Source organism: Vibrio sp. 1978 (assembly GCF_033344345.1).
The window spans coordinates 1-50,078 of sequence record NZ_JAWPOP010000034.1 but is presented as its reverse complement, the minus strand read 5'-3'; the positions used below and the strand labels follow the sequence as shown (position 1 = coordinate 50,078).

The window sequence follows — 50,078 nt, the reverse complement described above, 5'->3', positions numbered from 1 at the left end:
CGATTTTCTGCCGATCCTCCGGCGCACGCTGACCCGCACCGGCTTTGTCATCGACCACATCCACTACTACGCCGATGCGCTCAAGCCGTGGATTGCGCGGCGTGAACGCTGGCCGTCCTTTCTGATCCGGCGCGATCCGCGCGACATCAGCCGTATCTGGGTCCTGGAACCGGAGGGACAGCATTACCTGGAAATTCCCTACCGTACCTTGTCGCATCCGGCTGTCACCCTCTGGGAACAACGGCAGGCGCTGGCGAAACTGCGGCAGCAAGGGCGCGAACAGGTGGATGAGTCGGCGCTGTTCCGCATGATCGGCCAGATGCGTGAGATTGTGACCAGCGCGCAGAAGGCCACACGCAAGGCGCGGCGTGACGCGGATCGCCGCCAGCACCTCAAGACATCAGCTCGGCCGGACAAGCCCGTTCCGCCGGATACGGATATTGCCGACCCGCAGGCAGACAACTTGCCACCCGCCAAACCGTTCGACCAGATTGAGGAGTGGTAGCCGTGGACGAATATCCCATCATCGACCTGTCCCACCTGCTGCCGGCGGCCCAGGGCTTGGCCCGTCTTCCGGCGGACGAGCGCATCCAGCGCCTTCGCGCCGACCGCTGGATCGGCTATCCGCGCGCAGTCGAGGCGCTGAACCGGCTGGAAGCCCTTTATGCGTGGCCAAACAAGCAACGCATGCCCAACCTGCTGCTGGTTGGCCCGACCAACAATGGCAAGTCGATGATCGTCGAGAAGTTCCGCCGCACCCACCCGGCCAGCTCCGACGCCGACCAGGAGCACATCCCGGTGTTGGTCGTGCAGATGCCGTCCGAGCCGTCCGTGATCCGCTTCTACGTCGCGCTGCTCGCCGCGATGGGCGCGCCGCTGCGCCCACGCCCACGGTTGCCGGAAATGGAGCAACTGGCTCTGGCACTGCTGCGCAAGGTCGGCGTGCGCATGCTGGTGATCGACGAGCTGCACAACGTGCTGGCCGGCAACAGCGTCAACCGCCGGGAATTCCTCAACCTGCTGCGCTTCCTCGGCAACGAACTGCGCATCCCGTTGGTTGGGGTAGGCACGCGCGACGCCTACCTAGCCATCCGCTCCGATGACCAGTTGGAAAATCGCTTCGAGCCGATGATGCTGCCGGTATGGGAGGCCAACGACGATTGCTGCTCACTGCTGGCCAGCTTCGCCGCTTCGCTCCCGCTGCGCCGGCCTTCCCCAATTGCCACGCTGGACATGGCTCGCTACCTGCTCACACGCAGCGAGGGCACCATAGGGGAACTGGCGCACTTGCTGATGGCGGCGGCCATCGTCGCCGTGGAGAGCGGCGAGGAAGCGATCAACCATCGCACACTCAGCATGGCCTGTCGACAACCTCTCGCGCAACCAAGACATCGCGGTCGGACTGCAAGTGATCTTGAAGCCACGGGCCCGTCCCACCCCGACATGGACCTCGATGCCCGAACGGACGTTAGATTTCGAGTTCTAGGCGTTCTGCGATGAAGGTTGGATCCCAGCCGGGATTGAAAGTGTCGACGTGGGTGAATCCGAGCCGCTCGTATAGGCCACGCAGGTTCGGGTGGCAGTCGAGCCGCAGCTTGGCGCACCCCTGCGTTCGCGCGGCATGGCGGCAAGCCTCGATCAGCGCGGAGCTGACACCCCGGCCCGCATGTGTCCGTCGCACCGCGAGCTTGTGCAGATATGCGGCCTCCCCCTTGAGGGCGTCGGGCCAGAACTCGGGATCCTCGGCCGACAAGGTGCAACAGCCGACGATGCCGTCGCTGCAACTCGCGACTAGGAGCTCGGATCTCAGGACGAAGGTCTCCGCGAATGTCCGGTCGATCCGCGCGACGTCCCAGGCGGGCGTTCCCTTGGCGGACATCCACGCCGCAGCGTCGTGCATCAGCCGCACAACCTCGTCGATATCACCCGAGCAGGCGACCCGAACGTTCGGAGGCTCCTCGCTGTCCATTCGCTCCCCTGGCGCGGTATGAACCGCCGCCTCATAGTGCAGTTTGATCCTGACGAGCCCAGCATGTCTGCGCCCACCTTCGCGGAACCTGACCAGGGTCCGCTAGCGGGCGGCCGGAAGGTGAATGCTAGGCATGATCTAACCCTCGGTCTCTGGCGTCGCGACTGCGAAATTTCGCGAGGGTTTCCGAGAAGGTGATTGCGCTTCGCAGATCTCCAGGCGCGTGGGTGCGGACGTAGTCAGCGCCATTGCCGATCGCGTGAAGTTCCGCCGCAAGGCTCGCTGGACCCAGATCCTTTACAGGAAGGCCAACGGTGGCGCCCAAGAAGGATTTCCGCGACACCGAGACCAATAGCGGAAGCCCCAACGCCGACTTCAGCTTTTGAAGGTTCGACAGCACGTGCAGCGATGTTTCCGGTGCGGGGCTCAAGAAAAATCCCATCCCCGGATCGAGGATGAGCCGGTCGGCAGCGACCCCGCTCCGTCGCAAGGCGGAAACCCGCGCCTCGAAGAACCGCACAATCTCGTCGAGCGCGTCTTCGGGTCGAAGGTGACCGGTGCGGGTGGCGATGCCATCCCGCTGCGCTGAGTGCATAACCACCAGCCTGCAGTCCGCCTCAGCAATATCGGGATAGAGCGCAGGGTCAGGAAATCCTTGGATATCGTTCAGGTAGCCCACGCCGCGCTTGAGCGCATAGCGCTGGGTTTCCGGTTGGAAGCTGTCGATTGAAACACGGTGCATCTGATCGGACAGGGCGTCTAAGAGCGGCGCAATACGTCTGATCTCATCGGCCGGCGATACAGGCCTCGCGTCCGGATGGCTGGCGGCCGGTCCGACATCCACGACGTCTGATCCGACTCGCAGCATTTCGATCGCCGCGGTGACAGCGCCGGCGGGGTCTAGCCGCCGGCTCTCATCGAAGAAGGAGTCCTCGGTGAGATTCAGAATGCCGAACACCGTCACCATGGCGTCGGCCTCCGCAGCGACTTCCACGATGGGGATCGGGCGAGCAAAAAGGCAGCAATTATGAGCCCCATACCTACAAAGCCCCACGCATCAAGCTTTTGCCCATGAAGCAACCAGGCAATGGCTGTAATTATGACGACGCCGAGTCCCGACCAGACTGCATAAGCAACACCGACAGGGATGGATTTCAGAACCAGAGAAAGAAAATAAAATGCGATGCCATAACCGATTATGACAACGGCGGAAGGGGCAAGCTTAGTAAAGCCCTCGCTAGATTTTAATGCGGATGTTGCGATTACTTCGCCAACTATTGCGATAACAAGAAAAAGCCAGCCTTTCATGATATATCTCCCAATTTGTGTAGGGCTTATTATGCACGCTTAAAAATAATAAAAGCAGACTTGACCTGATAGTTTGGCTGTGAGCAATTATGTGCTTAGTGCATCTAACGCTTGAGTTAGACATTATTTGCCGACTACCTTGGTGATCTCGCCTTTCACGTAGTGAACAAATTCTTCCAACTGATCTGCGCGCGAGGCCAAGCGATCTTCTTCTTGTCCAAGATAAGCCTGTCTAGCTTCAAGTATGACGGGCTGATACTGGGCCGGCAGGCGCTCCATTGCCCAGTCGGCAGCGACATCCTTCGGCGCGATTCTGCCGGTTACTGCGCTGTACCAAATGCGGGACAACGTAAGCACTACATTTCGCTCATCGCCAGCCCAGTCGGGCGGCGAGTTCCATAGCGTTAAGGTTTCATTTAGCGCCTCAAATAGATCCTGTTCAGGAACCGGATCAAAGAGTTCCTCCGCCGCTGGACCTACCAAGGCAACGCTATGTTCTCTTGCTTTTGTCAGCAAGATAGCCAGATCAATGTCGATCGTGGCTGGCTCGAAGATACCTGCAAGAATGTCATTGCGCTGCCATTCTCCAAATTGCAGTTCGCGCTTAGCTGGATAACGCCACGGAATGATGTCGTCGTGCACAACAATGGTGACTTCTACAGCGCGGAGAATCTCGCTCTCTCCAGGGGAAGCCGAAGTTTCCAAAAGGTCGTTGATCAAAGCTCGCCGCGTTGTTTCATCAAGCCTTACGGTCACCGTAACCAGCAAATCAATATCACTGTGTGGCTTCAGGCCGCCATCCACTGCGGAGCCGTACAAATGTACGGCCAGCAACGTCGGTTCGAGATGGCGCTCGATGACGCCAACTACCTCTGATAGTTGAGTCGATACTTCGGCGATCACCGCTTCCCTCATGATGTTTAACGCCTGAGTTAAGCCGGAGCGCTTTGCGGCCGCGGCGTTGTGACAATTTACAGAACAACTCCGCGGCCGCGAAGCGATCTCGGCTTGAACGAATTGTTAGACCGCGCTTAGAAGAACTCATCCAAGATCCGGTAGTACTCAATCTTAGCTATGTTCGGATTTGGCTCTCCATACTCGATGAAGAACTGGTTAGTGAGTTCTGGTCCAAATACCGCGTCAATGTTTCTCGATGCAAGCGCCAGGTCTTGATACTTATCGGCAAGCCCGACCCGACCGCAGTCTATGAAGCCGACGAAGGCATTACCTTGGAAGATGAAGTTCTCGGGACAGGCGTCGCCATGTGTGACTACCAGCTGCTCCGCTCCAGGCATTTGTATAAAAAGTTGCTCGTAAACATCCCGCGCCAGCATGCCTTGCCTTGCGTGATCAAAGTCCTCCTCATCAACTAACCCGGCTTCCAAACGGCCCGAAGCCAGCTTCAGTCGCAGGTGGAGCCTTTCGTCGAATGGGCAATCGTCAGGCGAGATCGAATGGAGGTCGCGTAACGCTCGTGCCATCTCTGCAACAACAATAACTGGATCTGCATCTGCGGCGTCAGCGGCATTGTGGCCAATCAATGCTTTTGTCAACAGGATGGTGACAGTTGAAGTCGAGACATATGAGATCACTTCCGGTACGAGAGCTCGTGTTCTGAGCCATCTAGTGCGCTGATGCTCTTGAAGAATTTCTTGAGCAGAAGATCCGGAGGCGTACTTTAGATACGCGGTATTGCGATCAGGAAATAGAACTCGAATCACTCGAGCATCTGACTGACCATACTCAACTTCTTCAAAAGTGCATTCATCCAACAAGGGTGAAAGCAAATTCTTTAGTTCAGATACTTCGTCGAGGGCGACTGTCATAGCGGTCTAACGTTTGACATGAGGGGCGGCCAAGGGCGCCAGCCCTTGGACGTCCCCCTCGATGGAAGGGTTAGGCATCACTGCGTGTTCGCTCGAATGCCTGGCGTGTTTGAACCATGTACACGGCTGGACCATCTGGGGTGGTTACGGTACCTTGCCTCTCAAACCCCGCTTTCTCGTAGCATCGGATCGCTCGCAAGTTGCTCGGCGACGGGTCCGTTTGGATCTTGGTGACCTCGGGATCATTGAACAGCAACTCAACCAGTGCTCGAACCAGCTTGGTTCCCAAGCCTTTGCCCAGTTGTGATGCATTCGCCAGTGACTGGTCTATTCCGCGTACTCCTGGATCGGTTTCTTCTTCCCACCATCCGTCCCCGCTTCCAAGAGCAACGTACGACTGGGCATACCCAATCGGCTCTCCATTCAGCATTGCAATGTATGGAGTGACGGACTCTTGCGCTAAAACGCTTGGCAAGTACTGTTCCTGTACGTCAGCAAGTGTCGGGCGTGCTTCTTCTCCGCCCCACCACTCGACGATATGAGATCGATTTAGCCACTCATAGAGCATCGCAAGGTCATGCTCAGTCATGAGGCGCAGTGTGACGGAATCGTTGCTGTTGGTCACGATGCTGTACTTTGTGATGCCTAACGCCTGAGTTGAGGGGCTTTTGCGGAGTAGGCGCAGCCTGCGTAGCAAAAGTCCCGCTCCAACGATTTGTTATGCCGCATCTGCTACTCGGCGACTGAGCGATTTTTGTGTGCTTTGACAACGTTCGCTGTGTGCTGGAGCAAGTCTAGACCGCCCGGTAGACCGTGCCCGGGAATGACGACCTCTGCTTCCGGGTAGTGTTTTTGAATCCGCTCAACGGAGGTGGGCCATTCAGCCAGATCGGCATCGGCCACGTTCCCCGCAGACGTGCTTGACAACTCATGAACGGCACAACCACCGTATAGCACGTTCGCTGACGGGACGTATACAACCAGATTGTCGGTCGAATGCGCAGCACCAGGATAGAAGAGCTCTACTGGACCGAAGCGCACTGCGTCCCCGCTCGATGAGAGTCCTTCTAGAGAATGCGTGGGAATCTCGTTCCCCTCTGCCTCGGCTAGCCGGCGTGTCGACGGTGATGCGTACGTTGCCACCCCAGCCGCCCGAAGGACATCAACGCCGCCGACGCGGTCGTCATGAAAGTGCGTGGAGACTGCACGCGTTACGGGAAGTCCAATTTGCTTTTCAATCTCCGCGAGAAGTGCCGCTGTGTTTTTCGCACCCCACGCTGTATCAATCAAAAGCAACTCATCACCATCACGGACAATGAGACCATTGGACGGGTAGACCGCGCCATCAAACGACTGCGTTGCGATATGCGACCAAACACCATCGGCAATCTGGTAAAGTCGGACCTCTCCGACCGGAATTTCGTTGACTGTCGGATACTCACCACTCGGCTCCCCGGAATGGGCTAACGGACTTGCGACAGCCATGACAGACGCGGTCATGTAGACCAATAAACTACTAATAACTTTTAACATCAAGACTCCATAGGGGTGGGTGCGGCATAACTTTGTTTTAGGGCGACTGCCCTGCTGCGTAACATCGTTGCTGCTCCATAACATCAAACATCGACCCACGGCGTAACGCGCTTGCTGCTTGGATGCCCGAGGCATAGACTGTACAAAAAAACAGTCATAACAAGCCATGAAAACCGCCACTGCGCCGTTACCACCGCTGCGTTCGGTCAAGGTTCTGGACCAGTTGCGTGAGCGCATACGCTACTTGCATTACAGCTTACCAACCGAACAGGCTTATGTCCACTGGGTTCGTGCCTTCATCCGTTTCCACGGTGTGCGTCACCCGGCAACCTTGGGCAGCAGCGAAGTCGAGGCATTTCTGTCCTGGCTGGCGAACGAGCGCAAGGTTTCGGTCTCCACGCATCGTCAGGCATTGGCGGCCTTGCTGTTCTTCTACGGCAAGGTGCTGTGCACGGATCTGCCCTGGCTTCAGGAGATCGGAAGACCTCGGCCGTCGCGGCGCTTGCCGGTGGTGCTGACCCCGGATGAAGTGGTTCGCATCCTCGGTTTTCTGGAAGGCGAGCATCGTTTGTTCGCCCAGCTTCTGTATGGAACGGGCATGCGGATCAGTGAGGGTTTGCAACTGCGGGTCAAGGATCTGGATTTCGATCACGGCACGATCATCGTGCGGGAGGGCAAGGGCTCCAAGGATCGGGCCTTGATGTTACCCGAGAGCTTGGCACCCAGCCTGCGCGAGCAGCTGTCGCGTGCACGGGCATGGTGGCTGAAGGACCAGGCCGAGGGCCGCAGCGGCGTTGCGCTTCCCGACGCCCTTGAGCGGAAGTATCCGCGCGCCGGGCATTCCTGGCCGTGGTTCTGGGTTTTTGCGCAGCACACGCATTCGACCGATCCACGGAGCGGTGTCGTGCGTCGCCATCACATGTATGACCAGACCTTTCAGCGCGCCTTCAAACGTGCCGTAGAACAAGCAGGCATCACGAAGCCCGCCACACCGCACACCCTCCGCCACTCGTTCGCGACGGCCTTGCTCCGCAGCGGTTACGACATTCGAACCGTGCAGGATCTGCTCGGCCATTCCGACGTCTCTACGACGATGATTTACACGCATGTGCTGAAAGTTGGCGGTGCCGGAGTGCGCTCACCGCTTGATGCGCTGCCGCCCCTCACTAGTGAGAGGTAGGGCAGCGCAAGTCAATCCTGGCGGATTCACTACCCCTGCGCGAAGGCCATCGGTGCCGCATCGAACGGCCGGTTGCGGAAAGTCCTCCCTGCGTCCGCTGATGGCCGGCAGCAGCCCGTCGTTGCCTGATGGATCCAACCCCTCCGCTGCTATAGTGCAGTCGGCTTCTGACGTTCAGTGCAGCCGTCTTCTGAAAACGACAGGTGGCCAACAAGCCCCGAAGGGGTGCGTTAGCTCATTTAAGTGGCTCTTTATTGGGTGGCTCATTTAACTATGCTATTGCCTAATGAGCTGACTTTGATAGAATGGGCTCAAATACCTAAACCTATTTGAGCCACTAAGGACCGCCCCATGAAACGCGAAGAACTGGAAGCCAAGGCAAAAGAGCTGTGCCCGGCAAGTCTTTGGTATGAATTGAATGATTGCCTGGACGAAACCACGGACCAGGAGCTGCTTAAACTGATAGCGAGGTTTGAGCATGAATGATGGATTGGCGAACTCCGGCGCGGCTCTAAGCCGCTCCACACAATCCAATGCCTGGGTGCCGCTCGCGCAGTGGTTCGCGGTTCTGACGATGACCTTGGAGCATGTCACTAAGTACGTCTGGCCAGAATCTGCTTTCGTGCCCTGGGCGCTGGCCATCGGCCGGATTGCCTTCCCGGTGTTCGCCGGCATGGTGGCCTGGCATCTGCTGCACAATACGCGCCGGCCGGTGCGGTACGGTTTGCGCCTGCTGCTGATCGGGGCCATCAGCCAGGTTCCTTACGCCTGGGTAGTGACGCCGGACAGGCTCAATATCTGCTTTACCCTGGCTTTCGGGCTGCTTGCGGTCGTTCTCCTAGACCAGGTGAAGGATCGACGCACCAGGATGGCCACCGGCGTTGTGTTGTTCCTTCTGGCCGCCGTGGTCAGCCCGTTTGTCGAATACCAGATATTGGGACTGCTCCTGGTGCCGGCGTTCGTCTACGCCTTCCGCAATCACCAGCGTGTCACGGCCATGCTTCCAGCCCTGGCGCTGTGTGCGGTGATCAATGGCGGCTCACCGCTTCACATGGCCATCAGTTGCGCCGCTGGCTGTGCCGTTCTCCTGGCACCGTCTCTGTCCTTTGAGGGCGCCGCCGTTCCTGCATTGCCTCGGGGTCTGCGTCTCTCTTGGTATCCGCTCCACCTGGTCGCTATTACCGTGGCCATCATGGCCATAAACCAGGGAGCCATCTAATGACCGTCTCGACAATCAAGGTGGCCCGGATTTACCAACGGGTCAGCACCAAAGATCAGGACCTAACGCGGCAGGCGGCTATCGTCCAGGACGCGAAGGCGGCCGGGTATCACATTGCCGGCGTTTACCGAGAAAAGGCCTCCGGCGCGAGCGCCGACCGGCCCGAGCTGCTGCGCATGATTGACGACTTGCAACCGGGTGAGGTGGTCATATCTGAAAAGATGGACCGCATCAGCAGGCTGCCCCTTCCCGAAGCGGAAAAGCTGATCGAGGCCATCAAAGGGAAGGGGGCCAAGCTGGCCGTGCCTGGTGTGGTCGATCTTTCCGACCTGGTAGAAGACGCCACCGGGGTGACGCGCATCGTCCTGGAGTCGGTCCAGGAAATGCTTTTGCGGGTCGCCCTGCAAACGGCCCGAGACGATTACGAGGACAGGCGAGAACGGCAGCGCCAGGGCATCGAGCTGGCCAAGGAGGCCGGGCGCTTCACCGGCCGGCGTCCAGACTCCAAGATGCACGCCAGAATCGTTGCCCTGCGTAGTCGCGGCGAGTCTATAGCGGACACTGCGCACTTGGTTGGCTGTGGTGAAGCGACCGTGAAACGGGTGTGGGCGGCACACAAGGCCGCCAAAGCCTCGGAAGGGGAGTGATCAACGTTCCTGGTCGTCGTGGCCCTGGCTACGGTCGTCCAGGATGCGAGGGGCGGTATTATCTCGTCCATGCTCCAGGTTGTCCGCGATACGGTCGCGGACGCCCTCCAGGAAGCGGTCGCGGTTGTCCTTGTCGGGGATTTGCTCCAGTGCGAACTTATCAGCGACGGCCTGAACAGCGGTTGCGGCCTCGATGGCCGGATCGTTGGGGTATTGCTCCAGTAACTCCTTGCTCGAAAGCTGCTTGAAGGCGTCGGCCTTGTCCTGGTGTGGCCCCCGCTTCACGCTTTCGCTTTCTGTTGCCGGCGTTTGGCCAGCTCGGCTTTCATCCATTGCCCAGCCTGCTGCATTTCTTGCCGCAGTGATTCGATCTCGGATGGCGTCAACCGTTGGTGCCTTTCTGAGGTGTCCAGCCTCGCCTTGGGTGAGCTGCTCGATGCCATAACCAAATTCCTCCTTCCAGTAGTTGTTCATTGCTTGGCCATGCTTACGTTCTATGTCGGCCAACATTTTAGGCTTTACGGCCAGGTCTACAGCGCCAGGGTGTGCCGTCATCACGGCCGCGCCCAGCACTTGGCCGCCTCTGTTTTCAATATAGCCGCGCAAGCTCGATATAGTCCCGCCCATGGACAGGGTATCGTCCACCAGGACATAGGGCCGGCCTGGCTCCACGGCACCGTCAAAAGTCGGATTCATGGCCAGTCGGTGATCGGCGCCCTTGTTGGTACGCCCGACCTTTTCGGCCTGCACGATGTTGTATTCTACTTCCAGCCCCAGGCGGTCCCCCAGGACTTCGGCTGTGGCCAGCGGTATCTTGTTATTCCCTGCCGCCTCCCTGGCCAATACCGGCACGATCTTGGCGGGGCGGTCGCCTACCACTTCACGGATGGCCTCCACTGTCTCGGGACGCACCAAGCGTTCGGCCATGTCCAGGGCGGCGGACTGGTCGCCCGCTTTCGCGGCCTGATACTCCGGTTCGCGCTCCAGCTCCTTGAGGTCGCCGTTTCGGATGACAGGGGGAAAGTCGTTCCAGGGCGCCCGTTCCGGGCGTTTGCCTTCGCTCATGCCACCCCCTTAAAGACCAGGGACGCGGACTTTACCCGCGAGCTCTCGGACCTTGTTTTCGTTAAGGCCCTGGTCAAGGAGTAGCGCCGGCACGACCGTGGCCAGCATGTAGTTGACCACACGGGTACTTGGGGCCTTTTCTTCCCGTTCCCATTCTGTGATGCGGGAATGGGTCAGTTTCATGCCCAGGGCGGCGTTCATCGTCTCCAGGGCCTCCGTCAGGGTGCCCGTGCGGGTAACGATCGCTCGCCAGGAGCTGACCAGGTTCGGCGCCTCCGGCTTTACGGTTTGGGGCTTTCCGACCCGGCGCTTGTGTTGCTCTGTCGCTTTCAATGGATTCACCTTCGTGTCAATGGCATAATTACTAAAGCCGTAGTCCTCATAGTCGAAGGGACGGCCGGCCCCGGCAAGGCGTGGTGGTCTACCGGGGCCAACCTCTCTACGCCGCTTCCTGGCGCTCTCTGAACTCCCTAAGCTCGTTCATCAGCTTGCCAAAAGCCTTCCCGCTCATACTGCCCAGCTTCACGCGCTGGCCGCTCTGGAAGGCACTCAATACCTGCTCAGTTTGTTTACTCATCGGTTATTCCTCCAGGGGAGGGCGGTTTTCCCGCCCTCCTTTGTTGTTTAAGCCTTGCCAGTGATCTGTTCGCAAAGGTTCGCAAACAGCCCCGCGTAAAGCTCCGTAGGGAGGTCCGCGACGGGGAACTGGCGGCCCTGGAGGCCTTCCGCCTTTTCTTCCTTCAAGGTGCCAATAACGGACCAGAACTTAGGTTCTTCGTCCTGTTTCGGCGCGTCTGAATGACCGCCTGAAACCGGCTTTACCTCGAACGATTCAAAGTCGCTCAACTGAGATACATTGTTGAAATAAAAAAGGGTTTGCATTTCGTAGTCCTCATAGTCAAAGGGTTGAATATCCGCCGGACTAAGTGGTGGTGCCCGCTGCGGATATGATTAATATAATACAGTAGCGGTATTATATCAAGCCTTTTTTCTTCGTGCGCACGAAATTTTCGTACCTGAACGCGGTTCACAAACCCCGTGAAAACTGCTCACCTGGACCGCCTGCTTTTGCAATCATGCTGTGGCATGATCCCCCCGACCGCTCTAGGAGCGGCGTCCCATCACTTCATGGCGTCCTTATTTAGCTGTAAGAGATTACGTACAGGGAATGTAAGACATCGGCAAAGACTGGGTAGGAAATTGGACATTCCCTTGCCTTGTGGCGTCAAAATGCTATATTTTGATTTTCAAGATGCAGCATATTAAAGTATGATGCGTGTCGGTCTGATCAATATGGAGATTGAAGAATGAACCCAAAAAAGCTATTGGCTACCGCTAGTCTTGTCCTGGCGTCATTTGGCGGTTATTTCGCCCCTTCATCTGCCCTCGCGGCGTCGCAAGATGAATGCGCTATCTGGATTTGTTTGCCTGGAGGCTTTCCATCTGGTTGCGGTGCTGCGCACTCGGCCATGATTGATCGCGTCAAAGACATGAAAAGCCCGCTTCCCTCGTTCAGCTCCTGCGCTGTTCAGGACGGGAGCGGCAGCCAAATGTCGTACAACTACAACTATGCGGCGCTGATTGCCGAACATCGAGTTTGCAGCAGTTACCGCTACCGGCGTGATGACCGCGAATGTGTGTCCTGGGAAACGGTCCCGTCTCGCTATATGAAGGGCACCCGCTGCCGGGTTGACCGCGACGGCAATCGCACCCCGCGCTACTGCGTTGGCACGTACCGTTATGTTGATGTGTTCATCGACGGCGCGAAGGCCGGCGACACTTACTATTGGCGTTAAGGGGGCGGTATGGACCTGTTCGCCATTCTCGCCACCTGTGCGGCCCTGTCCGGGGCTGCTCCCCAACCTGAGACGCCAATCAGTCCGGCAGACTGTGAGGCGGCCGCGGCCGACTACCAAGCCAACCTCCAGTCGGTCGAGTTGAGCAACGAGGACCGGGACGCCATCGCTCGCGTAGCATTCGCGGAGGCGGCGAACCAGGGGGACAGCGGTCTTGCTGGCGTCGTTTACACCATCATCAACCGGCTAATCAGTGGCCAGTGGGGCAACACCGTGACAGCGGTCGTCAATGCCCCACGCCAGTTTGAGCCGGTCCACTCGGCAGGAGGGTGGCGAAAGCTGCCGGCCCTGTCGCCTACTCAACAAACCCGCGTCGATACGATCATCAACCTGGCCATGGAAGGGCGACTGCCTGACCTCACCAATGGCGCCCTGTTCTTCCAGAACCCGGACGTGGTGGCCCAGCGTGAAGCGGCCGGCAAGGTTTCCGAGGGGCTGACCCACTTCGGCGGCTCTACCCCTTCGGCGGTGATCCAGGACCACACCTTTTACGCCTCAATCAACAACGGGGGCAGTGGCAACCAGGCCGCGCCTGTTCGCGTCCAGGCTGAGCGCCGTCCCGAGGCAAAGGCCTGGGACATTTACGGCAAGGCTCAGGACGGTGAACTGAGTCAGACGCAATCCTGGGACGTGTTCGCCAACGGCGGCGCCGGGGAAACCGTCTTGGCTGACGGTAGGGAGGACCAATGAATCTAGTTATTGTTGAGTCTCCAGGGAAGGTTAAAAAAATCCGCGAAATCCTGGGACAAGGGTGGGACGTACAGGCCAGTGTCGGCCATGTCCGTGACCTGCCGGAACGTGAAATGGGCGTGGAAGCGCCCGACTTTAAACCCAAGTACGTGCCGACCGAGCGCGGCAAAGACGTACTGGCCAAACTGCGAAAATCCGTCGAGCGAGCCAACGCTGTTTATCTGGCAACCGACTTGGACCGCGAAGGGGAGGCCATCGCCTGGCACCTCAAGCAGGCTTTGCGCCTGGACAATCCCCAGCGCATACGCTTTGCGGAAATCACGCCAAAGGCCATCAAAACGGCCATAGCGAGCCCGTCAGGGATCGACATTAAGATGGTGGCGGCTCAGGAAGGCCGGCGCGTTCTGGACCGCCTGGTGGGCTATATGGTGTCGCCAAAGCTGGGCGACATGGCCGGCCGGCGCGGACTTTCCGCTGGTCGTGTTCAATCCCCCGCCGTCCGCATCGTCCTGGAGCGTGAACGCGCTATCCAGGCGTTCAAGCCTACAAGCCACTTCGGTGCCCAGCTCGGCTTCGGGGACTGGACCGCTGATTGGGATACCCGGCCGTTTCTCCCGGAAGGTCAAAAGTACCTGCTGGACAAGTCACTGGCTGATCGAGCGGCCGCGCTGCGCCAGGTTGAAGTCCTGGACTGCGAGGAAAAGGAAGAAAGCAAGGCGCCGCCTGCTCCCTTCATCACGTCAACGCTGCAACAGGCCGCATCCAACAAACTGCGGATGAAGCCGAAGGCCACCATGGAGGCCGCGCAGAAGCTCTATGAACAGGGTCTGATCACCTACATGCGCACGGACAACCCCAACCTGTCCGATGATGCCCTGATCGAGATTTACCAGGTCTGCCAGGCCAAGGGCCTGCCTATGGTGGACCAGCCCCGGACATGGAAGGCGAAAGGCGACGCTCAGGAAGCGCACGAAGCCATCCGCCCAACACACTTTGACGTGGAAGAAGCCGGCGACACGCCCGAGCAACAAGCGATCTACAAGCTGATTTGGCAACGCGCCCTGGGCTGTCAACTGGCGGCGGCCAGGTATGCGGTGCGGACGGTTCGCCTTCGCGCCGTCGATGGCCTCGATGGCAAGCCCGTGGATTTCATCGGTAAGGGCCGCGCCCTAGTCTATGAAGGGTGGCGAGCCATTTACGAGGACGACACCGAAAGCGACGACGACAAGAAGAAGGACAAGGAAGGGGCCAACAACCCGGTGCCTCACCTTGAGCCAGGCCAACAGCTCGATGCCGAGACTGGCAGAGTGCTGGCGAAGAAAACCCGCGCCCCTTCTCGTTTCACCGAAGCCGAGCTGATCAAGGAGCTGGAGCGCCTGGGGATCGGGCGGCCTTCCACCTACGCGGCCATCATGCAGAACATCATTTCCAGGGGATACGTCGATTACGACAAGGCCGGCAAGTACCTGGTGCCGACCGATACCGGCGCCCTGGTGATCGACGCCCTGGTGAACAGCCGTTTTAGCTTCATCGAGTACGACTTTACCCGCGACATGGAAGCCAGGCTGGACCAAGTGGCCGAAGGCCGCTCCAGCTACCGCGAAGTGGTGAGCGTGGTCCATAACAGCCTGGAACAAGAGTTGGGCGGCATGAAGGTCGATGCTGCGCCAGAGCATCCTTGCCCCAACTGTGGAAAGGCCCTGTTTCGCCGTAAAGGCGGAAAAGGCTACTTCTGGGGCTGTAGCGGATACCCCGACTGTGACACCACGCTGCCAGACGCCGGGGGCAAGCCAGGGAAGCGGAAGCCGCGCCAAGTGGCAGACACGCCCTGTCCTAAGTGCGGCAAGGAGCTGGTCCGACGCTACAAGGCCGGCGCCGGCAAGAAGGGTTACGATTTTTGGTCATGCAGTGGATACCCGTCCTGTGACGCCAAGTTCGACAACGTGGGTGGCAAGCCAAAGATTTGAGCTTGGCGGCAATCAAAGTTGTACATTTTGATTATCAATGTGCTATACTTTGATTTAAGGATGAGGACTCAATGAGGAAACCAACGACAAAGCGCGAAAGATCATTAAAATGTGCCGCATCGTCTAACAAAAGCGGACATTTTGATATGAGTCACGACGCAATCAGCGAACAAGAGCTGATCGACAACCTGGAGAGTAAGGCCGTAAAGGGTATGACACTCGTCCAGGGGGAAGATAACAAGTTTCGAATCTACGTAACCCTGACATGGAAGGAGGGCCGGCAACTTTTAGAGACGCAGCGAAAAAAGCCTAGAACCTGGGCCAGCCTAGACCGGCTGGTCCGACATATAAACACCAAATATCGACAAGTGCCTGTTATTCAGTTGGAACTAAGGAGCAAAAATGAAAGCGCAAAAAATGAACGAAAACGCGGCAAAGGGGAACCAGAAAGTTAGCAAATTCCGTCAGGTCATGGCTAACGTCTGGCTTTTGGCCTGCCTTGCACTTCTCCCGGAAATTGCCATGGCCAACCCCATTGAAGAAGGGGTGGATTGGGTCCTGGACCTTCTCACTAACGGCATCGCCCGAAGCGTTGCCATCATCGGCATCGCCATCCTCGGTTATCTCGCATGGGCTGGACGCATCACTGGCGAAGCCTGCGGCAAGTACATCGCGGGTATCGTTCTGGTCTTCGGCGGTGCAACCATCGTTGACCTGATTATCGCGGCCGTATCCTAACAGGAGGTCGGGATGGCATCAGGCACTGATCCGCTATTTGTTGCCGCCACGCGCCCCGCTATGAAGTGGGGCGTCACCCTGGACGGCATTATCATCGGGGGCGGCCTGGTTGGAATCTTCATGATTGCGACCGGCAACCCCTTCACGTTGCTTCTCTACCTGCCAATCCATGGCGTTATGTATCTGCTGTGCCTGCGCGATCCTCGGACGTTCAGGCTGCTTTTGCTATGGGTCGGCACCAAGATGAAATCCCTTGGCTGGAGACATTGGGGAGCATCAACGGCGAGTCCGATGGTCAACACTCGCGCGACAAGGAGGATGCCCAAGTGAAGGCAGAAAAAAGAAAGGTCCAGGAAGTGCCTTGGCACCGTGAAAATTCGGTGGCTGAGTTCATTCCGTACCAGGCTCAAGTAAACGAAAACACCGTCAAAACTCAAGGCGGCGATTATCTCCAGGTCATCAAGCTGGATGGCGTGGCTCATGAGTCCGCCGACCCGGAAGACGTGGAAATCTGGAAGGAGCAGATAAACATTCTGCTTCGCAATATTTCATCGCCTCAAGTGGCGCTATGGACAAACATCGTTCGCCGTGAAAACACCATCTTTCCAGGTGGTGAGTTCGCGGGGGACTTCGACAAGGGGCTGAACGACAAATATTCGGCCTACGTCACCAAAAACAAGATGATGGTCAACGAGCTTTACTTGACCATCGTCTACCGCCCAACGGCCACTAAAGCCCTGGGGTTCTTTTCCAAGATGGAGAAGAACAAAGAGGTTCTGAACCAACAACAATTCGAGGCCATCGAGAAGCTGGACGAAATCGTTTCGATTGCGACCAGTTCACTTAATCGCTATGGCCCGCGTGTACTTAGCACATACATGCGTAACGACATAATCCATTCCGAGGTTCTGGAGTTCCTGGACTTCCTGGTGAATGGTGATTGGATGCCCCGCGCTTTGCCTCGCAAGGTGCTGTCGGAGTGCATGGCCAGGATGCGGCCTTTTTTCGGCGCGGATGCTTTCGAGCTGCGCGGCGTTGTGGACTCCAGAATGGGCGCGGTCCTGGGTATTTCTGAATACCCGGAGGGCACCGAAGCGGGTTTGCTGAATGCGTTGCTGTCGGCACCTTTCCCTTTGGTGCTAACTCAGAGCTTCAATTTCCTATCCAAGGCTATCGCTATCGAGCTGCTGGGCCGCCAGAAAAACCGTCTGGAAACAACCGGCGATCTGGCCGTGTCTCAGGTCGAAGCCATCGACGATGGCCTGGACGATCTGGCCTCTGGTCGTATCGTCTACGGGGAACATCACCTATCGCTGACCGTGTTTGGTGAAGACGCCAGGGACTTGCGCGGCAACCTGTCGGCGGCACGTTCCGAGCTGGCCGATTGCTCTATGGTCGTTGCCCGTGAAGATTGGGCGCTGGCTGCTGCCTATTGGGCTCAACTGCCAGGCAATGCCAAGTATCGCCCGCGCCCTGCGCCTATTTCATCGCGCAACTTTGCCGGCTTCTCCAGCTTCCACAACTACCCGACCGGCGAACGGACCGGCAACCAGTGGGGGCCGGCTGTGACGATGTTCAAAACCACGTCCGGGGCGCCGTACTACTTCAACTTTCATGAGGCGCTGGACAGCTCCAAAGCGAGGAAAAAAGCCGAGCTGGAGCGCGAGAAGGGCGCGGCAGCTCTCAAGGAGCTGGAGGCCAAGGAAGAACAGAAGGCCCTTGGTAACACGCTGATTATCGGGCCGTCAGGCTCCGGTAAAACAGTGGTCCAGGGCTTCCTTATGTCGCAAAGCAAGAAGTTCAATCCGACTCAGGTGATCTTCGACAAAGACCGAGGCCTGGAAATCTACGTGCGGGCCAGTGGTGGCGTTTATCTGCCACTTCAAAACGGTGTGCCTACTGGTTTTAACCCGTTCCAACTGGCGCCGACCGAAGACAACTTGCTGTTCCTTACCGACCTGGTGAAGAAAATCTGCGGCGGCAGTTTCAACAACCAGGAGGAAAAGGAAATCGACAAGGCTGTGCGCGGCGTGATGGGGCTATCGAAGGAAAAGCGCCGGATAGGACGGTGCCTCGACTTCCTGGACCCGGTATCTCAGAACGGCCCCCATGCCCGCTTGGCTAAATGGTGTGAAGGTGGCTCGCTGGGCTGGGTTCTCGACAACCCGGAAGACGCGCTGGACTTCGACAATAACACCATGTTCGGTTTCGACGTTACGGAGTTCCTGGACAACGCCGAAGTACGGACGCCCGTTGTCATGTATCTGTTCCACCGTATTGAACAGCTTATCGACGGCCGCCGCTTCCAAATGTTCATGGACGAGTTCTGGAAATTGCTCCTGGACGAGTATTTCGAGGACCTGGCGCAGAACAAGCAGAAGGTTATCCGTAAACAGAACGGCATCATGGTCTATGGCACTCAGTCGCCTAAAGACGTGCTGCGTTCACCCATTGCCCACTCGCTGATCGAGCAGTGCGCAACCTATGTATTTATGCCTAACCCGAAGGCGGACCGGGCCGATTACGTCGATGGTTTCCATCTGACTGAGCGGGAATTTCAACTGATCAAGGAAGACATGGCACCCGGTTCCCGTCGCTTCCTGGTCAAGCAGGGCCAGAACAGCGTTGTGGCTGAATTGAACCTGAAAGGTTTTGACGACGAGTTGGCGGTTATTTCCGGCACCACGGATAACGTCAACCTAATGACTCAAATCATCGAGCAGCACGGCGACGATCCGGCCGTCTGGCTGCCTATCTTTCACGAGCAACGGAGGTTTGCATCATGAGAAAAACAACTATCGCGGCGCTTCTCGCTACTGCTATCGGCGTCACTCAACCAGCTATGGCGGGCGGGATTCCCGTTATCGACGTATCCAGCCTGACCCAGCAGATTTTGCAGGTTCAGCACATGCTTAACCAAATCGAGCAACTGAAAAGCCAGCTCGAAACGGCCAACAAGGAGCTGGACAGCATGAGCGGCGTTCGTGGCTTGGGTAATGTCATCGACTCGGCCTATGACACTGCCGTGAATGTCGATCCTAACCAGGTGTTGAATGACGCCGGTATCAGGGGGGCGAACGAACACGGCCTGACCGGCGACGTGGCGGACCTGTACGACAGCGGCAACCAGAACACGGCGACCTGGCTTGGCCAGTCCCAAAAGTCCCTGGAACAAGCTCAGGAGCGTTTCAGCGAGCTGACCGGCTTGGTGGCCGAGGTCAACAACAGCCCTGACCAGAAAGACGTCCTGGACCTCCAGGCTCGTATCGGCGCCGAACAAGTCATGCTGCAAAACGAGATGGCCAAGCTGTCCATGCTCCGTTCTCAGGCCGAGGCCAACCAGGCCATGCACAACCAGCGCGTACAGCAGATGACCGTCGAGTCATCCGGCGAGCTACGCGAAGTAGCTTGGTAAGGAGGGAATATGAATTTTTCGTGCGCACGAAATTTTGCAGTCGTGGCCCTGGTCAGCTTCGCGCTGACCGGGTGCTTTGACGACACCAAGGAAACCGGCCCTGTCCATGACGTGGAATGGTTCAAAACTCACGACAACGAACGCCAGGCAACACTGGAAGAATGCGCGAACAACCCCGGCGAGCTGAAAGATACGCCGAATTGTTCAAATGCGCTTGAAGCTGAAAAACAGCTTTCCTCCGGTTCCCTGCACGACGTTAATAACTGGTAAGGGGATTTGTCATGGCGTCCACCAACCTGTTTGAAGCGATTTTCGATAAGGTGGATCAGGCGCTGGATACGTATATAACCAGCACCGCCGGGGACATTATTTCGTTTATAACCCCCATATTCACCAGCTTGTTGATTATCTGGATTGCCATTTGGGGCTACATGATGATGTTCGGCAAGGCCAGCGAGCCTTTGCAGGATGGCGTTTTCCGTATCCTCCGAATTGGCTTCATCATTACCCTGGGGCTGACTGTCGGCACCTACACCGACCTGGTGGTGGACTTCCTGGCAAAAGGACCGGAAACCATCGCCTCGGTGATTACCGGCTCCCCCACGGGTACGTCAGCGGCGACCCTGGATAGTCTCTTTTCTAAGATTTTCGAGGTGTCAGAAGCAGCCTGGGACAAGGGCGGCATCATGAACGGTAATTTCGGGATGTACCTTATCTCGATCATTGTGCTGGTCGTTGGTGCTGCGCTTTCTCTCGTTGTGGCGTTCCTTATCCTGTTAAGCAAGATCATGACCACGGTCCTTCTGGCGATTGGCCCGCTGTTCATCATCATGCTGCTGTTCAACACCACGCAGCGATTTTTTGAAAGCTGGCTAGGCATGGTGATGAACTTCGGATTCATCCTGATACTGGCGGCAGCGATTGGCCAGCTAATGACCTCCCTGGCTGATTCCTATATCAGCTCCATGATGGGCGCGGACGCTAGCACTTTGGCCAACCTGGGCGACGCGGCCATGCTCTGCATCGTCTTTGCCCTCTGCATCCTGGTGGTAAGACAGGTTCCCTCTGTTGCCTCCGCTCTCGGTGGCGGCGTGGCCCTGGCTACGCAAGGCGCTATCGGGTCCGCCATGAATGCCATGCGTCCTTCCACGATCCGCCGCCAGTATCGCGGCTTGCAGCGCGACGCTCGTTATGCCGGCCGTGCTGCTGCAAGCCCATACCGTGGCGCGAAGGCCGGTTATGCCGCGTATCAGAAGCGGTTTGGTTCCGGCAACTCGATCACTGGCATGTAAGGACTGACGGGAAAGGACTCCGCCGCACCATCCGGTGCGGCCATTTCCCCATATTTGGCAATTTTTTGGGCTTTAGCCCATATCAAAGTTTTGTGTTTTGATAATCAAAATGCTATATTTTGATTATCAAGCCAACACACACTGATCAAGGAGAGTTCGAGTGAACCTGAAAACACTAAGCGTTGTTGCAATGGCTCTTTCCCTGGGCGCCTGTGCGTCTGTGCCGCCTCCGCCTCATTGCGAGGACAACGGGAAGGGTATGCAGCCCATCAACCCCGAAATGCTCACTCAGGAGCAAATCAACGCGCACCGCGCCGCGCAGAAGCCGAACTACCAGGCTCAGCACGGCCGCGCCGAACATGGAGGCCGTAACTAATGGAGCCCAACAAGGAAAAGAAGCCGTCCAAGGCGGCCCTGGAAAAGCAGTATTTTGACGAGGCGCGCAGTTGGGACGAAGACAAGACAGACCGCATTCAGCGGTCGGAGAAACGGGCGTGGCGCATCGTCGGTGCTGTCGCGGTGATTGCCGTTCTGGAAGCAATCGGGCTCGCCAGCTTGGCACCCCTGAAAACGGTGGAACCGTTTGTTATCCGCGTCGATAACAACACTGGCGTGGTGGACGTGGTATCGACTTTGACCGATACAGCCGGCGAAGTAGAGGAAGGCGCTCAAGAGGCTTTGGACAAATATTGGCTGGGCCAATATATCCGCCACCGCGAGGGCTATCAGTGGGAAACCCGCGAGTATGACCGCAACCTGGTCGGCCTCATGTCCAGCGCATCGGTTCAACAAGCCTATGCCGCATATACCGACCCGCGCCAGAACCAGCGGGCGCCTGTTTCCGTCTACGGTCGCAACACCGAAGTGGAAACCAACCTGAAAGCCATCAGCATCATCAACACCGAAACGGTGGACGGTGAAACGCGCACAACGGCCCTGGTTCGATACACCAAACAGGTGAAAAGGGCAGGGGAGCGCAGCCCGCTGACCCATTGGGCGGCCACGGTGACTTATACCTACCTGAACTCGCCAATGGACATCGAGAGCCGGCAGCTTAACCCGCTTGGCTTCCAGGTGGTCGGGTATCGCAACGACCAGGAAAGCATCGGAGGCTGACATGATACGAGCAAAATCACTATCTGGTATCGCGTTGGCCGTTTGCCTGGGGTTCGGTAGCAACGCTTACGCCCTGGAGATTCCACACGGTGGGCCGCTGGATCAGCGCGTGAGATTCATTGACTACAAGGCGGCGGAAGTCGTCCAACTGGTCGGCCATTTTGGCTTCTCCACGCATATTCAATTCAGCCCGTCCGAGACGGTCCAACAAATTGCCATGGGCGACAAAGACGCCTGGGAAGTGGCGCCGGTCGGAAATCACATTTTCATCAAGCCGAAGGGTGATGATGCGACCACGAACATGACGGTTATCACGTCACGCCGCGTTTACAACTTCGAGCTGTCAGCGCACTGGTCGCAAAATGGGGCGCACCCGCACCCCAACGATATGCTGTTCCAGGTCAACTTCCGTTACCCCGATGAAATCGCCGCTCGACAAGAGCGCGAGGCGGAAGCCCAGCGACTGCAAGCCCGCTTGAACCAGTCTGACAACCCGGTGCCGGCAAACTGGAACTATTGGGCCAAAGGCTCCGAGGAAGTTACACCGAGCAAGGCTTTCGATAACAACCAGTTCACGTTCCTGACGTTCGACAATAACGCCGAAATGCCGGCCATTTACGTTGTGAACCCGGATGGTTCCGAAAGTCTGGTGAACACGCATATCGACCCGGAAAACCCGGACACCATCGTGGTTCACAAGGTTGCCCGTCAACTTGTCATGCGCAAGGGCAATTCGGTGGCCTGCATCTTCAACGAATCTTACGACCCGGAAGGAGTGACAAACGACACTGGAACCACGATCCCCGGCGTTGAGCGAGTAATTAGAGGGAGTCAATGATGGCTGAGAACAGAGACGATCTGGACCATGAAGGCGTCCAGGATGATGCCGACCGGGGTATGCCGTCCATCAACCAGCGCGGCAAGTCTAGCGGCGGGATGATGCAAAAGGTGGTCGCGGTAGGTGGTGCCATTGTGGTGGTGCTTGCCTTGATCGCCGTGAATGGTGGTTTCAGCTCGGACGAGAAGCCCGAAGAACGAGCGCCGGCATCGAGCGATGCCATCGGCAATCGCCTGGGGCCTGCCCCTGAGCTGCCCGCGCCGCCCGCTCCCCCGGAACCGACCAGGAGCGAGCCGGAACAACCGGAAATCATCCGCACCGGCCAGGTGGCCCCGCCGCCTGCTCCTAGCTACCCAACCAACAACCGGCGTCAAGAGGACCAGCCGCCGACACCACAAGAACGGAAAGCGTCGTCTACGCTGCTGGCGTTTGGCAATGTATCGCGGTCGGGTGGTGGACAAGGTGGCCAGTCTGGCATGTCGGCCGAGGAACGCGCCCGCCAAATGGCCCTACAACAAACCAGTGGCCAGGGTAACGGTGGTTCGATGATGGGCGGCATGGGTGGCGACGCTGAACGAGCGGACGGCCTGGGCGCCGCACTGGAGCCAACCCAAGTTGAAGGGGCACGGGCAAGCCTGATTGCAGACCGCAATATGTTCGTGACTAAAGGCACGTTCTTGGATTGCGCCCTGGAGACGGCCATCAGCTCAGACGTTCCAGGCATGACCAGTTGCCGTCTGACCCGCGACGTGTACAGCACAAGCGGTAAGGTGCTGCTGCTCGAACGCGGTTCGCGCATCGTCGGCCAGTACAAAGGCGGCCTGCAACGTGGCCAGGCTCGAATCTTTGTCCTGTGGAATCGCATCGAGACACCTACTGGCGTAGTGGTCAACCTCGATTCACCGGGCACCGATGCCCTGGGCCGCTCTGGCCATTCCGGTTACGTGGATACGCATTTTTGGGAACGCTTCGGCGGGGCCATCATGCTTAGCCTGATCGACGATGTGGGCACCTACGTGGCCAACGAGGCGTCAGACTCCGGTTCTGGCGGCAACCAGATTCAGTTCGGCGGCACTGCCGAGGCAGCCAAGAACGCTTCCAGCATTGCCCTGGAGAACTCAATCAACATTCCGCCGACACTGGTCAAGCACCAGGGCGACCATATCAACGTCTTCGTGGCGCGTGACCTCGATTTTAGGGGGGTATATGACCTCAAAGCCGATTGATCGCAAAGCGGTGTCACTGCTGGAGTACCTGGGGGTACTCCGGCCCTTCCTGGACGACGCCGATAACACCGAAATCGTGGTGAACAAGCCTGGCCAGGTGATCACCGAAAGCCGGAAAGGCTGGACCTACCACGATGTGCCGGCATTGGACTTTGCCTGTTGTGAACGCCTGGCCAAGCTGACGGCGACCTACTCAGGCCAAAGCCTGGACGAACGCAAGCCGTTACTGTCTGCCACGCTCCCCGATGGGGAGCGTATCCAGATCGCGGTTCCGCCCGCGACTCTGGACGGCCGTATCAGCCTGACCATCCGAAAGCCGTCAACTATCGACTTCACTTTGCAGGACTACCAGGAACAGGGGTTCTTTGACGAGTGCGAGGACTTCACCGACGAGCTGAGCAAGGACGAAAAAACCTTGATCGAGCTGAAAGAGGCCCGCCGCTTTAAGGAGTTTCTGGAGCTGGCCGTGGCCACTAAGAAAAACATCATCGTGTCTGGCTCTACCGGGTCCGGCAAAACGACGTTTTTCCGCTCGCTGTTGAAGCTGGTCCCGGAAGACGAACGCCTGCTGAGCATCGAGAACGTGGACGAGCTGGGCCTATACAAGACCCATCAGAACACCACAAGCCTGTTCTATTCGGCCGGTGGCCAGGGCGTGTCTCCGATCACTCAACAACAACTGCTGGAAAGCAGTCTGCGGATGAAGCCGGACCGCATCTTTGTGGCCGAGCTGATCCGGGGCGATGAAGCGTTCTATTACCTTCGCAACGTCAACAGTGGCCACCCTGGCAGCATCACCACGATGCACGCCAACAGCGCAAAGCTGGCCATTGAACAGCTAGTGCTATTCCTCAAGGAATCAAGCAGCGGCGCGACCATGACCCGCGAAGACATTAAACAACTGCTTTTCATGTGCGTTGACATAATCGTGCAGATTAAAAACGTGCGGGGTAAGCGAGTGGTAACGGAGATTTACTATGACCCTGAATTTAAGCGACGCCAAATGGCTTAAAATTGTGTTACTGCTGGCTGTGCCCATTATCGCCATTGTTGGCTGGGCATGGCTTAGCGGCTATTTCTACCTGGAGCTGGCCGGCCTCGATGGCCGTGCCGCCACTCCTTGGACTCTCTATCAATATTGGTATTACTACGGCGAGGATAAGGCGACACAATCCTGGCTTACCATTTCAGGCCTTGGGGGCCTGATAGTGGTCTGCCTTCCCCTCCTGGTGATCTTCTCACCCGCCAAGCGCAAACTGTTTGGCGATGCCAAATGGGCCACTACCAAGGACATTGCAAAGGCCGGTCTGTTTGCCGATGACGGCATCATAGTCGGCCAAAAAACGTCCTTCATGGGCCTGTCTAAACGATTCCTGGTCTACGGTGGAAACCAACACGCGCTTATGTCCGCACCGACGCGAAGCGGTAAGGGCGTGAGTGTGGTTATACCTACCTTGCTGACCTGGAGCGGTTCAACCGTAATCCTCGACCTCAAACAAGAGAACTGGGATATAACGTCCGGCTTTCGCTCCGCGCATGGCCAGGACTGCTACCTGTTGAACCTGGCGCCTCGAAACCATCGGACCCACCGCTGGAATCCGCTCTATTACATCAGTGACGATCCAGCGTTCCGCATCAACGACATTCAGAAGATTGGCCAGATGCTGTTCCCGAAGATCGACAACGAGGCACCTATCTGGCAATCGTCGGCGCGGTCCCTGTGGCTGGGCATCGTGCTGTATCTGATCGAGACTGACGAGCTGCCCGTTACCATGGGCGAGGCACTGCGTCAGCTCACCATGGGCGACGAACGCCTGGCCGAAATCATCGAAGAACGCCAGGAGAGTGATAACCCGCTGTCCCGCGAATGTTACCTGGCGCTGAAAGAATACTTGGACACCCCGGACAAAACGCGGGGCTCAGTCCGCAAGGGCTTCACGGCCGCCCTGGAGCTGTTCTATAACCCGATGATCGACGCCGCCACGGCAGAAAACGACTTCGACCTGCGCGACCTGCGCAAAAAGCGCATGTCGGTCTATGTGGCGATCACACCCGATGACCTGGACCGTCTGGCCCCTCTCATAAACCTGTTTTTCCAGCAGGTGATCGACCAGAACACCAGGGAGCTGCCCGAGCAGAATCCCGAGCTGAAATATCAGTGCCTGTTGCTGCCGGACGAGTTCACGGCCATGGGTAAAGTCGGCATCCTTTCCAAGAGCATCAGCTATATCGCTGGTTATGGGCTGCGGATGCTGCCCATCATCCAGTCGCCGGCCCAGCTCCGAGAAGTCTACGGCGCCGACGCTACCGAAACCTTCATGGAGAACCACGCGCTTCAAATCATCTTCGCGCCGAAGAACATCAAAGTGGCCAAAGAGATTTCGGAGACGTTGGGCACGACCACGGTCAAGAACAAGTCGCGGACTCGCCAACTGGTCGGCAAAGCCAGCAGGTCGGAAAACGCAAGCGACCATAGCCGCGCCCTGTTGCTGCCCCAGGAAGTGAAGGGCATTGGCGAAAAGGCGGAAATTCTCATCATGGAGAACACCCCGCCAATCCGCTGCGAGAAAGTGACCTGGTACAAGGAGAAGGTCTTTAGCGAGCGGGGGAATAACCTCAAGGCGCTGGAGCAAGGCGACCCGGATGCCATCAAATGGCCCAGCCCGGAAGTGCCGAAGCTGGACCCGAGCAGCCGGAAGATGGGCGAACTTGATTTTCGTTCCAATGCTGTGTCGGAAGCCAATCGGACGGTGATCGAGCGTCCCGTTACAGCCCAGGACATTGAGAATATCGACAGCCTGGACCTGGACAATTTCAGTTGTGACTTTTCGAAAATCGAAGTGCCGAAAGGCGACATTGACGACGAGGCGATGGACGCCCTGGTTAATGACTTCTTCGATGTGATGGCAGCGTAGGGAGGCGGGCATGGCACAAGAACAGATAGCCGACAAAAACACTTACCTGGTGGTGCCCTTCGAGGAAAAGGACGAGGCGGTAAAAGCGGCCGGTAAGCTGCCGGACGGCTCGAACGCTATCACCTTCGATGGTGACAACAAGCTGTGGTACGCCAAGCCAGGCGCCGACCTGTCCAAGGTGTCGCAGTGGGCACCAGACCCGGCCAAGGCCAATTCCACGTCTGCCGAGAATGACCCCCAGGTGGAGTTTGCCCGGACCCTTGAGGCCGAAGGTTTCGTGCTCGATGGCCTCCCGGAAATGGACGGGCGCCGGCATCGGGTGAAGACCCAGGACGACAAGCGCGGCCAACGCACCGGCGTCTATGTCGGATACCTCGATGGAGTCCCGGCCGGCTGGTATCAAGATCACCGGGTTCATGAAGATCCGGTGAAGTGGAAAGCAACGGGCCAGAAGCTGGACCATGAAGCCCAAGCGCACCTCCGCGCCCAGGCCCTCCAACGAAAGATGGAACGCCAGGCTAAACAGGAACGCTCCTACGATCACAACGCCCGACGCGCTGGCCAGGTTTACGCGCTCATGCCGGACGCCACGCCAGACCAGGGATATTTGCAGAACAAGGGCGTGAAGCCTTTCCCTGGTGCCAAAATGGACAAGCGCGGCCGCCTGGTGCTGCCGTTGAAAAATGAGAATGACGAGGTTCGGACGCTCCAACGAATCGACCGCACGGGCTTCAAGTCGTTGAAGAAGAACGGCCAGAAAACCGGCAACTACTTCGTGGTAGGCGACCGCGAGCTGCAAAACGGCGAGCCGATCCTATACGCGGAAGGCTATTCGACTTCGGCCAGCATTGCCGAGGCCACCGGCCGTCCCGTGGTCATGACTGTGGACGCCGGCAACTTGCCGCGAGTGGCCGAGAAGCTGAAAGACAAATACCCGGCCAGCTCGCACATCGTGCTAGGCGACGACGACCGGGACAACAAGGTGAACAAGGGCCGCGAGAAAGCGGAAGAAGCGGCGGCGCTGACCAGCGGCGCGTTTCGTGTGCCAGAGTTCAACGACCAGGAAAAACAAGCCGGACTGACCGACTTCAACGACCTGCATCAATCACGCGGCCTCGATGCTGTGCGGGAGCAAGTCGAACAAATCGTGGCGCAGTCCGCAAAGGTGGAAAACATGAGCGAAGAAAAGAACGAGAAGACTAACGACCCGGTAATAAGCGAAAACTTCGAGCGGTACGTAAATCAGGGGCTCAACCGTGAACAGGAGCAGACCCAAGAGGCACCGCGTAGCCGCTTCGAGCTGGTGAACCAGGCTGGTGAGTCTGCCTATCAGACTGACGACATTCGAGACGCTTTCGCCCGTCAGACGCTGGACCAGAACCACAATAAGGAATACTCGATCCGCGATAACCAACGCGGTGAGATTGCATCGAGCTACACCAACCTGGAAGCGGAAGGCGAACAGCCAACCCGTGGCGTCCAGGCTTCGCCGGCTTTCGTGGCCGAGTTCAACGCCGAGGTGAACCAGGAACACCGCATCCGCGAGCAAATGCCCCTCGATGACCGGATGCACGACAGGGCGGCCGCCCTGATCGAGCAAGCAGAAAGCCAGCCTGTCCAGGAACAGGACCAGGAACGCGCTCAACAGCCAGCCCTGGAGCCGGTCGAGCAAGAGGCGGAACCTGTTCAGGAGCAAGCGCCGGAGGTGGACCAGGAGGAAGCCGCGGCCGATCTGCAGGAAGGTGACGGCGAGAACAGTATCGAGCCGCATATCGAGCAAAAGCAGGAATCCGAGGCCGACAACGACGCCCGTCAGTGGCTCCAAAGCAGCCGCCGCCAGTCGCTGAAAGATATGCTGGCCGAAGAAGAAGCAAGGACCGAGGCGCGGCGCGAACAGCAGGACCGTGAAAACCGCCAAGACCCGGCCAGCCTGCAAGTCGGCAAGCCCGCGCCGGCCGCGCAGCAGGATGACCCATTCGCGGACCAGGAGCAGACGACCTTCAAGCCAGTGGTGCCCGAGAAGGTGGCCAAGTCCTACGTGGAGGTGGAAGGCAAGTATTACTTCGCCGGCCGCCCCGATGCCCTGGCGTTCGTGGACAAGGGCGCTCGTCTGCAAACCAAGCTGAGCAATGCCCAGGTGGCCGGTTCGATGGTTGATATTGCCGAGTCCCGAGGCTGGACAGAACTCCAGGTGAAGGGAACGCAGGACTTCCGCCGCGAAGCCTGGCTGGAAGCTGCATCCCGTGGACTTGAGGTGCGCGGCTACAAGCCACGCGAAGAAGACCTGGCCCGACTCAAGAAGCTGACCAGCGAACGCCAGCCAAACGAAATCGAAGCGCGGGAGCAGGCAGACCAGCCCCGGACCAACCAGGGACAGCCGAGCCGGCCACGTCAGCAACCGGAAGCGGCTAAGCCCAGGGAAGCGGCCAGCCAATCCCAAGGGCAGGCTCAGGAGGCCACACAAGCGACCCAGGAGCCCCAGGCCAGCGAGCCGGTCAACCGCCTAGCGGGCAAGGTAGTGGAGCATGGCAAGGCCCCTTACGAACACAACAAGGACAACCGGGAAAGCTACTACGTCACCCTGGAGAACGCGGACGGCGAGAAAAGCACCACTTGGGGCGTGGACCTGGAACGGGCCATGGAAGAAAGCGGCGCCAAGGAAGGGGATACCGTCGAGCTGGAGAACCAGGGACGCCAGCCGGTGACAGTCAACCGTCCTGTGAAGGATGAACAAGGCAAGGTGGTTCGCACCGAGCAAATCAACACGCACCGCAACAAATGGGACGTGAAGGCCGAAGCACTCCAGGATCGGGAGCGCGATGCTAAAGAGCTGGTCCGGGAGCATCCCGACCTGGTGAACGAGGTTGCCGCTATCAAGGTGGCCGAGAAGTTCAGCCAAAAGCAATTCAGCAACGAGGCCGACCGCGAACGTTTCATGGACAAGGTGCGTACCCAGGTCGCCGGCAACGTATCCAAGGGCCAGCAGGCCCCGGAAGTGAAGCTGCGCGAAGAACGAGTGACCGAGAAGGAGAGCGACAATGAGCGATAAAATTCTGGACCTGAACACCCCTGGCCTGGTGGTCGAAGTGAGCAAGGAAGAGGCGGCCGAGCTGGGCGCCTTCGAAGAAGACGCGCTGAGCGAGGAAGACGCCCAGGAGGCGACCGAAGAACAGGAGGACTAGCCCATGGCCGGGAGCAAGGACACCAAAAAGCCGTATTACGAGCAAATCAGTGAACGGCTTATCCAACAACTGGAAGCAGGCACGGCCCCATGGCAAAAGCCATGGGAGCCTGGTTCCCATCGAATGCCCCATAACCCGGTCAGCGGCACCAGGTACAAGGGCGCAAACGCTATCTGGCTGGCCATGCAAGGCCGGTCAGACCCTCGCTGGATGACCTACAAGCAGGCCCAAAGCGTCAACGCCCAGGTATCCAAGGGCGAAAAAGGCGTGGCGGTCCAATATTGGAAGTTCCGGGATCGCGTCCCGAAACGGGACGAAAACGGCAAACCCGTCCTGGACGACAAGGGCAAAAAGGTGATGGTCAGCGTCGAGCTGGACAAGCCGAAGGTCTTTAGTTCCGTTGTCTTCAATGCTGAGCAAATCAAGGGGCTTCCGCCCCTTGAAGCTAAGAAGGAACCGGCATGGGATCGCCACGAACGTGCCGAGTCCATCCTAAAGGCATCAGGTGCGGACCTACACCACGACCAGGGGGACCGGGCCTTTTATCGCCCGTCTACCGACTCGATCCACCTACCTGACCAGGGCCAGTTTGAAAGTGCCGATCGCTACTATTCCACGGCCTTGCATGAACTGGGGCACTGGACCGGCCACCCTTCCCGCCTGGACCGCGACCTGTCCGGTGGATTCGGCAGCGAATCCTATGCAAAAGAGGAGCTTAGGGCGGAAATTAGCAGCCTTATGATTGGCGAGGAACTGGAAATAGGACACGACCCTGGCCAACACGCGGCCTATGTCAAAAGCTGGGTTCGCGTGCTCAAGGATGACCCTAAAGAGATTCTTAGGGCTGCCCGCGACGCGGACAAAATCCGCGACATGGTGATGGGATACGAGCCAAACCGCGACCAGCACCAGGAGCAAGGCCAGAAAGCGACGATTACGCCGGCCGCCGCCGAGAAGCTGCACAAGCTCGACAAGGACGCAGTGGAAGGCTATTCCCCAATGGAAAGCTGGAAGATGATGCAGGCCGAAGCCGCTCAACACGGTTACACCGCTCGCATTGACGTGAACAAGGACCAGGACGACTTCGCCAGCCAGTTTGTCATTGGCTACGAGGACCGCAACGGCGACCAGACCGGCATCCGCACCGATATGTATGCCGATAGCAAGCTGGAAACCTCCATCGACGGCCGCCGCCTGTCCACGTTTATTTCCAACGACTCCGAAAGCCAGCCGCGACATCTCCGCGAGGCCATCCAGGAACACGAACAGGGTAAAGCCTCCCAGCCGTCGAGCAGCTACCAGGAAGCGCCTCAGAAGCCCCAGGACGCCGAAACGGCCCAAGAGCAAGGCGATGGTAGCGCCCTATCCCTCAAGCTCGCTGAGAAGGTCGCCCAGGGCTTCAAAAGTGACGCAGATCGAGCCCGATTCATGGAACGGGTCCAGGAACGGCTAGGCCAGGGGGCGGAACAGCCTTCGGATATTCGTATCAGGGAATCAGCCCCAGCCAAAGGCGATTCGGACATGGAGCGGTAACGCTTCATGGATGAAGCCCGCTCGCTTCGGCCTAGCGGGTGCGTCACCTGCCAAGTGGTGAGCAGCCGGGGGCATCCCGGCACCCTTCCCTATTTTTCGTGCGCACGAAACGCTAAGGAGTTTCTATGTCTATGCCTAACTTCACCTGGGAGGCTGGCCGATTACTCGGTTATGTCGGACGGGTGGCAATCGCCATCAGAATGAATACACCATATAACGGCGCCTATGACCCTCGGGCACCGCATCACGCCGACGATGTTATGTGGCTGGCTGATTCCCTGCACCATTTCGAGCGGCTAGGTCACGCGCTCCAGGAATCAAACCTGCAAATCATCGAAGATACATGCAATACCCTTTTGGCCATCTATAAGGATTACGGCCGCAGTGATACCGGAATGAAGTCTGAGCCGGCCGCCACCTTTCAACGTCAAACAGCGTTCCGGCTCAATGAAGGACGGGCAATCTTGACTGAACTTCGAGATAAGGCCAGGGCCTTGCGGGACCAAGAGCAGGACCAGGACCTGGAACGGTGATTCATGCCACGGGTAAAGCTCGACAACTTCACGGTTGATCAAATCCGTGAAGCATACGACCAGGCCGGCAACCTGTCTGATATGGCGAAGTCCTTGGGTATCTCCTACGCTACCGCGTCGGCCTGGACGAACCAGCTCGGCATCAAGACAAAGCGCCAAGGCTATACGGCGCCTAGCGTCGCTATCAGCGGCGCTCAATGCCGCCATGCCCGCGAGTATCTAGGTATGACCCGCGACGAATTTTGTGCAGCATCGGGCGCCGGAAAGACGGCCGTTCGACAATTCGAGCTTGGCCAGTCCACCCCACGGCGGGCCACGCTGGACAAAATCATGAAGCTATTTGATCGGTATGGCATAGTTTTTCAGTCAGACGGCACCTTTCAGTAGGCACAAAAAAACCGGCATCGGCCGGTTTTTTATTGCCTGGTAGGAGCTGGTTAACGTTCGTCCTCTTGCTCCTGGTCTTGCCCCCTTCCCTTCTCGCCACCGCGCTGGCCACTGCCACGCTGTTGAAGCTGCGCGGCCACCTTCTCCTGGAGTTCGTGGCGTTCGGTTTTCATGGGCGGCATATCCTTGACGAATGTCGCTATGCTCTGCCCCAGCTCCCGGTCTTCGGCGCTGTCACTCTGATTCAAATCCTTGGCTGCCGTCAGCCAGGCTTTGCGGACATAAGTCTGGCGGTCTTTGATCTTGTCTTCCCAAGGGCGCGGCCGGGGCTCTTTCCCTGCCCTCTCGGCGCTAAAGTCTTCGATGATTTCGCGGATTTTGGCTTGGTCCACTGCCGGCGTCATGCCCTTGTCGCGCATGTGTTTGATTGCCTGGCTAATCCCTTTCTTGATCACTCCCCGCGTCGCTCTCGGTGTCGCCTCTGCCTCTACGCCTAGACGCTCCAGCTCGGCGGCGAAGCTCTCTCGCCATATCTGAGGATCACCTTTTTTGACGTGCAGGCGCCGGCCGTCATATCCCAGGTTCTTGACGGTCAGGTGGACGTGGGGGCTATCGGTGTCAGTGTGCAATGCCATGACATATTGATGGTTCTTGCCAAACTGGTTTTTGGCAAACGCCCGCGCAGCGTTCTTCACGGCCTTGGGCTCTGTCCCGTCCGGCATGGACAGAACTATATTGGTCGTCTCTCGGGTATTCTTTCGGCGCTTACCTTGGTCTTGCGACCAGTCTTTGGCCAAAGCACGAACGGCGGTCTTCCCCTTGAGGGTTTCGCCCCGCTCGTCCTCGATCTCCAGCTTGCCGTTGCGGCTGATATAGTCCAGGTGCGCCTGGACATGGCCGGCGCCTTTGGTGTTGCCGCTGATCTTAACCATGACCTCCGGCGCACGGTCTGCAATCCGCTTGGCCCGCGATAGGTTGCCGGTCTTGTTCGCTTTGGTCTTTACGTCACCATCTAACAGGTCCGATATGGTGTCATTGGCCAGGCTACCCATCGTCTTCCTCCCAGCGGCTCATGTTCCTGGTCAACAGCGCCGCCACTTGGTCTTTGTGCTGCTCGATCCGCTCGGCCAGCTTTTCGATGGCCTCCCTCTTGAGTTTGTCGCTTTCCCTGAACTCGATATTCAAGGCCCTGGCTACCTGGTTGAGATTGCGGCCGATGGCGGCCAGCTCTCGGTTGGATTCGCGCAATGCGGCCACTTCATCGTCGGTTAAGACCGGCTCCCGATGAAGCGCCGACCTAACCAGTGCCGTTGTCCATTTGGTGGGATTCTCGTAGCCCTCTCGCTCTACCTTCTCCAGGAGCTTAACCCGCTCGCTTTCAGTCAGGCGAACAGTGACCTTCCCCGTTTTTGGTTCGCGCTTGCTCGCCGCTGGGTTGGCCTCTGCCCCACCGGACACCTTGAGGATCATCTTTCTGAGCATCTTCGCTTCGGGCTCTCCTGCGAATTGGCAGAAGTCCACCCAGGCTTGCTTTTCTTCCTCAGATAGGCGTGTTTCAGCTCGCGGCATAAGTGCTATTGCCCTCCCCCGTTCCGAAGGTAGGAACCATGCAGCGCGTTGATTTGCTCCACGGCCTTGTCCCCCTGCTTCACGCTGGGCAGGACGATTTCGTTTCCACGGGTGAAGCGGTGCCCGACTCTAACGGTATAAGACTTGAGCGCCCACCCAAGGAAACCAGGGTTATAACGAGCGTCTTCCACGTCACGCCAGCGAACGCCACCTATCCCCTTGGACCAGGGAAGGACGCCGCTATAGACCCACACCCCTTCATCGTTGACGAACAGGACCACACTCCGAAGGACCATGATCTTGTAGACCAGGACGGCCACGGCCAACGCAACGCCGGCATAGATGACGGCGACGTGGATGCCACCGAGCAGGAACGCCAGGAAAAGCATCACGCCGAACAGGACTAGCGGCCGCAAATAGGCCAACCAGGAAAGGCGGTATTGATTGAAAGCGGCGCCCTCAATCGCCGCTGATTCCATACTGGCGTCGTTCATGACTGCTCCTTGGTCGATGGATGAAATGGGGGGCTTGGGGGGAATTATAGGCAAATGTGCCGGCAAATGCCAGCACTTTGCGAATCCTGCCCTAGCCTTAAACCCCCCATTTCTTTTCGTGCGTACGAAATCGCCGTACCCCCGGAGGGCCGAGCCCCTGCGGGGCTCGCCGGCCCGCTGGCTTCGCCAGGCGGGCTTTGGCCTGCCTGACTGCCCCGCGCCGCCGTGGCGGCTTGGTCCGGGCTCTTGCAAGTTTTGGATTGTACAATCCAAAAACGGGGTTATAATTTGGATTGTACAATCCAAAAATAAGGGCCGCCCATGAAACCCACCGAAACGACATACGAGGAATTACAAGCCGCGTTCGATCACTTCAATGATGCGCTGTTCGACTCTGAGCTGCCGGTTTGCCTGATCACCCTACAGCGTGAAAAACAGACCTACGGCTATTTTTCCGCTGAACGGTTCGTGAGTCGGGACGGCGGCACCACTGACGAAATCGCCATGAACCCGGCTTACTTCGCAGTATGCCCCCCGGAAGAAATCATGCAGACCCTGGTTCACGAAATGGCCCACCTGTGGCAGCACCACTTCGGCAAGCCAGGCCGAAGGGGCTACCACAACAAAGAGTGGGCCGAGCGCATGGAAGAAATCGGACTCATGCCATCTTCGACCGGAAAGCCTGGCGGGGCGAAGACTGGCGACAAGATGGCGGATTACATCATCGAGGGCGGTCCCTTCGAGGATGCTTGCCAGGAGCTGCTAACCCGAAACTTCCGCATATCCTGGGCGGACAAGTTTCCGGCCCGTGAAAGGCTCCAGGCGGCCATCGCTGACGGGACAGTGGACGAAATGAGCGAGGAACTGGCCGCCTGGGGTGTCGAGATAGGAGAGGGTGGCGAACTTGTCCTGGAAACAGAACACAAGCAAACGCGGGTGAAATTTACCTGCCCGGATTGCGGAGCCAATGCCTGGGGGAAACCGTCGCTGAATCTGATCTGTGGTGACTGTGACGTGGCCCTGGAAGCCTGCTGACACCTGCCGCGCCCCTTCGGGGCTTGCCGGCCCGCTTCGCGGGCATGGCCTTATTGGACCCTAACGCGCCCCCTTCGGGGGCTTGTTGGCCACCGCCCCCGCGCAAACAGACTCCGCTTCGCTCCGCTAGTTTACGCGGCGTCGGCGGCTCTGGTTAAAGACGCCGGTCGGGGTCGAGTAAATCCAGCAACTTGCCGCCACTGATTATCCAGACGTTGGCCTGGTTGTTCGCCAGAAGGCGACTGGCGTCGCCGGTTTTGCCTGTGTGAATGAAAAAGCCCTTGCAGCCCTTCGCATCCACCATGCGGCAAAACTCCTGGACGTGAGCGGCGCTGATATGCCCCGCGTACCGTTTCGCCTGGATCAGGAACAAGTCGCCATCGAGCCACACGCGCCCATCAATGCCACCGTCTCCGGTGTATCGCGTGTTGCGCTTCACCTTATAGCCGCGCTGCTCGAACGTCTCCAGGATCATTTCCTCGAACGTGAACGGGTTGATACTCCGAAGAAAGGCAAACTTTCGGCCAGGGTCTGGTATCTCTGCCAACTTGGCCAGGCTCTGCCTTGCCTGCCGTTCCCTCCGACGATGGGCGGGCTTACGCCAGCCCAGCAAGCGAAGGAGGGGCCGGCCGAAATTGCTCAGCAACGCCAGCAGGACAAGGCCGGTGATCAGCACCGGCAGGGGAAGGTCATAGAGAAATTCGGTCATGGTTCACCACCACGGCGGCGGGACGGCAACCAGGAGGGTAGGGCAGCCGTCCCGGCTGCCTCACGCTTCAATGACTGCCACCAAGGCCACTTGGTTAAGGTCCACCTCTACTTCCTGGCCATCGTCATCATATTTGATCCACGCCAGACCGTAGGCCGCTCGACGCTCGGTTAGCAGACGGGCTTCGCGCTCGTCATGCTTCACCTGGATGATGGCTTTCTTGATACGGTCGGCCTTCTCGTCCTGCTCTAGCATCTGGTCCGCTTGGCCCTCCAGGGTGCCGCCGCTCAGCGGTTCGCCATCCAGGGTAAGCGGTTGCTGGTCTTCGTTGCGGGTCGAAGGATCGGGGAACTGGTCGCCCGGTTCTTCGTCGGTGTCACCTTCACCAAGCTGTGTTTCAGACGCCGGTGTGGTGTCGCCCTGGTTATCGTCCTCGTCCTTCGGCGCCTGGGGCTCTTGGTCCTTGCTGTCGCCAGTGGGCGCGGTCGGCTTCTCGTCCTTTTCCTTCGGCCCCTCCGGCTTCTTGAGACTTTCCAGGAAAGCGCGGACCTGCGAGGTGGTCAGCTCCTGGTCGTTTTCGTTGGCGTCCTGACAGAACGCCTCCACCGGCTCGGGATTCTTCTTGTGGGCGCGGTGAAGCAACGCCAGGGCCTGCATCGAGCGGCAACGCTCGCTGTCGTACAGGTCGCGGATAGCGCCGGCCATGTCAAAGAAAATGACGTGATCCGAAACATAGGACGCCGGACGGCCAAGGGCCTTCGCCACCTCCGTTTTGCTGTATCCCTCGTCCAGCCGTGCCTTAATAAACATGGCGATTTCTAGCGGGCTCAACTGCTCGCGCTGGTCGTTCAGCACGAACTTATCGAAGTCGTCCAGCTCGTCCTTGATGATGTACGGCGCTTGTTCGAGGCCGGCCAGCTTAGCAGCACGGTAGCGGCGGGCGCCTCCGTTGATGATGAAGTGCCCCGGCTTGTCCGGGTGGTGCTTCACGCTCAACGGCTCCAGGATACCCCGGACCTCTCCGGTTTTAGGGTTAACCTGCGTCATCGACTCGGCCAGCTCCTGGAGGCGCTGAGCATCGAACTCCTGGCGGGCGTTGTCCTCGTCTTCGTGGAAGTGGTCCAGGGGCGCGTAGGAAACAGCGCCGGCCGGCGCCGCGTTGCCTGCATCCTCTTGGGCCTTGCCTTTCTTGCCGCCGTCCAGGAACGACGACAAGTTGAAGTCGTCCAGGCCGGACAGGTCGGCACCCTTGCTTTTCGGTGTGGTCTTATCGGTCATTACTTCAGCCCTCCCATTTTCTCGTAGACGATGGCGAACGCTTCCTGGAACTCGCGGCCGGCTTCACGGGCGGACGTTTTCTTGAGCTGCCACACCGGGATGCCTTCGGAAAGAGCCTCGGGGATTGAAGACCGGATGCCAATTCGCGCCTTGATCAACAAGTGCGAGTAGTTCTTGACCAGGTTGGTCAGCGTCTCTTTTTGCGCCAGGGAACGCGGGTTAAACCGATTAGGCAACATGCCGAGGAAATTAAGGTCCGGGTTCCACTTCTCTTTGACGCCGAAAATGGTCTGCAACATCTTAGTGATACCGTCGATGCTGTATTCCTCCAGCTCGATAGGTGCCAGGACGTGATCGGCAACGAGAAGGGCGGCAGTCATGCGAAGGCCCAGGGTCGGCGGGGTGTCGATAACGCAGTAATCGAACGCCTCGCCCAGGTTATCCAGGTTCTGCTTGAACGTGGACAGCACGGACGGTTCGGCCCGCTCAATGTCGGCCATAGCGCCGTCAGCATGAATAAGGGTAATCCCCTCGGCCGGATCGACGGTTTCCACGCTCTCGGTGAAAAGCTGGCTTGCGGTGACATTGGCGGGCGGCGCGATACGCTCCAGCGTTTTTGTCGCGTTGGCCTGCGGGTCCAGGTCCAGGAACAGAACCCGCTTTCCCTTCTCCTGAATGTCCATCGCTTGGTGAACGGCTACAGTGGATTTGCCAACGCCGCCTTTCTGGTTAGATACCGTGATGATCTGCATGATTTAGTCCTCGTTCTCATGTTGCCGTCTGGCTTCTTCCTCCAAGGCCCTAACCAGGTGGACCATTTCCGAAGGCAGACAGACTTCGATTCTTTCCCAGCCCTCCGGGGGCTGCCCGTATGTTTCGTGGGCCTCGCGGATTTTCCGCACAACGGCCGCTATTGCTGTTCGACTCAAGCCCGTTTCGCGCACCAACTCGGCTTGCTTCCGGCCTTCAACCAGGATCGCCCTGGCTATCTGTATGTTTCGGGCCTTCATGGCCCTTGGTAATCGTTTAACGGCTTGATCGAACTCCGATGGTGTCAAGCGTCTTTTCATGTGGCCTCGCGTTTGGCAGGTGGCCAGCGACTGCCGCCTGCTGCTCTTTCGGTCATGTCATGGCTCCTTGATCTGGTCGGCGTAGAATGACCCTACGCCTTCCAGTTTAACACCTTATCTATTACCGTCAATAGATAATGACAACATTTAGACCGAAAGAATGGGCCGATTTCGTGCGCACGAAATGGCCCGGCCTCGGGTTAGTCGTCCAGGATAACCATGGTAAGACCTTCGATGTGAAGGCCTGAACGATCCATCAAAGTACGTTTGCCCATGTACTGATCGCGGACCTCGCTCCAGTTGGCCAGGTCGAAACGTTCGGTTGTCCATACGCTGCGGTAATCAGAAGGGGCGGCGTTGTAGGCGGACGCCGTGATAACCAGCTTGTCGGCCATCTTATAGACGGTGCCCAGCGGTCGTTCCTCAACGGCAACCAGGGCGCCGGCCTCTACCAGCTCTCGGAACGCCTCTTTCCAGGTGGCCAACTCGGCACCACTGGCCCAGGTCATGACGGCAAAGTGGGTAAAGGTTTCGCCCTGGAACTCGCGGGCGAGGGTGTCGATAAGTGTTTGCTTTGACATTGTGTTGTCCTCGTAGTCGAAGGTTAAAACTGCAACGGACTAAGTGGTGGTGCCCGCTGCGGATATGATTAATATAATACACTAGCTGTATTATATCAAGTTTTTTTTCGACTTCCACAAACACAATATCTAGTAGTCCGCGGCAGCTCCTGGAGCACAACATATAGTGCCAGGGCCGCCGCTTCGCTTACTTCTTGGCGCTGCCTTTTCCGGCCTGTTTAAGCTCTGCCAGTTGCGCCTTGATAGCGGTCAACTCACCATTAAGGGTTGCATTGCGCTCCCGACACTCGGCCAGCTCCTGGCGGGCTTGCTCGCGGTCCTGCAGAGCGGCTGCCACACGCTCGGCGGCCTTCTCCGCTTCTTGCTCGGCCTTCTGGCGCTGCTCTTGGTGCTGCGCCTCCTGGGCTTCGGCTCTTGCCTTCACCTGGGCCAGTTCCCCGGTCAAGGTATCGAGACGCTGGCGAAGTTCGCCGGCCGCCGCGTCGGCCTTCTCCAACTCCTGCCGGTGCTGTGACTCCAGGGAACGCTTTTCCTCCTGGTGCTGCTTCTCTACGGCCTTACGGTCGCGGTCGGCTTCCTTCCGCTGCTCCTTGGCGTCGGCTCGGGCCTCGGCCAGCTCGGCTTTCAGTTCTTCGGTGCGTTCGCCTCGATCCGCTGCCTGGCGTTCGGCAGTGGCCAGTCGGGTTTTCAGCTCCTGGGTTTCGCGCTCCAGCTCGTCGATTTGCTGCCTCGCTGCCTGCGCGCTTTCCATAGTTGCCTGGTGTGCCTTCTGCTCGTCGGCCAGTTGTTGCGTTACCGCCTCCAACTCAAGGCCTTGAGACTCGAAAGCCTCGGCCATCTCTGCGCGTAGTTGATCCGCTTCGCCGCGTTCTTCGTCCCAGCCTTTCTGTGCTGCTGACAAGGCTTCATTGGCCAGCGCCTGGGCTTCGGTCCACGCGGCCGCCAAAGCTCCTTGGAATGCTTCCTGTACGGCTGCCGGAACTGGGACAGCTACTGGCGCGGCCTGGCTGGTTTGCTGCTTCCGCCACTCACGCATAACGGCGCTAGTGGTGTTCATATCTGCCTTTGCCGCTCTCCGCACGTCATCAACGGTCGGCATTTTCTCGCGGCCGTTCTGTTCGTAAAGCTCGTTGGCCACCTGCACGATGCGGTCGTAAGTCTCGGTTGGGATGCCCTGGGCCATGGTTCTATCTCCTGTCTGCCTATCGAGTGAATCGAGTGATAAGAATAATAATAATCCTATTATTCTTATTATTCAAGATAAGAAAAACCCCGGCCTGGACCGGGGTCGTTTGGGTTCGTTAGTCGATAGCCGCCAGAATCTTGCCCGCTTCGGGGTGGTCCAGGGCGTAATCCCTGAGCCAGTGGAAGTGACGGGCAAAGGCATCGGCGCCGGTTGAATTGGCCAAGTAGCCGTAAGCGAACAGGCAAGCCACGATCCCGGCCGCGTCCGGGCTCATTTCGCCGTCGAAGTAGTTACCTGACACCGAAACGCGCAGCTCCTGGGTGCCAGTGGGGGCCATGTAAAAGCCACCATTGGACAGGTCGTAGAACTCCCAATATCCGCCCTGGTAGGCCTCGACCAGCTCGCGCATGTAGGCAAACACAACCGTTTCCACGGCCATCATGTGGCGGCCGAAGTGACGGGGTAGCGCATTGATACGGCTTGCGGTCGGAATCTGGTTAGCGGTTACGGCCGTTTCGATCTGTGCAGCGTTGTTCATCATGTTGGTTCCTCATAGTCGAAGGTTTGAATATCCGCGCCGGACGATGTGGTGGTGCCCGCTGCGGATATGATTAATATAATACACTAGCTGTATTATATCAACCCCCTTTCGACAATTTCGCCTCTCGATCCTCGCCACCTGGTCAAATGATCTTCACGTAGGTGGCCAACACGCCACCAAGGCAAAAAAGGCAACTTTCCGGCGTTATAACGCGCTCCTACGTGAAATCTGCGCCAGTTAGCAGGGGTAACGGCCTCAGATTTCAAGCTGAGACGCCACCTAGAACCAAGAAGCGGGCTCAACTATGGGGACATCCTTCCGCTTCGCTCCAGGACCGGGGGAAAACCATGATGGACAACCTGATGGACGGACAAGCCGCCCACGAGGTTGACCACAAGGTTTCCTCCCCTTGCCCGCCATAGTCACCCGCCAAGGCAACAACAGGTTTTTATTTTGGGTATCCGGAATTTCTGGTTGATAAAATGCCAAAGATGTAAAGAAGAAAATCTTTCTCAGCGGATTATCTGATTGATCCTCTTCAGCCTACTCTACTGCCAATTTTCTGTTTCCACCTTCGCCTGAGTCTTCATAGCGATGCTGACTAGGGAGGACAGCGAGAGCTGGGCAAGCGTCAAAGCGGTTCTGGTTCATGCGCAATCCGAACACCTGCACAACATTCCTCTAGTAAGAAACCGATCAAATTCTCTAGGTGCCCATACTCGGGTATACAGACAATCGTGCGGCTATGTTTCTCCTGCCGGATCAGCCCTACCTTGGCCATGCGCGCAAGGTGATGTGATAGCGTCGAAGCAGGAATACCCAGCCCCTTCTGGATATCTCCGACCGAAGCCCCATCATGGCCAGCTTTGACCAGAAAGCGGAACACGGACAGTCGGTGACTATTCCCTAGCTCAGCTAAGCTGGCTGCAACCTTTTCGTGATCCATAGCACGCCCCAATAATTCGATGTTTCTAGAATTATAGTTGACAGGTCGGATAAACGCAAGTAGGCTGCGTACATCATTTCGACAATACTAGAAATATAGGAGTAATATTGAATGTCATCTCAACTCCAAGACGCTCTAGGCATGTTCGCCTTTCTCGCTATCGAGCTATCGGTTTTATTCATTGGCATTAGCTTGCTGGTCGGAGTTCTTCAACGTCACATCCCACCATCCAAGGTGGAAGCGTTACTGACTTCCAGTGGGAAGCGAGGCTATTTTCTTGCTGCTGGTTTAGGAGCTATAACGCCCTTCTGTAGTTGCTCGACTATCCCCATGTTGAAAGGGTTGATTCGGGCACGGGCCGGTTTTGGGCCGATGATGGTGTTTCTTTTCTCATCTCCGTTGCTGAATCCTATCGTCGTCGGCCTGCTGGTTGCCACGTTTGGATGGACACTTACTGCTATCTATGTGCTCGCCGCTTTGGTGGTCGCGGTAGGTGCCGGATGGCTGCTTCACACGCTTGGCTTCGAGCGTTATGTGCGCCGGACGGCGACACAAGAGAGCAGTGGATGTAGTTCATCAGCAAGCCCGTGCAGTGCTACATCGACCGCATCGAGTTGCGGCACCAACAGCTGCGACACCACTCCGAAGACGGCTTCTTGCGGGGCTGATAGGAAGACAACAGTCTCTACGTCTAGCGAATGCTGTGACAGTCAACCCACTGTCACGGTTAAGAAAGAAGGGAAGTACAGTGGTGTGTGGCGGGAAGCTTGGTCGGACTTTATCGATGTGTTGCCTTACCTGCTCATCGGTATTGCGATTGGCAGCGTGGTCTATGGTTTCATGCCCACTGACTTATTGGAGCAGTATGCAGGCCCAGATAATCCCTTTGCCATTCCAGTTGCCGCTGTCATCGGCGTGCCGTTGTATATTCGCGCTGAAGCCGTCATACCTCTGGCAGCGGCTCTGATGGCCAAAGGCGTGGGTGCCGGGACGGTGCTAGCGTTGATCATCGGCAGTGCCGGAGCCAGCCTGACTGAGCTCATTCTGTTGCGCTCTTTGTTCACGCTGAAGCTTTTAGCGGCGTTTTTAGCAGTCATTTTTGCTATGGCGATGATTGCCGGTTACGCCACCTACCTGTTTTTCTGATCAAGGCGGGAGATGATTAATTCGTTAAGCCTTCCTGGGTACCAGTTGGTGGATTCTGATGAGCAGAATGAAGACATACATTTTCGGCTTGAAGCACCTACACCAGTAGCCTGCGAGGGGTGCGGCGTGCAGGGTGAGTTCGTACGGTTCGGCAAGCGTGACGTTCCCTATCGTGATCTGCCCATCCACGGCAAGCGGGTCACTCTCTGGGTGGTCCGCCGCCGATACACCTGCCGGGCCTGCAAGACAACATTCAGGCCCCAGCTACCAGAGATGGTGGACGGATTCCGTATGACACTGCGGCTGCATGAGTACGTGGAGAAGGAATCCTTCAACCACCCCTACACCTTTGTGGCGGCACAGACCGGCCTGGACGAGAAGACGGTGCGCGACATCTTCAACGCCCGCGCCGAGTTCCTGGGGCGCTGGCACCGCTTCGAGACGCCCCGCATCCTGGGCATTGACGAGCTATACCTGAACAAGCGCTACCGCTGCATTCTGACCAACATTGAGGAGCGAACCCTGCTCGACCTGCTGGCCACCCGCCGCCAGGACGTGGTGACCAACTACCTGATGAAGCTGAAAGACCGGCAGAAGGTCGAGATCGTCAGCATGGACATGTGGAACCCCTACCGGGCAGCGGTCAAGGCTGTGCTGCCCCAGGCCCGTATCGTGGTCGATAAGTTCCATGTGGTGCGCATGGCCAACGATGCCCTAGAGAGAGTGCGCAAGGGCCTCAGAAAGGAGCTGAAACCGTCCCAGAGCCGGACTCTCAAGGGAGACCGGAAAATCCTGCTGAAACGCGCTCACGAAGTCTCAGACCGGGAGCGCCTCATCATGGAGACCTGGACAGGCGCGTTCCCGCAACTGCTGGCCGCCTACGAGCACAAGGAGCGCTTCTACGGCATCTGGGACGCCACCACACGGCTCCAGGCAGAAGCCGCCCTGGACGAGTGGATAGCCACCATCCCGAAGGGCCAAAAGGAAGTCTGGAGCGATCTGGTCAGGGCAGTGGGAAACTGGCGCGAAGAGACCATGACCTACTTCGAGACGGACATGCCCGTCACCAACGCTTACACGGAGTCCATCAACCGACTGGCCAAGGACAAGAACCGTGAAGGGCGCGGTTACTCCTTCGAGGTGATGCGGGCACGAATGCTCTACACCACGAAGCACAAGAAGAAGGCACCGACTGCGAAGGTCTCTCCTTTCTACAAGAAAACCATCGGTTACGGACTGCCGGACTTCGCAGAGGAACTCAACTACGGAGTCGATCTATCAACCATCTGATAATGGTATCAGGTTGGTGGGGTAAAGGTGCCCCATCAACCATTAAATCCGTATACCCTTTATTTTTTTGATTTTTAAAGGGAAAACACCAACGGGCAGGGCGGATATACCGTTAACCTGGAAGGCAGGGGAAAGGCACTGGCTAGGCACCTGCTGATATACGCACGGACCTATCTCACTACCTGGCGTTCCTAAACCCCCTGGCCTTCGGCCGGCGCTGAGGCTTCGCCATTAGAAATACGCACGGACTTGTCTCATTCTCCAGATTGGCTTCTGGCGGCCTGATATACGCACGGACTTGTCTCACCTTCGGCCGGCATCGGCTTGCCCAGGCGATACCACTTGGCGCGGCTCATTCCCAGGGCCTCCCAGGGCTTTTGACGGGTCAGTGACTGGCTTTCGTAGGTTTCCCGGTCAATGGCTCCAGCTTGGCGTCTCCGTTCCTTCTCGCGCTCTCTGTGGCGCTCTTTGGCCATGTCGCTGCTAATGATCGTCCTAAGCTGGCGTTGCTCGTCATCGTTGATCTGGAACAGATTGATTAGGGTGTCATTTCGTGGCGTATACAACGGCGGCACCTTGCGGCCGTTGAACTCGACGGTTTCCCCCGCTTCGTTGGCCTTGGCCTTGCTGTAGAGCGTCATCAGCTCTTTGCTACGGTGGTTCCAGTTCGCGTCCAGCTCTCGGGCGAGTGCGGACGCTTCGTGATACATCAAGCTGGCGTTGGTAGCCCCCGACAACAACAGGAAGTTGAGACGCCAAAAGAGGTGCTGCATTCGCTCCCCTTCGACTACGCCGCCGCGTAGGTCGGCCAGGCGTCGAAGATCCTCCAGGCGGTCCCATGCCAGTTGTCGGCCAGAAAAGCCCTTTAGGTTCCCCTGGCGGCCGCCAGGTATCAGGGTTAGTTGTCGGTCGCGCCGGCGCTTTTGTTGCGCTTCAATGTCCCAGCGAGCCACGGGCAGCAGCATTTCGCAAAGATACTCGAAGTTGTAGCGGGCGGGTTCGCCGGCTTCCTCCTGGACGTGGACCACGCGGCAGATGTTCCCGCTCTTGGTGTTGACCGTATCGACCAGGCGCAACACGCGGCTGGCATCCTTGGCGGCAGGATCGGCGCCCAGCTCGGCCAGCTTGTCTACCAGGTGGCGTTGGCAGGCGTTCCAGCGGGGCAGGGCCTGGCGAGGGATTGGCGCATCGAGCAACCATTTCAGTTGCAGGCCTCGGCCGGAATAGATCATCAGCGAAGGCAGGGGCAGGCCTTCGGCTTGACAGAAGTAGATAACGCCGGCTGCTTGTTCCTCTGGCGTTCGCCCTGTCGCCCAGGGCACCCGGTAGGTATCGAGGTCCACGAACATCAGCCCAATACGTAGCAGATTGACCACGCGGCGATTAGGGCGGAAGAACTCGGCTTGTGACAGCCAGGTGTCACGGGTCGAGTCCACCATGCCCAGGACGGTAGCCATTTCGCTGAGAGGGTGGGAGGACTGCCGCTTGTCGCCGTTGTCCTTGCTGGTGAGCAGCGAGAAGAACCCGCGCCGGCCGGCGTCGTGATACGTGTTGGCCTCTTGTGTCTGGTCGAATAGCGCCAGTTGTGCCGCTTGTTGTTGTGCCACTGTAACCCCTACTACTTGATTAGAGGGGCACCCGCGCTATAATAGACACGTGTGCCCCATGCCCCGCTAGGCAATCGGCCACCTCGTTAGCTCCCGCCAAGTTGCTAACGAAACCGCCCACACTGTGATGTAGCCCTGATCGCTTTTCCGCCCGCCAAGTTGGAAAGCATCGGGGCTTCGCTTTTTATGCTGCTACCATTTTCATCAACGGCACGATGCTTTCGAGCCGTTCCTTTCGTTTTTCGCTGTGCAGCGCGTCCCAAATATCAACCGCTTGTTGCAGCTCCAGCCAGTAATCGGGGCCTGTGCCAAAGGCCTTACCGAGAATCAACGCCGTGTCGATGGTCACGCGGGCTTTGCCCTTGCAAAGCTCGTTGACGTGCTTCCGGGTCCATCCGGTATGGCTGGCCAGCTCCTTTTGGGTGATTTGGTTCGGCTGCATGAACTGCGTTTCCAGGACTTCGCCTGGCGCCTTCGGCTTGCGCTTCATGTTCATGGTTCACCTCCTGGCTGTCGCCTATCAATGCGTGTAAGTGTAACCGACTTGGTTAACCTGTCAAGATGGGGTGTTTTGATTCGCGCCGCCTTCCGGGTGCGAACTAGCGAAGTCTGTTCGTTTCTGGAAGGTGGTGTCATTTTCAGAAGACGACTGCACCAGTTGATTGGGCGTAATGGCTGTTGTGCAGCCAGCTCCTGACAGTTCAATATCAGAAGTGATCTGCACCAATCTCGACTATGCTCAATACTCGTGTGCACCAAAGCGAGGTGAGCATGGCGACGGACACCCCACGGATTCCAGAACAAGGCGTGGCCACTCTGCCTGATGAGGCTTGGGAGCGTGCGCGCCGTCGTGCGGAGATCATCAGTCCGTTGGCGCAGTCGGAGACGGTCGGGCACGAAGCGGCCGATATGGCGGCTCAGGCGCTGGGCTTGTCTCGGCGCCAGGTATACGTTCTGATCCGGCGTGCCCGGCAAGGCAGCGGCCTCGTGACGGATCTGGTGCCCGGCCAGTCCGGTGGAGGTAAAGGTAAGGGGCGCTTGCCGGAACCGGTCGAGCGCGTCATCCACGAGCTACTGCAAAAGCGGTTCCTGACCAAGCAGAAGCGCAGCCTAGCGGCCTTTCACCGCGAAGTCACTCAGGTGTGCAAGGCTCAAAAACTGCGAGTGCCGGCGCGCAATACCGTGGCCTTACGGATCGCTAGCCTTGACCCGCGCTATATCCATAGTTGGATATAGTAAATGACAAACCTCATGAGCCAACTGAAAAATCAGCTGAATATCGTCATTCTTTACTCGTTCACTTAATGAAATAGCAACTTCGTTAGTATCTGGGTAGTACGCCAAATGTGGAGAGTGGTCATTAATTTCTATACCACAATAACTCCATTGATTAACCATCTCTCCAAATAACTCTTCAGCGAGACTTATTAGCTCTTTAGCTACAGAATCTAGTTCTAGAATAATTTAACCCTCACCATAATAGATTAATTGTAATACTCTTTACTGCTAACGCCCGGCTTTGGGGCGGACTTGTAGCCGCAAAGCGGCGGAAAGGCCGTCCCAGCCCCGAAGGGGCGACAACAGCCGTTTGTTAGGCACTTGAACGCTGCCAAAAATGGTACAAGCCTGCAATATCAGACGAGCACAAAAGAGGCATTGCTTCTTTAATTTGCTCCAACGGCCAATCCCACCACTTCATATCTAGCAACATTGAAATTTCCTGTTCTGAAAAGCGCTTCTTTATCTCTTTTGCAGGGTTGCCACCAACAATTGTGTATGGCTCTATATCTTTGGTAACCAAAGCCCGGCTGCCAATTACCGCTCCATGGCCAACCTTTACTCCAGGCATAATCATTGCTTCAGAGCCAATCCACACGTCGCTTCCTATGACGGTATCACCTGCCGCCTGGAAAGCATCAACTGATTCCGAAAATGCCGGTTCCTCATTCATATAGAAAAAAGGGAATGATGTAACCCAATCATATCGGTGACCTTGATTTCCAGCCATGATAAAAGATGCACCCGTCCCTATGGAGCAAAAGCTTCCAATTATCAATTTATCAACGTCATCACGATCAGGCAGGAGGTAGCGAGCGCAATCATCAAATGAATGCCCGTGGTAATAGCCTGAATAATAGCTATAACGGCCTACCTTGATATTTGGGTTCTTTACCTGTTCGACGAGAGGTTTTCCCTTAAACGGGCTCTCAAAATAGTTCTTCATATCATTCCACACTAAAAATCTGCAACAACACCGTTGCCTAACGCCCGCTTAAGTGGTGAGCAACGCTACCACAACACTCAATTATTACACCGTAAATACAAAAGCCAATTCAAACTAAAACCGCCAAACGTTGCGAATCCGTCTTAAAGCGTTTGTTATGTGCGTAGCCGAATCTTGCGCTTAGTCAGGAACAATGATTACCCCTAATTGCTCCAGTAACTGTTCCTGTTGCCACGAGCATATTTTTACACCCGTAAGATCAATCTTTCGAGGATCTAAACCATAAAGCTCTGAATGGCTTAAATCACAGCCTTGTACTCTAAACTGTTCCCAGCAGTCTTCCGAAAAAACACCACGGCTTAAATCTGATTCTTTAAATGAAGCGCCTCGAAGATTTGCACCAATCCATCTATTTTCGAACAGGTCACATTTTTCAATAAGCTGCTGCTCAAAATTGGCATAGGATAAGTTACAACCTGTTATGTATGCAGAACAAAAGTACATTTTATTCGAAACCTGATTTACAAAACTAACTTGACTAAAATTTGCTCCTTTAAGATCACAATCTCTCAGTTCAATACCAAAGCAATTTGCCCCCTTAAAATGGGACATTGAAAGCTGACAGTTTTTAAATGAAGCATCTCGAAGATCAGCATAAGAAAAATCGCACCCTTCCAATGCCCCCTGCTCTATGAAAGTACAGTTAATGAACTGTGTATCTCGGAGGTTTGAGCGCTTAAAATTACAATGTATAAAAGTACAATTGCTAAAGATATGTTCTTGCAAGTCCTGATGTGAGAAGTTCACTTGATTATATAATTGCTTTGATTTTTCCATGCTGTGGCTCCAAAAAACATTTGATTTGAAGACTATCATTTACCTGAAAGTTCTCAACAAAAACAAAACCAATAAAAACAGAAACTTAAAACACCCCGTTTTAGCCAAAATAAGGCATCAAAACGGCATTTTAAAGGGGGCTAATTCGAAACGACCGATGCGGCCAGCCAGAAGAAAGTTTTAGTGAATCTGGCTTGCTTTAGAGAAAGCACATAACAGCGTATTAGTAGGCATGCTCGTTTTGTCGCTTTGGCTTGCTTACTAAAAATTAATGTATGACTCTGAATACTAAAGATTTAATCAAAAAAAACAAGCTAACCTTTAGGTCATCCGCCGGCGGGAAGGCCAGGATGCCGCTCGTGACCTACAAGGTGTGGGCGGCGAGCCTCCTGCCGTGACCGCGCCGCTGGAGCAGGTGCAGATAGACCATACGGTCATCGACCTGATCGTGGTCGATGACCGCGACCGGCAACCTATTGGCCGCCCGTACCTGACCCTCGCCATCGACGTGTTCACCCGCTGCGTGCTCGGCATGGTCGTCACGCTGGAAGCGCCGTCTGCCGTTTCGGTTGGCCTGTGCCTCGTGCATGTCGCCTGCGACAAGCGCCCTTGGCTGGAAGGACTGAACGTGGAAATGGATTGGCAGATGAGCGGCAAGCCCTTGCTGCTCTACCTAGACAACGCGGCCGAGTTCAAGAGCGAGGCCCTGCGCCGGGGTTGCGAGCAGCATGGCATCCGGCTGGACTATCGCCCGCTGGGACAGCCGCACTATGGCGGCATCGTGGAACGGATCATCGGCACGGCGATGCAGATGATTCACGACGAACTGCCGGGAACGACCTTCTCCAACCCTGACCAGCGCGGCGACTACGATTCCGAAAACAAGGCCGCCCTGACGCTGCGCGAGCTAGAGCGCTGGCTCACATTGGCGGTCGGCACCTACCACGGTTCGGTGCACAACGGCCTGCTCCAACCGCCGGCCGCGCGCTGGGCCGAGGCCGTGGCGCGTGTCGGCGTACCGGCCGTCGTCACACGCGCTACTTCGTTCCTGGTCGATTTTCTGCCGATCCTCCGGCGCACGCTGACCCGCACCGGCTTTGTCATCGACCACATCCACTACTACGCCGATG

55 protein-coding genes and 2 pseudogenes are annotated in these 50,078 nt (G+C 57.4%); 31 read left to right on the top strand and 26 right to left on the bottom strand.

Annotated elements, in window-relative coordinates; translation table 11 throughout:
• Both R8N49_RS22395 and R8N49_RS22390 read left to right on the top strand, forming a co-directional pair.
• The coding region (locus R8N49_RS22395; RefSeq protein WP_072264849.1) for a Mu transposase C-terminal domain-containing protein at positions 1-505 on the top strand (505 nt) is incomplete at its 5' end.
• Between the two features lie 2 nt (positions 506-507).
• Positions 508-1,500, top strand: coding sequence for a TniB family NTP-binding protein (locus R8N49_RS22390; RefSeq protein WP_001381192.1), 993 nt, complete (start codon positions 508-510; stop codon positions 1,498-1,500).
• Here the strand turns inward: R8N49_RS22390 and R8N49_RS22385 are convergent.
• From R8N49_RS22385 to R8N49_RS22355, 7 genes are all read right to left on the bottom strand, one after another.
• Positions 1,469-1,969, bottom strand: a complete 501-nt coding sequence (locus tag R8N49_RS22385) for a GNAT family N-acetyltransferase (RefSeq protein WP_000376623.1) — start codon at positions 1,967-1,969, stop codon at positions 1,469-1,471. The two genes, R8N49_RS22390 and R8N49_RS22385, sit on opposite strands and share 32 nt — an antisense overlap.
• Positions 1,970-2,096: 127 nt before the next feature.
• Positions 2,097-2,936 (bottom strand): sulfonamide-resistant dihydropteroate synthase Sul1, encoded by an 840-nt coding sequence (gene sul1, locus R8N49_RS22380; RefSeq protein WP_000259031.1) that lies wholly within the window; start codon positions 2,934-2,936, stop codon positions 2,097-2,099.
• Complete coding sequence (locus R8N49_RS22375) at positions 2,930-3,277, bottom strand: quaternary ammonium compound efflux SMR transporter QacE delta 1 (RefSeq protein ID WP_000679427.1); 348 nt, start codon at positions 3,275-3,277, stop codon at positions 2,930-2,932. Before R8N49_RS22375 ends, sul1 begins: the two co-directional genes overlap by 7 nt.
• Before the next feature lie 123 nt (positions 3,278-3,400).
• Positions 3,401-4,192: an ANT(3'')-Ia family aminoglycoside nucleotidyltransferase AadA1 gene (gene aadA1 / locus R8N49_RS22370; RefSeq protein WP_001206317.1), complete on the bottom strand. Its 792-nt coding sequence runs from the start codon at positions 4,190-4,192 to the stop codon at positions 3,401-3,403.
• Between the two features lie 116 nt (positions 4,193-4,308).
• Positions 4,309-5,103: an aminoglycoside O-phosphotransferase APH(3')-XV gene (gene aph(3')-XV / locus R8N49_RS22365; RefSeq protein ID WP_019407932.1), complete on the bottom strand. Its 795-nt coding sequence runs from the start codon at positions 5,101-5,103 to the stop codon at positions 4,309-4,311.
• 70 nt (positions 5,104-5,173) lie between these two features.
• Complete coding sequence (locus R8N49_RS22360) at positions 5,174-5,728, bottom strand: aminoglycoside N-acetyltransferase AAC(6')-Ib4 (protein WP_003159191.1); 555 nt, start codon at positions 5,726-5,728, stop codon at positions 5,174-5,176.
• A 107-nt stretch (positions 5,729-5,835) separates the two neighbouring features.
• The gene (locus tag R8N49_RS22355; RefSeq protein WP_013263789.1) at positions 5,836-6,636 is read right to left on the bottom strand and encodes a subclass B1 metallo-beta-lactamase VIM-1; all 801 of its coding nucleotides are present in this window, start codon (positions 6,634-6,636) and stop codon (positions 5,836-5,838) included.
• A gap of 166 nt (positions 6,637-6,802) precedes the next feature.
• Here R8N49_RS22355 and intI1 point away from each other — a divergent pair, with 166 nt between their 5' ends.
• The 4 genes from intI1 (at position 6,803) to R8N49_RS22335 (ending at position 9,682) form a co-directional block, all read left to right on the top strand.
• Positions 6,803-7,816: a class 1 integron integrase IntI1 gene (gene intI1, locus R8N49_RS22350; protein ID WP_000845039.1), complete on the top strand. Its 1,014-nt coding sequence runs from the start codon at positions 6,803-6,805 to the stop codon at positions 7,814-7,816.
• 351 nt (positions 7,817-8,167) lie between these two features.
• Complete coding sequence (locus R8N49_RS22345) at positions 8,168-8,302, top strand: hypothetical protein (protein WP_012850371.1); 135 nt, start codon at positions 8,168-8,170, stop codon at positions 8,300-8,302.
• Entirely contained in the window at positions 8,295-9,035 is a 741-nt protein-coding gene (locus R8N49_RS22340; protein ID WP_114320497.1) for a TraX family protein, read from the top strand. The genes R8N49_RS22345 and R8N49_RS22340 overlap by 8 nt, the downstream gene beginning before the upstream one ends.
• On the top strand, positions 9,035-9,682 hold the full coding sequence (locus tag R8N49_RS22335) for a recombinase family protein (RefSeq protein WP_012850369.1): 648 nt from the start codon (positions 9,035-9,037) through the stop codon (positions 9,680-9,682). Before R8N49_RS22340 ends, R8N49_RS22335 begins: the two co-directional genes overlap by 1 nt.
• On the opposite strand, the gene R8N49_RS22330 is transcribed toward R8N49_RS22335, so the two are convergent.
• The 4 genes from R8N49_RS22330 to R8N49_RS22315 all read right to left on the bottom strand — a co-directional run bounded on the left by R8N49_RS22330 (position 9,683) and on the right by R8N49_RS22315 (position 11,629).
• The gene (locus R8N49_RS22330; protein WP_114320496.1) at positions 9,683-10,747 is read right to left on the bottom strand and encodes a phosphoribosyltransferase; all 1,065 of its coding nucleotides are present in this window, start codon (positions 10,745-10,747) and stop codon (positions 9,683-9,685) included.
• Positions 10,748-10,756: 9 nt separating this feature from the next.
• A complete protein-coding gene (locus R8N49_RS22325; RefSeq protein WP_069971685.1) occupies positions 10,757-11,089 on the bottom strand; it encodes a hypothetical protein in 333 nt (110 codons plus the stop codon).
• Between the two features lie 97 nt (positions 11,090-11,186).
• On the bottom strand, positions 11,187-11,324 hold the full coding sequence (locus tag R8N49_RS22320; RefSeq protein ID WP_012850366.1) for a hypothetical protein: 138 nt from the start codon (positions 11,322-11,324) through the stop codon (positions 11,187-11,189).
• A 47-nt stretch (positions 11,325-11,371) separates the two neighbouring features.
• A complete protein-coding gene (locus R8N49_RS22315; protein WP_114320495.1) occupies positions 11,372-11,629 on the bottom strand; it encodes a hypothetical protein in 258 nt (85 codons plus the stop codon).
• Positions 11,630-12,054: 425 nt separating this feature from the next.
• Between R8N49_RS22315 and R8N49_RS22310 the strand changes: the two genes are divergently transcribed.
• From R8N49_RS22310 to R8N49_RS22215, 20 genes are all read left to right on the top strand, one after another.
• On the top strand, positions 12,055-12,543 hold the full coding sequence (locus R8N49_RS22310) for a hypothetical protein (protein ID WP_012850364.1): 489 nt from the start codon (positions 12,055-12,057) through the stop codon (positions 12,541-12,543).
• Positions 12,544-12,552: 9 nt separating this feature from the next.
• Positions 12,553-13,293 (top strand): cell wall hydrolase, encoded by a 741-nt coding sequence (locus R8N49_RS22305; protein ID WP_114320494.1) that lies wholly within the window; start codon positions 12,553-12,555, stop codon positions 13,291-13,293.
• Entirely contained in the window at positions 13,290-15,260 is a 1,971-nt protein-coding gene (gene topA, locus R8N49_RS22300) for a type I DNA topoisomerase (protein ID WP_012850362.1), read from the top strand. Before R8N49_RS22305 ends, topA begins: the two co-directional genes overlap by 4 nt.
• A 402-nt stretch (positions 15,261-15,662) precedes the next feature.
• Positions 15,663-15,998 carry a TrbC/VirB2 family protein gene (locus R8N49_RS22295; protein ID WP_220237494.1) on the top strand — a complete coding sequence of 112 codons (336 nt, stop codon included), beginning with the start codon at positions 15,663-15,665 and terminating at the stop codon, positions 15,996-15,998.
• A gap of 12 nt (positions 15,999-16,010) precedes the next feature.
• A complete protein-coding gene (locus R8N49_RS22290) occupies positions 16,011-16,328 on the top strand; it encodes a type IV secretion system protein VirB3 (protein ID WP_041692616.1) in 318 nt (105 codons plus the stop codon).
• A complete protein-coding gene (locus R8N49_RS22285; RefSeq protein ID WP_220237493.1) occupies positions 16,325-18,784 on the top strand; it encodes a VirB4 family type IV secretion/conjugal transfer ATPase in 2,460 nt (819 codons plus the stop codon). Before R8N49_RS22290 ends, R8N49_RS22285 begins: the two co-directional genes overlap by 4 nt.
• Positions 18,781-19,413: a type IV secretion system protein gene (locus tag R8N49_RS22280; protein WP_112777802.1), complete on the top strand. Its 633-nt coding sequence runs from the start codon at positions 18,781-18,783 to the stop codon at positions 19,411-19,413. The genes R8N49_RS22285 and R8N49_RS22280 overlap by 4 nt, the downstream gene beginning before the upstream one ends.
• A 9-nt stretch (positions 19,414-19,422) precedes the next feature.
• Positions 19,423-19,683 carry an EexN family lipoprotein gene (locus R8N49_RS22275; protein ID WP_112777803.1) on the top strand — a complete coding sequence of 87 codons (261 nt, stop codon included), beginning with the start codon at positions 19,423-19,425 and terminating at the stop codon, positions 19,681-19,683.
• Between the two features lie 11 nt (positions 19,684-19,694).
• Entirely contained in the window at positions 19,695-20,705 is a 1,011-nt protein-coding gene (locus R8N49_RS22270; RefSeq protein ID WP_112777804.1) for a type IV secretion system protein, read from the top strand.
• Between the two features lie 160 nt (positions 20,706-20,865).
• Positions 20,866-21,081 (top strand): hypothetical protein, encoded by a 216-nt coding sequence (locus tag R8N49_RS22265; RefSeq protein WP_114320493.1) that lies wholly within the window; start codon positions 20,866-20,868, stop codon positions 21,079-21,081.
• Positions 21,081-21,821: a virB8 family protein gene (locus tag R8N49_RS22260; protein ID WP_114320492.1), complete on the top strand. Its 741-nt coding sequence runs from the start codon at positions 21,081-21,083 to the stop codon at positions 21,819-21,821. Before R8N49_RS22265 ends, R8N49_RS22260 begins: the two co-directional genes overlap by 1 nt.
• 1 nt (position 21,822) lies before the next feature.
• Positions 21,823-22,659, top strand: a complete 837-nt coding sequence (gene virB9 / locus R8N49_RS22255; protein ID WP_071818559.1) for a P-type conjugative transfer protein VirB9 — start codon at positions 21,823-21,825, stop codon at positions 22,657-22,659.
• On the top strand, positions 22,659-23,885 hold the full coding sequence (virB10, locus tag R8N49_RS22250) for a type IV secretion system protein VirB10 (RefSeq protein ID WP_112777807.1): 1,227 nt from the start codon (positions 22,659-22,661) through the stop codon (positions 23,883-23,885). Before virB9 ends, virB10 begins: the two co-directional genes overlap by 1 nt.
• Positions 23,866-24,897 carry a P-type DNA transfer ATPase VirB11 gene (gene virB11 / locus R8N49_RS22245; RefSeq protein ID WP_112777808.1) on the top strand — a complete coding sequence of 344 codons (1,032 nt, stop codon included), beginning with the start codon at positions 23,866-23,868 and terminating at the stop codon, positions 24,895-24,897. Before virB10 ends, virB11 begins: the two co-directional genes overlap by 20 nt.
• On the top strand, positions 24,863-26,800 hold the full coding sequence (locus tag R8N49_RS22240) for a type IV secretory system conjugative DNA transfer family protein (protein WP_012850347.1): 1,938 nt from the start codon (positions 24,863-24,865) through the stop codon (positions 26,798-26,800). Before virB11 ends, R8N49_RS22240 begins: the two co-directional genes overlap by 35 nt.
• Positions 26,801-26,810: 10 nt before the next feature.
• Positions 26,811-29,849: an LPD7 domain-containing protein gene (locus R8N49_RS22235; RefSeq protein ID WP_114320491.1), complete on the top strand. Its 3,039-nt coding sequence runs from the start codon at positions 26,811-26,813 to the stop codon at positions 29,847-29,849.
• Positions 29,839-29,982 carry a conjugal transfer protein TraD gene (locus R8N49_RS22230; RefSeq protein ID WP_112777810.1) on the top strand — a complete coding sequence of 48 codons (144 nt, stop codon included), beginning with the start codon at positions 29,839-29,841 and terminating at the stop codon, positions 29,980-29,982. Before R8N49_RS22235 ends, R8N49_RS22230 begins: the two co-directional genes overlap by 11 nt.
• 3 nt (positions 29,983-29,985) lie before the next feature.
• Positions 29,986-31,515 (top strand): ArdC family protein, encoded by a 1,530-nt coding sequence (locus R8N49_RS22225; RefSeq protein WP_114320490.1) that lies wholly within the window; start codon positions 29,986-29,988, stop codon positions 31,513-31,515.
• 125 nt (positions 31,516-31,640) lie between these two features.
• A complete protein-coding gene (locus R8N49_RS22220) occupies positions 31,641-32,048 on the top strand; it encodes a hypothetical protein (protein WP_114320489.1) in 408 nt (135 codons plus the stop codon).
• 3 nt (positions 32,049-32,051) lie between these two features.
• Positions 32,052-32,435, top strand: coding sequence for a helix-turn-helix domain-containing protein (locus tag R8N49_RS22215; protein WP_114320488.1), 384 nt, complete (start codon positions 32,052-32,054; stop codon positions 32,433-32,435).
• Between the two features lie 50 nt (positions 32,436-32,485).
• On the opposite strand, the gene R8N49_RS22210 is transcribed toward R8N49_RS22215, so the two are convergent.
• Genes R8N49_RS22210 through R8N49_RS22200 form a run of 3 tightly spaced genes read right to left on the bottom strand, consistent with a single transcriptional unit; the run spans position 32,486 to position 34,498 of the window.
• Complete coding sequence (locus tag R8N49_RS22210) at positions 32,486-33,487, bottom strand: relaxase/mobilization nuclease domain-containing protein (protein WP_114320487.1); 1,002 nt, start codon at positions 33,485-33,487, stop codon at positions 32,486-32,488.
• Entirely contained in the window at positions 33,480-34,004 is a 525-nt protein-coding gene (locus R8N49_RS22205) for a plasmid mobilization protein (RefSeq protein WP_012850387.1), read from the bottom strand. Before R8N49_RS22205 ends, R8N49_RS22210 begins: the two co-directional genes overlap by 8 nt.
• A 5-nt stretch (positions 34,005-34,009) precedes the next feature.
• Positions 34,010-34,498, bottom strand: a complete 489-nt coding sequence (locus R8N49_RS22200; RefSeq protein WP_012850386.1) for a hypothetical protein — start codon at positions 34,496-34,498, stop codon at positions 34,010-34,012.
• Positions 34,499-34,819: 321 nt separating this feature from the next.
• Between R8N49_RS22200 and R8N49_RS22195 the strand changes: the two genes are divergently transcribed.
• Positions 34,820-35,533 (top strand): SprT-like domain-containing protein, encoded by a 714-nt coding sequence (locus R8N49_RS22195; protein WP_112777815.1) that lies wholly within the window; start codon positions 34,820-34,822, stop codon positions 35,531-35,533.
• Positions 35,534-35,687: 154 nt separating this feature from the next.
• Here the strand turns inward: R8N49_RS22195 and R8N49_RS22190 are convergent, their stop codons facing one another.
• The 8 genes from R8N49_RS22190 to R8N49_RS22155 form a co-directional block, all read right to left on the bottom strand.
• Positions 35,688-36,242, bottom strand: coding sequence for a restriction endonuclease (locus R8N49_RS22190; protein ID WP_012850380.1), 555 nt, complete (start codon positions 36,240-36,242; stop codon positions 35,688-35,690).
• Between the two features lie 60 nt (positions 36,243-36,302).
• Entirely contained in the window at positions 36,303-37,520 is a 1,218-nt protein-coding gene (locus R8N49_RS22185; RefSeq protein WP_112777816.1) for a ParB/RepB/Spo0J family partition protein, read from the bottom strand.
• The gene (locus R8N49_RS22180) at positions 37,520-38,272 is read right to left on the bottom strand and encodes a ParA family protein (RefSeq protein WP_114320502.1); all 753 of its coding nucleotides are present in this window, start codon (positions 38,270-38,272) and stop codon (positions 37,520-37,522) included. Before R8N49_RS22180 ends, R8N49_RS22185 begins: the two co-directional genes overlap by 1 nt.
• 3 nt (positions 38,273-38,275) lie before the next feature.
• A complete protein-coding gene (locus tag R8N49_RS22175; RefSeq protein WP_069971684.1) occupies positions 38,276-38,590 on the bottom strand; it encodes a TrfB-related DNA-binding protein in 315 nt (104 codons plus the stop codon).
• Positions 38,591-38,790: 200 nt separating this feature from the next.
• A complete protein-coding gene (locus tag R8N49_RS22170) occupies positions 38,791-39,171 on the bottom strand; it encodes a hypothetical protein (RefSeq protein WP_114320501.1) in 381 nt (126 codons plus the stop codon).
• 187 nt (positions 39,172-39,358) lie between these two features.
• Positions 39,359-40,354, bottom strand: coding sequence for a DNA-binding protein (locus R8N49_RS22165; RefSeq protein WP_172692112.1), 996 nt, complete (start codon positions 40,352-40,354; stop codon positions 39,359-39,361).
• A 118-nt stretch (positions 40,355-40,472) separates the two neighbouring features.
• Positions 40,473-40,898, bottom strand: a complete 426-nt coding sequence (locus R8N49_RS22160) for an antirestriction protein (RefSeq protein WP_114320499.1) — start codon at positions 40,896-40,898, stop codon at positions 40,473-40,475.
• A gap of 631 nt (positions 40,899-41,529) precedes the next feature.
• Positions 41,530-41,844: an ArsR/SmtB family transcription factor gene (locus R8N49_RS22155; protein WP_068435097.1), complete on the bottom strand. Its 315-nt coding sequence runs from the start codon at positions 41,842-41,844 to the stop codon at positions 41,530-41,532.
• Positions 41,845-41,955: 111 nt separating this feature from the next.
• Here R8N49_RS22155 and R8N49_RS22150 point away from each other — a divergent pair, with 111 nt between their 5' ends.
• Positions 41,956-42,990, top strand: coding sequence for a permease (locus tag R8N49_RS22150; RefSeq protein WP_172692111.1), 1,035 nt, complete (start codon positions 41,956-41,958; stop codon positions 42,988-42,990).
• 12 nt (positions 42,991-43,002) lie between these two features.
• A complete protein-coding gene (locus R8N49_RS22145) occupies positions 43,003-44,280 on the top strand; it encodes an ISL3 family transposase (RefSeq protein WP_000610830.1) in 1,278 nt (425 codons plus the stop codon).
• A 254-nt stretch (positions 44,281-44,534) separates the two neighbouring features.
• Here the strand turns inward: R8N49_RS22145 and R8N49_RS22140 are convergent, their stop codons facing one another.
• Together R8N49_RS22140 and R8N49_RS22135 are read right to left on the bottom strand one after the other, a co-directional pair.
• Positions 44,535-45,887 (bottom strand): replication protein, encoded by a 1,353-nt coding sequence (locus R8N49_RS22140; RefSeq protein WP_114320498.1) that lies wholly within the window; start codon positions 45,885-45,887, stop codon positions 44,535-44,537.
• 184 nt (positions 45,888-46,071) lie between these two features.
• Positions 46,072-46,383, bottom strand: coding sequence for a HigA family addiction module antitoxin (locus tag R8N49_RS22135; protein WP_084852353.1), 312 nt, complete (start codon positions 46,381-46,383; stop codon positions 46,072-46,074).
• Positions 46,384-46,658: 275 nt separating this feature from the next.
• Here R8N49_RS22135 and R8N49_RS22125 point away from each other — a divergent pair.
• Positions 46,659-47,108: pseudogene (locus R8N49_RS22125) on the top strand (helix-turn-helix domain-containing protein); the annotation flags it as partial.
• A 370-nt stretch (positions 47,109-47,478) separates the two neighbouring features.
• Here R8N49_RS22125 and catB read toward each other — a convergent pair.
• Both catB and R8N49_RS22115 read right to left on the bottom strand, forming a co-directional pair.
• Positions 47,479-48,111, bottom strand: coding sequence for a type B chloramphenicol O-acetyltransferase (gene catB, locus R8N49_RS22120; protein ID WP_023622804.1), 633 nt, complete (start codon positions 48,109-48,111; stop codon positions 47,479-47,481).
• Positions 48,112-48,291: 180 nt separating this feature from the next.
• Positions 48,292-48,948, bottom strand: a complete 657-nt coding sequence (locus R8N49_RS22115) for a quinolone resistance pentapeptide repeat protein QnrVC1 (protein WP_000415714.1) — start codon at positions 48,946-48,948, stop codon at positions 48,292-48,294.
• Between the two features lie 325 nt (positions 48,949-49,273).
• On the opposite strand from R8N49_RS22115, the pseudogene R8N49_RS22110 reads away from it, so the two are divergent.
• A pseudogene (locus R8N49_RS22110) lies at positions 49,274-50,078 on the top strand (integrase catalytic domain-containing protein); the annotation flags it as partial.

Bases quoted from the DNA above. Each gene is read 5' to 3' on its own strand.
- R8N49_RS22385 (WP_000376623.1), bottom strand. From the start codon at position 1,969: ATGGACAGCGAGGAGCCTCCGAACGTTCGGGTCGCCTGCTCGGGTGAT.
- sul1 (WP_000259031.1), bottom strand. From the start codon at position 2,936: ATGGTGACGGTGTTCGGCATTCTGAATCTCACCGAGGACTCCTTCTTC.
- R8N49_RS22375 (WP_000679427.1), bottom strand. From the start codon at position 3,277: ATGAAAGGCTGGCTTTTTCTTGTTATCGCAATAGTTGGCGAAGTAATC.
- aadA1 (WP_001206317.1), bottom strand. From the start codon at position 4,192: ATGAGGGAAGCGGTGATCGCCGAAGTATCGACTCAACTATCAGAGGTA.
- R8N49_RS22355 (WP_013263789.1), bottom strand. From the start codon at position 6,636: ATGTTAAAAGTTATTAGTAGTTTATTGGTCTACATGACCGCGTCTGTC.
- intI1 (WP_000845039.1), top strand. From the start codon at position 6,803: ATGAAAACCGCCACTGCGCCGTTACCACCGCTGCGTTCGGTCAAGGTT.
- R8N49_RS22345 (WP_012850371.1), top strand. From the start codon at position 8,168: ATGAAACGCGAAGAACTGGAAGCCAAGGCAAAAGAGCTGTGCCCGGCA.
- R8N49_RS22340 (WP_114320497.1), top strand. From the start codon at position 8,295: ATGAATGATGGATTGGCGAACTCCGGCGCGGCTCTAAGCCGCTCCACA.
- R8N49_RS22335 (WP_012850369.1), top strand. From the start codon at position 9,035: ATGACCGTCTCGACAATCAAGGTGGCCCGGATTTACCAACGGGTCAGC.
- R8N49_RS22330 (WP_114320496.1), bottom strand. From the start codon at position 10,747: ATGAGCGAAGGCAAACGCCCGGAACGGGCGCCCTGGAACGACTTTCCC.
- R8N49_RS22320 (WP_012850366.1), bottom strand. From the start codon at position 11,324: ATGAGTAAACAAACTGAGCAGGTATTGAGTGCCTTCCAGAGCGGCCAG.
- R8N49_RS22315 (WP_114320495.1), bottom strand. From the start codon at position 11,629: ATGCAAACCCTTTTTTATTTCAACAATGTATCTCAGTTGAGCGACTTT.
- R8N49_RS22310 (WP_012850364.1), top strand. From the start codon at position 12,055: ATGAACCCAAAAAAGCTATTGGCTACCGCTAGTCTTGTCCTGGCGTCA.
- R8N49_RS22305 (WP_114320494.1), top strand. From the start codon at position 12,553: ATGGACCTGTTCGCCATTCTCGCCACCTGTGCGGCCCTGTCCGGGGCT.
- topA (WP_012850362.1), top strand. From the start codon at position 13,290: ATGAATCTAGTTATTGTTGAGTCTCCAGGGAAGGTTAAAAAAATCCGC.
- R8N49_RS22295 (WP_220237494.1), top strand. From the start codon at position 15,663: ATGAAAGCGCAAAAAATGAACGAAAACGCGGCAAAGGGGAACCAGAAA.
- R8N49_RS22290 (WP_041692616.1), top strand. From the start codon at position 16,011: ATGGCATCAGGCACTGATCCGCTATTTGTTGCCGCCACGCGCCCCGCT.
- R8N49_RS22280 (WP_112777802.1), top strand. From the start codon at position 18,781: ATGAGAAAAACAACTATCGCGGCGCTTCTCGCTACTGCTATCGGCGTC.
- R8N49_RS22275 (WP_112777803.1), top strand. From the start codon at position 19,423: ATGAATTTTTCGTGCGCACGAAATTTTGCAGTCGTGGCCCTGGTCAGC.
- R8N49_RS22270 (WP_112777804.1), top strand. From the start codon at position 19,695: ATGGCGTCCACCAACCTGTTTGAAGCGATTTTCGATAAGGTGGATCAG.
- R8N49_RS22260 (WP_114320492.1), top strand. From the start codon at position 21,081: ATGGAGCCCAACAAGGAAAAGAAGCCGTCCAAGGCGGCCCTGGAAAAG.
- virB9 (WP_071818559.1), top strand. From the start codon at position 21,823: ATGATACGAGCAAAATCACTATCTGGTATCGCGTTGGCCGTTTGCCTG.
- virB10 (WP_112777807.1), top strand. From the start codon at position 22,659: ATGGCTGAGAACAGAGACGATCTGGACCATGAAGGCGTCCAGGATGAT.
- virB11 (WP_112777808.1), top strand. From the start codon at position 23,866: ATGACCTCAAAGCCGATTGATCGCAAAGCGGTGTCACTGCTGGAGTAC.
- R8N49_RS22240 (WP_012850347.1), top strand. From the start codon at position 24,863: ATGACCCTGAATTTAAGCGACGCCAAATGGCTTAAAATTGTGTTACTG.
- R8N49_RS22235 (WP_114320491.1), top strand. From the start codon at position 26,811: ATGGCACAAGAACAGATAGCCGACAAAAACACTTACCTGGTGGTGCCC.
- R8N49_RS22230 (WP_112777810.1), top strand. From the start codon at position 29,839: ATGAGCGATAAAATTCTGGACCTGAACACCCCTGGCCTGGTGGTCGAA.
- R8N49_RS22225 (WP_114320490.1), top strand. From the start codon at position 29,986: ATGGCCGGGAGCAAGGACACCAAAAAGCCGTATTACGAGCAAATCAGT.
- R8N49_RS22220 (WP_114320489.1), top strand. From the start codon at position 31,641: ATGTCTATGCCTAACTTCACCTGGGAGGCTGGCCGATTACTCGGTTAT.
- R8N49_RS22215 (WP_114320488.1), top strand. From the start codon at position 32,052: ATGCCACGGGTAAAGCTCGACAACTTCACGGTTGATCAAATCCGTGAA.
- R8N49_RS22210 (WP_114320487.1), bottom strand. From the start codon at position 33,487: ATGGGTAGCCTGGCCAATGACACCATATCGGACCTGTTAGATGGTGAC.
- R8N49_RS22205 (WP_012850387.1), bottom strand. From the start codon at position 34,004: ATGCCGCGAGCTGAAACACGCCTATCTGAGGAAGAAAAGCAAGCCTGG.
- R8N49_RS22200 (WP_012850386.1), bottom strand. From the start codon at position 34,498: ATGAACGACGCCAGTATGGAATCAGCGGCGATTGAGGGCGCCGCTTTC.
- R8N49_RS22195 (WP_112777815.1), top strand. From the start codon at position 34,820: ATGAAACCCACCGAAACGACATACGAGGAATTACAAGCCGCGTTCGAT.
- R8N49_RS22190 (WP_012850380.1), bottom strand. From the start codon at position 36,242: ATGACCGAATTTCTCTATGACCTTCCCCTGCCGGTGCTGATCACCGGC.
- R8N49_RS22185 (WP_112777816.1), bottom strand. From the start codon at position 37,520: ATGACCGATAAGACCACACCGAAAAGCAAGGGTGCCGACCTGTCCGGC.
- R8N49_RS22180 (WP_114320502.1), bottom strand. From the start codon at position 38,272: ATGCAGATCATCACGGTATCTAACCAGAAAGGCGGCGTTGGCAAATCC.
- R8N49_RS22175 (WP_069971684.1), bottom strand. From the start codon at position 38,590: ATGAAAAGACGCTTGACACCATCGGAGTTCGATCAAGCCGTTAAACGA.
- R8N49_RS22170 (WP_114320501.1), bottom strand. From the start codon at position 39,171: ATGTCAAAGCAAACACTTATCGACACCCTCGCCCGCGAGTTCCAGGGC.
- R8N49_RS22165 (WP_172692112.1), bottom strand. From the start codon at position 40,354: ATGGCCCAGGGCATCCCAACCGAGACTTACGACCGCATCGTGCAGGTG.
- R8N49_RS22160 (WP_114320499.1), bottom strand. From the start codon at position 40,898: ATGATGAACAACGCTGCACAGATCGAAACGGCCGTAACCGCTAACCAG.
- R8N49_RS22155 (WP_068435097.1), bottom strand. From the start codon at position 41,844: ATGGATCACGAAAAGGTTGCAGCCAGCTTAGCTGAGCTAGGGAATAGT.
- R8N49_RS22150 (WP_172692111.1), top strand. From the start codon at position 41,956: ATGTCATCTCAACTCCAAGACGCTCTAGGCATGTTCGCCTTTCTCGCT.
- R8N49_RS22145 (WP_000610830.1), top strand. From the start codon at position 43,003: ATGATTAATTCGTTAAGCCTTCCTGGGTACCAGTTGGTGGATTCTGAT.
- R8N49_RS22135 (WP_084852353.1), bottom strand. From the start codon at position 46,383: ATGAACATGAAGCGCAAGCCGAAGGCGCCAGGCGAAGTCCTGGAAACG.
- catB (WP_023622804.1), bottom strand. From the start codon at position 48,111: ATGAAGAACTATTTTGAGAGCCCGTTTAAGGGAAAACCTCTCGTCGAA.
- R8N49_RS22115 (WP_000415714.1), bottom strand. From the start codon at position 48,948: ATGGAAAAATCAAAGCAATTATATAATCAAGTGAACTTCTCACATCAG.